Genomic DNA, 57671 nt, shown 5'->3' on the forward strand with positions numbered 1-57671 from the left:
GAGCCAGGTTATTTAAAGTCTTACCTTTGCTCGCTTCCCGACGATCGATTGCGGCATAAACACTGGGGACACTATCGAGATTGACGGTTAAATCGAGAACCGCAGAGGCATTGATTCTACTCGATAAGCTCAATCACTGTTCGGTTGTATCATGCCGTTTTTGCTGACGCTCAACGCGGCGGAACAAAAAGCAAGCAGCTTTGTATTAGTCCTTTGCACCAATTAATCTGTCCAATTCTCATTGCTCTAAATTGCTACGTAGCCCAGCGATGTCACGATGCGGGGGAATACCGAATAGTTTTTTGTATTCTCGGCTGAAATATGACGGGTCTTCATAACCGACGCGGAAACTGGCGCTCGCTACGTCCATATTTTCGCCAAGCATCAGACGGCGTGCTTCCTGAAGCCGTATTTGTTTCTGGAACTGCAAAGGACTCATTGCTGTAACACTTTTAAAATGTTGGTGAAAGCCTGATACGCTCATGCCGAGTTCGCGGGCTGTATCTTCGATTTTCATCGGTCGATCGATGTTCTCGCGGATTTGCTTGACCACTCTGGAGATGCGCTGCGCGTCGCCTTCGGTGGTAATAAGCTGGCTAAGTCGTGTGCCCTGTTTTCCTTTCAAAAGCCGATAGACGATCTCGCGGATGATGAGTGGAGCGAGAAACTTCATTTCGTCTGGAGTATCAAATAGTCTCACCAATTTGACGACCGCTTCCAGTAAATCGGCATCAACTGGGCTGACATCCATCGCCTTGACTCCAGTGCCGCTTTTGAGTGTTTCGATGCCGGATTCAATCATCACCGCAGCCACAAGCGCCGGATCGAGGTCTATCCGCAGATTCAAGTAAGGTTTTTCTTCAGAGGCTTCAACGACATTACTCATAATTGGCAGATCGAGGGTCGAGATTAAGTAATGACCGGAGTCGTAGTGAAATAATTCATCGTTCAAAAGCACATCCTTGCTGCCCTGGGCGATGACGCAAAAGGCAGGCTTCAGTACAGAAATTTCGCTCTCGGTCGGTTTCGACGATTGATAGATGAAAATGCCTGGAGACACTTCCAAAAGGCTGTTTTTGGGAGCGAGACGAATCATTCGTTCGATCAACTCTTCTCGGTTGATCTGCATCTTTCGCTGTTCAAATTCTGCTTCTTTTTGGCTCATAAATTTACCTTAAACGTTTTGTTTCTGTTCAGCACGTTGCACGGCAATTTTTTGGAGAATTGTCCGGTTTTTTTCGATGACCGTCCTCACGCTATCCATTTTCACGCCCGCATAATTGAACTTATACAGCAGAGGATCTAAAGATGATGGAAACGAAAGAAAATAAATTATTTAAAGACAAGGTTGCCTTTGTCACTGGTGGTGGAACAGGAATTGGAACTGCTACCGCGATCGCATTTGCAAAAGAAGGTGCCAGTGTAGCGATTGTTGGTTCGTCCGATCGACACCTTGAAGCGGGGCTAAATCGTATCAAGCAGGAAGGCGGAGAAGCGATCGCCATCAAGTGTGACGTGCGACGGGCAGAAGAGGTCAAAGCAGCCCTCGATCAAACGATCGAGACGTATGGACGACTAGATTACGCCTGCAACAACGCTGGTATCGATCACGGACCGGAGTTGCTGGCTGATGTCGCGGAAGACGAGTGGGATCGCATCGTAGACACCAACCTGCGCGGCGTATTTCTATGCATGAAGTACGAAATCCCGCTCATTCTCAAGCAGGGCGGCGCGATTGTCAACATCGCGTCAGGTGCAGGGGTCAAAGGCTTTCCAGGAGCCGCCTACGTCGCCTCGAAGCATGGCGTAGTCGGGCTGACGCGGTCGGCGGCGCTGGAATACGCCACGCAGAACATCCGCATCAACGCGGTGTGCCCTGGCATCACCGACACCCCGATGATGGAACGCGTCACCGGTGGCACCGAAGAAGGTCGCCAGAAAGTCATCGCGCAGGAGCCGATTGGCAGGATGGGTAAGCCGGAGGAGATCGCCAACGCCGTCCTCTGGCAGTGTTCGGACGCGGCATCCTTTGCTGTCGGTCAGATTATGGTCGTTGACGGCGGACAAACAGTATAGGGATTTAAAAAGCTGTTGTTAGCAATAGATTCTTGGCACCGAATGCAATCATTAGCATCAATGATTGCATTCGCAAAATAAAACAATAAATACACGGACACAATAAATACTATGAAGATGAAATATATATTCATTTTAGCAATGATGACCCTGACGCTCGGCGGACAGGCTTATACACAAACAGCACAAAAAGAACTATCAAAACAAACGGCAGAAATGGAACAAGTAACACCAAAGGAATACACAACTTTTGAGGTAAGCGACAACGTTGCGATGTACAAGGTTACTTTTAAAAACCAATACAAAATGAATGTTGCGGGACATCTATTTATTCCCAAGAATTTAGATCGCAGTAAAAAACATTCAGCGATCGTTGTCGGGCATCCTATGGGGGCTGTAAAAGAACAAAGTGCCAACGTGTATGCGGCAAACATGGCTGAACGAGGGTTTGTAGCTCTATCGCTTGACTTGTCTTTCTGGGGTGAGAGTGAGGGCGAACCACGCAACGCGGTTGCACCCGATATTTATGCTGAAGATTTCAGTGCGGCAGTTGACTTTCTTGGCACTCGTCCCTTTGTGGACAGAAATCGAATTGGAATCATTGGAGTTTGTGGTAGTGGAAGCTTTGTTATCAGTGCCGCTAAGATTGACCCGCGAATGAAAGCGATCGCAACTGTCAGTATGTACGATATGGGAGCAGCCAGCCGGAATGCACTTAACCATTCGCAAACACTTGAGCAGAGAAAGAAGACTATAGCGAAAGCTGCCGAGCAACGCTATGTGGAGTTTAGCGGTGGTGAAACTAAATACACGAGTGGGACTGTACACAAGTTAGATGAAAACACAGACCCCATCCAGCGTGAGTTTTATGAGTTCTACCGTACACCGAGAGGTGAATACACGCCAAGAGGAGGATCGCCGGAACTTACAACGCACCCAACACTAAGCAGTAACGCTAAGTTCATGAATTTTTATCCATTTAATGACATAGAAACAATTTCCCCTCGTCCTATGCTGTTCATCACGGGTGACAAAGCTCACTCAAGAGAGTTTAGTGAGGATGCCCACAAACGTGCAGCCGAACCCAAAGAATTGTATGTCATTCCAAATGCGGGTCACGTCGATTTATATGACAAAGTGGAGTTAATTCCATTTGATAGGTTGGCAGCGTTTTTTACTGAACATTTAAAGTAACGCGAGTTCGGGATAAGAACCGAAGCACAATCGAATAAACCGTCGTTTGAAATACAACAACGGTTGGGGAAAATAGCGGGTCAATCCGAACATTGCCTGTAAAGAATTCGGTAGAACCTTTCTGGGGAGATCGAGAAATAGATCGAGAAATAGTTTGCTTCCCGCTATTTGTTGCGGCGACTTGGGATTGGCTAGCAAATATGCCCGTTGTAGCAAGTAGAAAAAGCGATAAGAACGTTGTGATATATTTCATATTTTTCCTCTGTTGACATTCCACCACCCCCATAGGCAATGCGTTATTTTTGGAAGGAGGACTTGCTCCCTGAGCATTGCGATCGTTTCGGGGGAGGTGATTGACTGGGCGATCCTCTAAACGGCGATCGCGCTAACTTGCTCAGGGAGAGCTAGAGATCGGAGCCGAACAACCCATGTTTTTGCCGTTCAACGACCCGTCATTTGTTCTAGCTTTTCGGGGTATCTCGCTCCTTGAACTGTAATCTTAGCGGCAGCTTCATTGATGTCTCGCAGATCGTCAGGTGTGAGTTCGACACAGACTGCTCCGATGTTCTCCTCTAAGCGATGCAGCTTTGTCGTACCTGGAATCGGAACAATCCAAGGTTTCTGAGCAAGCAACCAGGAGAGCGCGATCTGAGCCGAGGTCGCCTGCTTGCGTTGGGCGATCGTACTCAGTAAATCGATTAAAGCTTGATTTGCCTTAAGTGCTTCTGACGTGAAGCGAGGTAGGGTGCTGCGGAAGTCGGAACTATCGAAGGTTGTAGTGGTATCGATCGCGCCTGTAAGAAATCCTTTACCGAGCGGACTGTACGGGACAAAACCGATTCCAAGTTCCTCAAGGGTCGGTACGATCTCCGCTTCGGGTTTTCGCCACCACAGCGAGTATTCGCTCTGGAGTGCTGTCACAGGCTGAACAGCATGGGCGCGACGGATTGTTTGCGCTCCAGCTTCAGACAGTCCAAAGTGCTTCACCTTGCCTGCTTCAATCAGTTCCTTTACTGCTCCTGCTACATCTTCGATCGCTACGTTCGGATCGACTCGGTGCTGATAAAGCAGGTCGATTGTTTCGACTCTGAGTCGCTTGAGTGAGCCTTCCACCGCCTGCTTGATGTGTTCTGGTCGGCTATTGAGTGCGGGCGAACCCGTCATCCCACGAGGATCGGAATTCGGATTCAGGTCAAACCCGAATTTAGTTGCGATCGCGACTTGCCCACGAAAAGGAGCAAGCGCTTCGCCCACCAGTTCTTCATTCAGGAACGGACCATAAACCTCAGCCGTATCAAAGAACGTGATACCGCGATCGACCGCAGCCCGAAGCAGAGCGCTCATTTCCTGCGTGTCTTTAGGCGGACCATAGGAAAAGCTCATTCCCATGCATCCCAGTCCGATCGCCGAGACTTCTAAGTTGCTGTTTCCAAGTTTGCGTTTTTGCATTGTGACTTTTTGTAAAAATAGATACTGGATTAGGTCTTGTGTATCTTCGCGATTAGGAGTTTTGTTTGTTTACGCTCAGGTTTTCACGGACATATTTTTCAGGGGATTCAATAGTTCTCGTTGTGCCATGTCAAGTGTCTTTTAGCGATACAGTTTCGCGATATCCTCATCAGTCCGGTTTCCGTAAATGTCTATCTTTGCCAGTTCCGTTTCGATTTGTTCCAGTTCGCTAGCAGTCAGTTCCACATCTGCCGCACCAAGATTTTCTTCAATGCGATCGCGCTTTCGGGAGCCAGGAATGGGAGCAATAAAGTCCTCCTTTGCCAGCATCCAGGCGAGCGAGATTTGGGCTGGAGTGACGTGCTTTTCGTCAGCAAAGCGATGCAGCAGATCCACCAGTGGCTGGTTAGCAGCGATGTTCGCTTTGTCGAATCGAGTAATTACGCGTCTCACATCGTCGCCTTGGTAGCGATCTTCGGCGCGTACTCTACCCGCAAGAAAGCCGCTGGCGAGCGGGGAAAAGGGTACGAACCCGATGCCAAGTTCTTTGCACGCTGGAATGACTTCGCGTTCAACCATACGCTCCATCATTGAGTATTCACTTTGCACCGCAGTTAGAGGAGTGACGGCATGGGCGCGGCGGATTTGTTCAGCGGTTGCTTGAGATTGTCCCCAGCCACGAATCTTGCCTTCACAGATCAGCTTACCCATACTTTCTGCAATCTCTTCAACCGGAATGTTGGGACTAATACGGTGTTGGTAATACAGATCGACATGGTCTATTCCAAGCCTTTTGAGTGAGGCTTCCAAATGAGCGCGGATCTGCGTGTCGGCGGGATTAGTGACTGAACTTTCTTCGATCAATAACTTGGTGGCGATAACGACCCGATCGCGCACTCCTCTGAGTGCTTCGCCTACTAATACTTCGTTGTCACCTGCGCCGTAGCCTTCGGCTGTGTCGAAGTGAGTGCAACCGAGTTCAAAAGCGTAACGAATCAGGTCGAGCGACTGTTGGCGATCGGGCGTAGCACCGTAGCCATGACTGAATCCCATACAGCCCAGTCCAATCGCTGAAACTTCTAATTTTCCCAGTTTGCGCGTTTGCATCGTGACCTCTTAGTTATTCGGATTTGAGCGATGACATATCGATCGAGAAGCGGTACTTCACATCAGATTTGAGCAAGCGATCGTAAGCTTCGTTCACCTTCTGAATGGGAATAACTTCGACATCGGCGGTGATGTTGTGTTCGGCGCAAAAGTCGAGCATTTCCTGAGTTTCGGCGATGCCACCGATCATCGAGCCAGAGAGATTGTGGCGACCCATAATTAGACTGAATGCCGAAATTTCCAGAGGCTTGGGAGGTGCGCCAACTAGAGTAATGTTGCCACCAACTTGAAGCAGATTGAGATAGGCATTAATGTCGTGAGTGGCGGAGACGGTATCGAGGATAAAGTCAAAGCTCCCTGCGTGTTTCTGCATCTCATCCGAGTTGCGGGACACCACCACTTCATCTGCACCCAAACGCAGCGCATCTTCTTTCTTGTCGGGGGACGTAGTAAAGACCACAACGTGCGCTCCCATCGCATGAGCAAGCTTCACGCCCATGTGTCCCAGTCCGCCCAGACCGACCACGCCCACTTTTTTGCCCTTGGTCACGCCATGATGGCGCAAAGGCGAGTAGGTTGTGATGCCAGCACACAGCAGCGGTGCGACTCCCGCTAAATCGAGATTGGGAGGAACGCGCAGCACAAAGCGTCGATCGACAACTATGCTATCTGAGTAGCCGCCATAGGTAACACCCCCAAGATGTTTGTCCGGCGAGTTGTAGGTTTGGATCATATTTGGGCAGAACTGCTCAAGCCCTGCTTTACATTGAGGGCAAGAGCCGTCGGAATCCACCATGCAGCCGACTCCTGCAAGATCGCCAGGCTTAAATTGGGTGACGGCTGAACCGACTTTAGTAATACGTCCCACGATCTCATGACCAGGGACAATCGGGTAAACTGCGCCACCCCACTCGTCCCGCACCGAATGAAGATCAGAGTGACAGATGCCGCAGAAGAGAATTTCGATCTGGATATCGTTTTCGGTCAGATCGCGCCGCTCGATCGCATCGGCAGCAAGCGGAGAGGTTGCACTGGCAGCAGAGTAAGCTTTCGCTTTGTACATAAATTGATGCTCCTATTAATTTACTTTTAACGTGACACTAGCGGCAGATATGCGGGCTGGCTCGCGTGTCCTGAATAAACGGTCAATGCAAATGCCCATAAAATAATCTGCTGGTCCTTTGGCGGAAGGCTGCGAAACACTGCGTTTGATGTCTATTTTCTTCATTCCTTAACTGGATGCCAGTTCGATCGCTATCCCAGTTTTAGAGATTGGGCGCGATCGCCTGCTCTATCTGTAGGGATGGATTTTTTTAAGTGGCAAGGTTAGCCTTGATAACATGTTGGGTGTCAGAAGGCGAGACACTTGACCGATCTACACTGAGTTTGCGCTTGCATAAAAATCTAGGCTGCTGATAATAAGCTGACATCATTTTTTATGGGCGTAGCTTTATACTAAGAATTCTCAAGGACAAGTCATATAACGATCGTCTAAAATTGTTGTACAATCCTGCAAACTTAAGATATGAATGCTGTCAAACTGAGCCAGTCTGATGTGCGATCTGCTTGCAGCACCGCTTCGCTATCGCAGCGTGAGGCAGAAAGAGCGCAAGCCAACCGAGGCGAACTTGTCGAGCGCATCTGGCAGACAATTCGTCAGGATGGGAGAATTGAGCCGTTAAAAGGATTGCACTTCAACCGCTCCTCCTCGCCAGTGGAAGCTTGTCATAGTCTCTCTATCCCTGCCTTTTGTGTAATTGCTCAAGGTAGCAAAGAAGTTCTTTTGGGCAACGATCGCTATCAGTACGACCCGATGAATTATCTGCTAGCGACGGTCGAATTGCCGATTGTTAGCCAAATTCTGGAAGCGTCTTGGGAGCGACCGTATCTAAGCTTGCGCCTTGACCTCGACCCTATCCTTGTTGGCTCAGTGATGGTCGAGGCAGGGCATTCCGCATCGCGCAGTCGTGCGGATGTCAAAGCGATCGATGTTAGTCCGTTGGATGCAAATCTATTAGATGCTGTGGTGCGGCTCGTCAGGCTGCTTGATGCTCCTACTGAAGCTTATGTTCTCGCACCCTTGATTAAGCGGGAGATTATTTACCGACTCCTGATAGGAGCGCAAGGAGATCGGCTGCGGCAGATTGCCGTTTTGGGTGGCTACACTCACCACATTGCTAGAGCGATCGCTTGGCTGCGGAAAGACTTTAATCAACCCCTGCGGATTGAAACCATCGCCCGCGAACTTGGCATGAGTGTCTCAGGCTTCCACCATCACTTTAAATCTGTCACGGCAATGAGTCCTTTACAGTTTCAGAAGCAACTGCGGCTCCAAGAGGCTCGTCGTCTGATGCTGGGGGAAAAACTTGACGCGACCAGTGCAGCTTACCAAGTGGGTTACGATGACGCTTCGCACTTCAACCGAGAGTACAAGCGGCTCTTTGGCGTACCACCGATGCGTGACGTGGAACGGCTGCGGGAAGCTGCTAGAAATGCTAAATAAAAATGTTAAGGAACAATTTTTGTGACTACTGTTCCGCCACTAACGACAACATTTTGCTCTTGCAATTTGCCTACAGCTTTTTGCCCTGTAAAGCTAGCTGGTGGATCTATTTGGTTGTAAACTACATTGCCAGTTGCCTCTACTAACTGAGTTGGTACGAACCAGGTGAGCTTTTGAGCATTGAGCTTTTGACCTCGCTGCCCGACCGCATTAACGTTACCAGTTAGATAAACAATTTCTTTGTTCAAATCCATGCGCCCTTGCTTGGCGTTTAAGGTGACTTGCTGCTGGCGATGTACTACTTTTATAGGCTGGTTGGTTATTACGGTTTCCGCATTTAAGTTCCAACTAAGAGAATTACTATTTACTTGTAGGGGCGGCTGGCTAGATATCAGTTGCGCTTGGGGCTGGAGGGTGGCTATTTTCGTATTTAAATTTACTTCAGCGCCATTTGCTGTAGCGCGATCGCTAATTGTTTTACCTTGGTAACGGTCGATTTCAATAGCGCGATTGCCAATCAGTTTTTGCTGTTTTACGTACCAGGTTAAATGTTCTGTACGCATTTGCAAGGCGGGATCGGTTGCTTGAGCTATCACTTTTCCTAGCAATTCAATTTTTGCTGTGCGGCTAGATACTCGTGCTTCTTGGGCTACTGCTTGCACTTGACGGTATTTGCCAGTAATGCGATCGCGTACAAGTAATAAATCTTCTTGGGGTCGCCATTCTACTTCGTTTCCGCGCAATACTACGCCATTTATCGGGTCTGTAGCTACAATTTGCCCTTTTAGGAATAAACTTTTGCCATCTTGCCTTACTTCGCCTTGTTGGGCTGAAACTTTATAAACTACTTTGCCATCTTGAAATAGCTCTCCTGAAGGGTTTTGCACTTGGGCAACTTTTTGCTCTCTACTATAAGTTGCTTGCTTGCCTTTAACGCTCCAAAGTGGTCTTCCTTGTTCGTCTGCTTGTTCGAGGGTGATATTGTTAAACGATAGGTCGTTTTGACTTTTAGGCTGGGGCGAACTATTTTGCGAGACTTCTTGCACTGAGCGATTTTGCCCGCTGCAACCTGATATAGCGATCGCTCCTATTAGGGTAATTGCGATCGCAGGGTAATTTTTTGCCAATGAAAAAGCGAAGATATTCATATTTCTATCTTCGCTTTTTTGGCTGCAAGCTGGATGTTTGAGCAGTAGTATCTTTGTTCTAATCTTCTGCTGAATTAATGATGTCCAAAGTACCATCGTCGGGCTGTTCCATTAGTCCTAAGCTAGACAAAGGACGATAGGCATAGCTGGGGCGAGATGTTTTTTGAATATCCTCTTTAATAGTTTCTAAGTCGATATAGCGATCGCTCACGTTAATTAAACTATCGCTAGTCATTGCTCTAAGGCTAACTACTTCTACGCGCACGCCATGATAGCTAACAGCGTTGACAGCATAAGCCAAATCGCCATCGCCACTAACTAATACTGCTGTATCGTAAGAATCTACTAATGCCATCATATCTACAGCAATTTCTACGTCCAAGTTGGCTTTTTTTGAGCCATCAGGTAGCTGTACCAAATCTTTAGCAATTACTCGATAGCCATTGCGACGCATCCAGAGCAGAAAACCTTGTTGTTTTTCATTGGTGCGATCTACGCCTGTATAAAAAAACGACCGCAGCAACCTTGAACCTGCTGTTAGCCTACACAGCAACTTCGTGTAGTCAATTTCTATGCCTAGTTGCAGGGCTGCATAAAATAAATTCGAGCCATCAATAAAAATGGCTACTCTTCCTCTATTTTCCAGCACTTGTTCGGGCGTGAATATGGTATTTTTTTCAAAATTATTTAACATTTTTTAGTCCTTGAAGCTTTATCAAAAAAGAAATTGGTATGTTTAAAGATGTTATTTGTCTTGCTAGGTAGTGTAACCTACCATAAGTTAGCCCAATGATAGGGGTAAGTTAAATTTGTAAGTACCAGCTTATACGCACATACTTAACGAGCCTCTAGACGTTGAAATACGGGTTGAGGTTCGCCTAACTTATTTTCCCCGCTTAGTATTCCCCAATTTGCGTGAGTTGCAAACGCTAGTTCAGTTGAAATTTGATTTTTATTGTGAAAGTCTGCTGGTAAGCCTAGTTGCTTGTATATTTTGTTGGCAATGTTAGGCACGACTGGCGACAACAAATATGCTGCCAGTCTAACTGATTCTAGAACAGCATATAATACTTCTTCGACTTCCTGCTGCTTGCCTTGTTTGTACAAAGTCCAAGGTGCAGCATCGTCAATATATTTGTTGCCAGTTCTTGCTAAATTCAATATTATCTCACAAGCTTGACTAAAGCAGAGGCTTTCATAAGCCACTGCAACTTTTTCTCCTAAAATAACACCAGCAATTTTCAAAGGATTATCGTCAGCTATAGTTTCGCAAGTCAAGTTGGGGATGTTGGTATAGCCGTACTTTAGTGCCATTTTTAAAGTACGATTGAGTAAATTGCCCAAATCGTTGGCTAAATCAGCATTGAGTGTATCGATAAAACGGGTTTCGTTGAAGTCGCCGTCTTTACCAAATTCAATCTCTTTCATGAAGTAGTAGCGAACGGCATCTGCACCATAGCGATCGATCAGAGCTACGGGATCGAGGGTATTGCCCAAACTCTTACCCATTTTTTGATTATCTTTGGTCAAAAAACCATGTCCAAATACTACTTTCGGTAACGGCAATTCGGCTGACATCAGCATTGCGGGCCAATATATGGCATGAAAGCGTAAAATATCTTTGCCAATTAAATGCAAATTTATGGGCCACCATTTAGCTAAAGCATTTGCTAAAGTTGGTTCTGCACCTGGATCGAGTAAGGCTGTGACGTAGCCTAGCAAGGCATCAAACCATACATACAGTGTATGGCTGGGATCGCTTGGTACTGGGAAACCCCAATCTAAATTCACCCTGGAAATAGAAAAGTCTTGCAAACCTTGAGCGACAAAGTTTAACACTTCATTGCAGCGAGTTTGGGGTTGAATAAAGTTTGGTTGCGCTTGATATAAGGCTTCGAGTTTGCTTTGGTAGTTGGATAGGCGAAAGAAGTAATTTTCTTCATCTCGCCATTCTGTTTGCTTGTTGGTATGAATGCTGCAAAAATGCCCTTTTAAAAGCTCTCGTTCTTCTTTAAATTCTTCGCAAGAGACGCAGTACCAGCCTTTTTGCTGACTTTTGTAGATGTCTCCTTTGTCCCAAACGCGCTGGAAAAATTCTTTGACGATCGCATGATGATTTGCTGCTGTCGTTCGACTAAATCTATCGTACTGAATATCTAATTTTTCCCACAAAGCTACAAACGCGGCGGAAACCTCATCGCTGTAAACTTGCGGCGACTTTTGTTTGCTTTGGGCTGCGCGTTCAATTTTCTGCCCGTGTTCGTCTGTACCTGTAATTGATAGTACAGCCTTACCGCGCATCCGCTCAAACCGAGTTATGATGTCCGCAGCGATCGTTGTATAAGCGCTACCTATATGCGGTAAGTCGTTTACGTAATAAAGCGGTGTCGTTACAGCAAAGGTTTCTTGCTGACTAGATAAATCCATTAATTTTAAAATTGAATAAAAACTTTTCTATATCATATATCGCAAGCTACAAATATGTAAGTTTGTTAATATTTGTATGGGTATGCAAAGTATCTAGGTTGTTAAGTAAGCTATTAGCCCTTACATACAAAGCAACTGAGACATTTATACCTTAAGACACTACCTTTATCTAGTAAAAAAATGTAAAAGTTAAATAATTAGGACAACTCAAAGCTATTTATTTTTGAGCAATAAGACTAAAACGGGCAACTACCCATGCTCACAGCCTTGTAACTACTTTAAATTAATGTCTGCAACGCATGAACAGTGCCAACAATTCTCTCCAAATTTCTCATGCCTTTTTAGCTGCTACGGGAACGAAAATATTCCGCTACTTTGAAGATCGCATTCCTCATAATGGTCCTGTGCTGGTAGTTAGCAATCATCGCAGCTTTATGGACGCACCAGTATTGATGGCATCTGTAAAACGTCCGATTCGGTTTGCGTGTCATCATTACATGGGACAAGTGCCAGTAATGCGGGAGATTGTCACAGGACAATTAGGCTGTTTTCCTTTAGAAGCGCCAGAAAATCGCCAGCAAGGCTTTTTTCAACAGGCTTTGAAACTGCTGCAAACAAATCAAGCAGTGGGGGTATTTCCTGAAGGCACAAAGCCAATGGTAGATTTTACAGAGCCAAATTCTTTAGGAGAATTTCAAAGAGGCTTTGCTCATCTTGCCTTACGTGCTGATGCTGGTAGCGCCACAGTCAAACCTGTAGAAGATTTAGCAATTTTGCCTGTGGCGATCGCATCTTTAGCAGAAGCGAATAGCTCTGCTGTACCCTTACGGTTGTTGAGCTTATTTGACCCTTCTGAACCTTTATTTAACCAAAATGGCTGGCATCCATTAGTTATTTATCATCGAGTAGGAGTTTTAATCGGTTGTCCTTATCGCATTACAGCCAAAGAGCGGCAACAATATCAAGGCAAACAAGCAAAAGCAGTTGTAGCTGATATTACAGGGCATTGCCAAACTGAAATTGCCGAACTCTTACGTCAAGGCTGTTATTAAAGTAGCGATTTTAGCTGCAAGGAGGGCAACATAGATCCAACATTTGGTTAACTTCCTGTATGACTGCTCGCAAAGCCTGATAACTTGGAAGTATTAAGCCATATCAATTTTTAATAATTTAATTTAAAAATGCCACAAGTTCAAAGTCATCCATGTTTTTTAACGCCTAAACGCTTGCAGCCAGAGTACCCACTGTTTGTATTTTTGCCAGGAATGGATGGAACGGGACAATTATTGCGATCGCAAACTACTGGTTTAGAAGCAGCTTTTGACGTACGTTGTTTGATGTTGCCACCAGAAGAAAGAACTAGCTGGGATGTTCTAACAAAGCAAGTAATAGACTTAATTGCAGCAGAGTTAGATAAAAACTCTCGTCGCTCTGTTTATTTGTGTGGTGAATCTTTTGGCGGGGCGCTGGCAATAAAAATTGCCTTAAAAGCGCCTGAATTATTTCAAAGAGTTGTGCTTGTCAATCCAGCTTCCGCGTTACATCGTCGCCCCTGGTTAGATTGGGCATCTCAGTTAGTTTATCTAGTCCCATCTTGCTTGTTTGAAATTGGCGCTTTGGGATTATTACCCTTTTTAGTTTCTTTGGGACGGACACCTCGAAGCGATCGCCAAGATATACTCAAGACTATGCGTTCTGTACCGCCTGAAACTGTTTTGTGGCGGTTGTCTCTAATTAGAGAATTTGATGTTGACGATCGGCAGTTACGTCAAATTACTCAACCAGTCTTGCTCATTGCTAGCGCCCTCGATCGGTTATTACCTTCTATAGCGGAAGCTAGATATTTAGTAAAGAATTTACCTAATGCCAACATGGTAATTCTGCCTTATAGCGGTCATGCCTGCTTAGTAGAGGCAGATATCAATCTTTATAAGTTGATGCAACAACAGCATTTCTTAGACGCTAATGCAAAAGCGATCGCTGTTTCTAACTGAAAAAAGGTGACGTATAACAACGTCACCTTGCTACAAAATTATATAAATAAGTTGTCTTATCGAGAACTGACAACTTTCCAAGTAGTATCGCTAACATGATCGATACTTGGAGATGTACTGCTAACTAAGTTAGTTCCGTTCATCAACCAAATAGATAAGTAACCATCATCTTTGCGCCAGAGAATATCGGTTTGGCGATCGCTATTGAAGTCTCCCGTACCCACAACTTGCCATTTTTTGTCTGCGACTTGCTTGGGATTGAGCCAGCTACTACTAATTAAATTAGTGCCATCCATAAACCAAACAGACAAGTAGCCGTCTTGGTGTTGCCAAAGAATATCAGGTTTGCGATCGCTATTGAAGTCTCCCGTACCAGCTACGCGCCACTTTTTGTCATCCAATTTAGGATTAAGCATTTTACTGTTACTCAAAGTAGTACCATTCATATACCAAACAGACAAGTAGCCATCTTGATGTTGCCAAAGAATGTCGGTTTGGCGATCGCTATTGAAGTCTCCTGTACCAACTACTTGCCACTTCTTATCGGTTACTTTAGGGCTAAGTGAAATGCTTCTAGTTAAAGTAGTACCGTTCATCAGCCAAGTTACTAAGTCGCCATCTTTGTGTTGCCAAAGAATGTCGGTTTGGCGATCGCTATTAAAGTCTCCTGTACCAACTACTTGCCATTTGGGGTCTGCTTTTTGCGGATTAAGATAGCTGCTGCTAGTTAAAGTAGTACCGTTCATAAACCAAACAGATAATGTGCCGTCGTCTTTACGCCACAGGATGTCCGATTTACTATCGTCGTTGAAGTCACTACGATTTTGGCGATCGCAATCATCAGTTAGGCAATTATCATCGTCACCTTTGGGATTATCGTCGCCCACACGCGGTTGATTATCGTCGTCGCCTTTGGGATTATCGTCGCCCACACGCGGTTGATTATCGTCGTCGCCTTTAGGATTATCGTCGCCCACACGCGGTTGATTATCGTCGTCGCCTTTGGGATTATCGTCGCCAACACGCGGTTGGGAGCTATCATCTGCACCTGGATTTTGAGCAAATACAGGGCTAAAAGCTTGAGCTAGGGTAGCACAAGCAAGCAATGTTACTAAAGTGACTTTAGAAAGCGCCGGAATAACTGAGTACCGAAAAGCTGAAGGCATCTTTGAATTTGGTTATAGAAGTGTGATTGCTGACTTAGTTGCATAGTTTGACTGAGAGTTTTGAGCAGTGAAGCGATCGCACTACTTTAATTTATCTCAGTAAAATCACTGAACTTTGTCTTACTTAAATTCTAAATAATTTATTTTTAGACGGTGTTGAAGTTAACAGTCAATAGCATACATACTTAAGTATTTCAAAAAATTGTTTATGGCTGGAATACTTGCCAGGCAAAGGTTTTAGTCTTAACGCGCGAGTTGAATTACACAAGTAAAAAATCATACTTAAGTTACAAAGTATTTATAACTTAAGTAGTAAAAAGATAAATAGTAATTAATCGTTCAAGCGCAGGTTGTAAGATCGAGCGAAACGTTGTAGAGAATAAAGCGATCGCCCCGAATATTTGCTAAGAGCGATCGCCGATGTCTAGCCATTGATGTAATAATCTCTTGTGCCTTTACCGTCGATGGCTTCGCCCAAGCGATTTAACCCATGTACGTAAGCGGCGGTACGTAGAGAAATAGCTTGCTCCTGGGCAATTTGCCAAATTTGCTTTGTCTCCTCAACCATTTTTTGCTTGAGTCGCTGGTTAACTTCTTCTATCGTCCAATAAAGCCCACTGCGGTTTTGCACCCACTCGAAATAACTAACGGTTACGCCGCCCGCATTGACTAAGATATCGGGAACGACATAAATTCCTTTAGCATCAAGAATTTTATCTGCCGCCGAACTAATTGGTCCGTTGGCAACTTCAAAAATAAATTTTGCTTTAATATTATTAGCATTTGCCGCAGTGATTTGATTTTCTAAAGCAGCGGGGATCAAAATATCTACATCTAAATTTAATAGTTCTCCATTACTCAAAACTTCATGTTCAACTATATTACAAACTGTTCCTTGACAGTAGATTGCTTTCATCCCGCGATGGGCTTCTTTATACTTGCGAATACTAGGAATATCCAAGCCCTTTTTGGCATAAATAGCACCTTGAGAATCGCTAACTGCTACTACTTTATAGCCAGTTTTGCATAGTAATTCGGCTATTTCTGCACCTGCATTGCCAAAGCCTTGAACTGCAACTGTGGTATCTTGGGGTTTGGCTTGAAATTTGGGCATGATGGTTTCAATTGTATAAAATGCCCCTGTTGCTGTAGCTGTATCTCTTCCTAAGCTACCGCCTCTAGATAGTGGTTTTCCAGTAACAACGGCGGGAGTAATTTGCCTATGAATAATACTGTATTGATCCATCATCCAACCCATAATCATCGAATTGGTATAGACATCGGGAGCAGGAATATCTATATCAGGTCCGATGAAATCAGCGATCGCGTCTATGTATGCTCTACTTAGACGCTCTAATTCCATCTTTGATAATTCTTTAGGGTTAATTGTAATCCCACCTTTAGCACCGCCAAAAGGCAAATTCAATACTGCACATTTGAATGTCATCCAAAAGGCTAAAGATTGTACTTCTTCTAAGGAAACGTTGGGATGAAAGCGAACTCCACCTTTGGTTGGTCCTCTTGTATCGTCGTAGCGCACGCGATAACCTTGAAAAATTCGCAGCGAACCGTCATCCATGCGTAGCGAAATTGAAACTGTTAAGCTAGCTTTAGGATATTTTAAATGTTCTATTGCATCTTCAGATATTGAAACATATTTTAATGCTTGTTCTAGTCTTTGTTTCGCGTCGTCAAATAGCGATCCTGACATATTTTTAACCTTTAAAGAATATATCAAATCTAACAAAATCTATCTAAAAGTTTAATATATAAACTTTTAGGTCAAATCGATATAAATACTAATTTTGAAGGTTATAATTTGATGGCTATTAATGGCAAATTTAATAGATATCTTTTATTTAATGTTAATGAAATTCAAATATAAATAAAATTTGCTGCTAGACTGTATCTCTAGACGTAGCAGTGTTATATCAAATACATTTTTATGGGCGCGGTGGCGCTGTGTCCCTACCGCCTTATACCGATGTTCAGAACCGCTTATAGAAAATCGCTTGCTGTATTGTTCACATTTTGTTACAAAAGTATAGAGAACTTCTATTCGGCGTAAAAACAAGATGTTCGGCGGACTAACTGGTTTCACCACTCCTACTGGCACAGATTGGGGCGAACGAATGCTCAATACTGTTGCTAGCAAAACGATTCGCCATCTGTTCACGCAAAGCGAATCAGTAGAAGTCTCTGTACGTTGCTATCCTTCTAGCAAGCTATTACAGGGCAGTATAGACAACTTCAAAATGAGCGGTAAAGGCTTGACTATCCGCAAAGACTTTTGGGTAGAGGAAATGTCTTTTGAGACGGATGCTGTAGCTATTGACTTTAGCTCGGTATTAGGCGGCAAACTTACTCTCAAGCAACCTACTCAAGCTGTTGCAGAAGTAAAATTGACCGAAGACGGGATTAATCGGGCTTTTACAGCAGAATTGGTCAAAAAACGCTTGCTCAACCTGACCGTACCTAGTTTGACGGAATTATCGGCTGGCGAGCCAGTTTCCTTTAGCGAGGTAAAGGTGGAAATTTTGCCTCATAATCAAGTGCGGATTTTGGCAAAAGCGGATTTGAACGCTGAGGAATTAGTACCGATTGTGATGACGGCAACTCTAGCAGTAGAAAGGCGGCGGCGCGTCACGTTTAATAATCCACAGTTTGAGACTGACACTGTAGCAGCAGCGCAAGCAGAAATATCGCGATCGCTGGCAGTAGCTTTTACTGAGATATTAAATAATATGGTAGATCTCGACCGTTTCGACCTTGACGGCGTGACAATGCGAATCAACCGTTTGGAAACCCAAGGAAAGCAATTAATTTTCAGCGGTTATGCTCAAATCGATCGCATCCCTAATAATTCGTAATTCGTAATTCGTAATTATGGAGGAAATTAATAATTCATTGAGGTTTTCTGCTCCTTAATTTATTAATGGAGAAAGTAAAAATGCATAGCATCCTGTTTCAAGCCACCGACTTTAGGCGTAGGGTATTAATTATCAATTGTCGCTTTGCGGCTTGGCGCGGGGAGTAGAAATAGGCTTGAATTTTAGTTACTTTGCTACGGTTGCCCGTGGATTAGAACCAATTGCAGCCCAAGAATTAGAAAGTTTGGGGGCTAAAGAAGTCCGCCCTGACTTTACGGGAGTGCATTTTGCTGGCGATCGCGCTTTGCTATATAAAGTAAATCTGTGGGCAAGGACAATTTTTCGCGTATTAGTACCAATTGGAGAATTTCATTGTCCTAATGCTGAGATTCTTTATCGAGAAATTCAAAAAATAGATTGGCACGAGTATTTAAATCCAGAACACACGTTAGCTGTAACTAGCACTGGGGGCAACAAAAAGCTCAATCATACTCACTTTACGGCGCTGCAAGTTAAAAATGCGATCGTAGACCAACAACGGGCTAAATTCGGGCAAAGGTCTAGCGTTGACGTGCAAAATCCAGATATCACGGTCAACGTTCATATTCATCAAGACAAGTGTACTGTCAGCTTAGATAGTTCTGGAACGAGCTTGCATCGGCGTGGTTATCGTCAAGCTATGGGTGCAGCACCATTAAAAGAAACTCTTGCCGCAGCGCTGCTAGACATGGCACAATGGAACGCTAGTTTGCCTTTTGTAGATCCTTTATGTGGTTCTGGGACTTTGCCTTTGGAAGCTGGTTTGAAAGCAATGAATATTGCGCCAGGTTTGCTCAGGCAGAAGTTTGGCTTTGAAAGCTTTGCCGATTTTGACCCCCAATTATGGCAGCAAATAGTTACAGCCGCCCAAAATAGTAAATTATCTGCACCTCAAGCACTAATTTGGGGAAGCGATCGCGATCCCGATATTATAGAGCAAGCACAAAGCAACGCAGAGCGTTGTGGCATTGCCCATCAAATTAAGTTTACTCAAGCTGAGTTAGCCCAAATTGAAGCACCAGCAGATTGCGGAGTGCTGATGCTCAATCCTCCCTACGGCGAACGTTTAGGAGATGTCAAAGAATTAGCAGCGCTGTACAAAGCTATCGGCGATATTTGCAAACAACGCTTTAAAGGTTGGACAGCTTTTGTGCTAACTGGTAATAAAGAATTGGCGAAGAAAATAGGACTCAAAGCCGCTCGCCGCATTCCCGTGTATAACGGCTCTTTAGCTTGTACGTTACTTAAATACGAACTATATTGACCAAAAATATTCTAAGCGGCTCGTAATCTACTCGTTTGTCGTGCTATACGTCGCCTTGACCGACAAAATCATTTTCCATAAAAATACTCCATCTAATTTAATAGATGAAGTGTATAACTACTAGCAAACATTTGAGACAATCGCCAACTTATTTATTACATTAGTCTTTTCTTTTTAGCTTGCCTTTACGCAAAAATGTTAATAAACCAAAAGCGCTTAGACCCAGTAATGTAGAAGGTTCGGGAACTGGGTTAGCAGTTAAAGTAGTAGCGTGCTCAATTGTATCTGCTGCAAGGTCGTTATTTAAAGCACTGGCATAACTAGCTTCAATTGGTTGCAATCCTCCTTCTCCAACTAGGACTGAGGCTATGCCGTTTTCGTCCAGTGCTAAAGTTTTTCCTTCATATTCCACCAGCACATCTTTAACTAAGTTACCTTGATAGAGAACTTGAATCGGCAGTGTCTCCCCTGCCGTCAATCCTGAAGGATTTTGCAGGGGCATAATCTCTAGCGGCAAACCAAATGGTTGTGAAAGTGGCTCTGACCAATCATAAAGTGCCTTAGTAGACTTGACATAATGACCAACTTCGTAATCTGGATTATAGATTTGTGCCTCAGCTTGTGAAACTTCTTCAAAGTTATCTTCAGACTTTTGCACGTAAAAGCCGTTATCTAGAAAAGCTGTTAAGGCAGCAAACTCTCCATCGGGAGCGATTGTTACAGGATCTTCTTGCTGGTCAATCTTCACAGGTACTAATTGTTTGTTGATATCATAGGCTGTAACTCCTCTGAATTTAGTTGGATCGTAAGGTTCGCTTCCTTCTTCAGGATGACCAAATACTAACTGATATTCTCCATCTTTGTATTCAAACCAAACAGTATGAGCAAATACAGGTTGAATCAAAAATGGTACAAGAGCAAAACCTACAAGCAATTCTTTTAGCCGTCCGAGCATTATCTTGTTCCTCACTGCTAATATTTCCGTGTCGCTTTTGTCGTTGACTTGTTTACACAAAAGTACCTATGGTCAACCAAGGCAATGCACCAGATGACTTGTAAATAAAAGTAAGAGCGCCCTAGTGACTGCAATAATTTGAGCTACTACTTACAAAGTCCTTCCGCACTATTTGCGCTTGTCCCTATTTAGACCAAGTTACTAATTAAAACATTGCCTATCTCTGCAAAAAAATACAATGCCCTCCTTGGGCATTGATAAGTTGATTGGAGAAAAAAAGTTGGAGTTTTGCTTAAAGCAATAGCCCAATGCTCGATGTGAAGAAATCTACAGTTCACCCTACTGATTAAAGGTGTAGGACGTAAGTGTTGGACTATGCAACTATTCAAGTCCTAAGTTTTTCAGCTAACGATCGCTATAAAAGTTAAGTTAAATTAAAAGATTGCTGTCCCAGCCGACAGTCAAGTTATAAGCATTGAAGATATATACCCAACTTACTCTTTTTGGTAGATGCGATCGCTATGAAAACTTTTAATCTCGTTGCTGAGGAATTACAAGAAACTCTAGACTTACTTACAGAGCAAGCTGCAGCCGAAAGTTTGCAGGAAGTAGTTAATTTACTAAATAGCAAATCTCCAAGCCTTTCTAGCGAAGTTGAATCAAATTTTCAAACCTGCACTTGGTGGGATGGAGATTATTACTGCCAAGACGAAAACTGGCAATGGCATCTATTAATCAGTGACCAGTGACCAGTTACCAGTGACCAGTTAAGAATTAGTACCTAGTTACTGGCAATGGTCTGACCTATTAACTATCTCATCGTCAAGTTATTGGCTCCTTAGACAAGAGTATTTTCCTCTTTCTCTTTTACCTGGTCACTGGTAACTGGTCACTGTAAAACCTATCTACCTACGCCTACGTATCTAAATCCAGCTTCAATTAGGGCTTCGCGATCTAAGAAATTACGAGCGTCAACTAATACGGGGTTGTGCATTAAACTTGCTACGCGCTGGTAATCTAAGGTACGAAATTGTTGCCAGTCGGTAACAAGTACCAAAGCATCGCAACCATCTGCCAAGCGTTCGAGGTCAGTTTCAACCAAAACACCAGCAATTCCGTCGCGCAAGCCCGATTGAGAAACAATGGGATCGTAGGCTTTGACTTTGGCTCCTAAGCGATTGAGATGCTCGATTAAGTTGAGTGCTGGTGCATCGCGCATATCGTCGGTATCTGGCTTAAATGTCAGTCCAAGTAAACCTACAGTTTTGCCTTTGAGGATTTTTAGCACTTGTTGCAGCTTTTCGACCACAATTAGGCGCTGGCGTTGGTTAACGCTTACTGAAGCTTTGAGTAAATGCGCTTCATAGCCATAATCGTCAGCCGTATGAATCAAAGCCGAGACATCTTTGGGGAAACAAGAACCACCCCAGCCGATACCTGCTTGTAGGAACTTGTTGCCAATGCGGGAATCTAAGCCTATGCCTTGGGCTACTTGAGTGACATCTGCACCTACACGATCGCAAATATTGGCAACTTCATTGATAAAGCTGATTTTTGTTGCCAAAAATGCATTGGCGGCATATTTAATCATTTCTGCCGAACTTAGGTCAGTAACTAGCACTGGTACGGGGGGCATAGAGCGATCGCTCTTTACTTTACGCTCGACGATCGGCGCGTATAATTCTTGCATGATGGCGATCGCTTTGGGGTTGTTGCTGCCTAAAACAATGCGATCGGGATTAAATGTATCATATACGGCTGAACCTTCGCGCAAAAACTCTGGATTGCTGACTACATCAAAGCCTGCTACCTGCTCTAAAGCTGTTTCAGGGCTAACATTTCCTGCGCCAACTAAGGTTTTTTGGCGTTCGACGATGCCACTTTGAACGATCATTCGCACCCAGTCACCAGAACCAATTGGCACTGTTGATTTATTAACGATTACTTTATAACCGCCGTCTAAGTTTTCGCCAATTCCCCGCGCTACTGCTTCTACATAGCGCGTATCGCTTTCGCCAGTGGGCAAAGGTGGCGTACCGACAGCAATAAATAAAACTTCCCCATGAGCGACTCCCGCGCCCAAATCGGTTGTAAATTCTAATAGTCCGCTTGTACTTGCTGACTGCATAATCTCTGACAATCCTGGCTCAAATATTGGCGATTGCCCAGACTTCATGAGTTTAACTTTCTCTTCGTTGTTGTCAACGCAAATGACATGATGACCGATATGGGCTAGACAAGCACCAGTGACTAAACCAACGTAGCCAGTACCAATAACGCAAACACGCATAGTTTTTTTATCCTTAAATTGTTTGTAGTGAAACTAGGTAGCGATCGCACCATGTAGAGTCAGAACGCTAAATATTTTGATGTCAGCTAAGACAAGGGTGATGGCTGCACGCTTGATTGAATGCGACTTTGAAAATCTGCTACTGTCAGTTGCAATCCTTCTTGCAACGGCACTTTTGGCTCCCAACCAAGCAACTGTCTTGCTTTGGTAATATCTGGGCGGCGGCGGCGGGGATCGTCTTGAGGCAAAGGTTCATACTTTACTTCCGCATGAGGATTTATCAGCTTTTGAACTTCTGTAGCTAGCTGAGAAATTGTATATTCATCTTGATTGCCCAAATTTACCGGACCAATATAGTCGCCATTCATCAGGCGCATTAGTCCTTCTACTAAATCTGATACATAGCAAAAACTTCGCGTCTGCGAACCATCGCCATATACAGTTAATGGAATACCCTTTAAGGCTTGCACGATTAGATTGCTGACTACTCGCCCGTCGTTTTCTAGCATCCTCGGACCGTAGGTGTTAAAGATGCGAGCAACGCGAATGTCTACATCGTTTTGACGGTGATAATCAAATGCCAAAGTTTCCGCAATCCGCTTACCTTCGTCATAACAGCTACGAATACCAATGGGGTTAACGCTACCTCGATATTCTTCAGTTTGGGGATGTACTTCTGGATCGCCGTAAACTTCCGATGTTGAGGCTAGCAGAAACCGAGCTTTTACCCTCTTTGCTAACCCCAACATATTTAAAGTTCCCATGACATTTGTTTTGACTGTCTTAACTGGGTTGAACTGGTAATGTATGGGTGAAGCTGGGCAAGCTAAATGATAGATTTGGTCTGCTTCTAAGCGGATTGGTTCGGTAATATCGTGGCGGATTAACTCAAAGTAAGGATTGTCTAACCATTTAAGGATGTTGCGCTTATGACCTGTATAAAAGTTGTCTAAACATAAAACTTCGTGTCCCTCTGCCATCAGTCGATCGATCAGATGGGAACCTATAAAGCCCGCACCGCCTGTAACCAATATTCTCATAATTTGCTAGTTAATTGCATTTAGTTGGAGTTGAGATCGCACCTTTGCTCAAACCAAGTGCTTTACTCCTGCGAGTAGAGCAACTCAATATTTAACATAGGTTCTTTCGCTTTTTGACAAACTTACCAAGAAGATTGTCGGTAATTGTTTAAGTAATAATGAAATATTTCTAAACAATCATTGTCTAAATTAACTAGCAAACTAGCAAATATTCGCTAAAAAAGCACGCTAGGGAGAAGAGAGCAGGGGGTGCAGGGGAGGCAGGGGGGAAAGTTTTTCTTTGCCCTCCTTTTCCCAACTAAGTAATGCAACTGATTAACTGGTCACTGGTCACTGGTCACTGTTTTAACGCGAACTAACTGGCGCTTGTTGGGGGCGATCGCAGGGATATCTTGCTGGGGTTCTCCAAGGAGGACAATTGAGCAAGTCAAAGTATTAGATAATTGAGCATTGAGATCGCTAATCGCTAAAACACCTGCGCTGTTGCGGCGCTGCATAGAACGCAGGATAACTAAATCGTAGTCTTTGGCGGCTATAGCGATCGCCCCAGCTACATTGTCGTTGGGTGTAACTTGAATTTCTATTGGATAAGGTAAGCCTAATTTGCCAACTATTAAAGATAGTTGCGATCGCATCCAAGCTTTTTTACTTTCGCTAGCGCGACGTTCGCAGACGTGCAATACAGTTATTTGCGCGTCGTTTGCTGCTGCTAAGATACTGGCAAATTTAACTGGTTGAATTGCACGTTGTGTCAGGTTCTCAACCGGAACCAAAATGCGGCGGATATCTTTGGGCGAAGTCAATAGGCGCGATACGGCTACCGGACAATGAGTTGCCCATAAAATGCTATCAATGACGTTGCCGAATAAACGCGATCTAATTCCGGTGCGTTTGCCCCAACCCATAACAATTACGCTAGCATTTTGTTCGCGGCTAGCGCGGGTAATACCTTGGGCGATCGCATCATCAATTCTCAATAATGGCTCTGCTTCTACCCCTAGTTCTCGACTCATTTGAGCGGCATTATTTAACAGTTCCAAGCTTCTTTGATAAGCAGTATCTACTTGAGGCGTATTCATGTGTACTGATGCTTTAGCGATCGCTAAGGGGATAATTCTCCCTGACGATTGCCTTGCTAGCAATGCGGCAAATTCTATTAGATATTGCTCTGTTTGAGGATTGTAAACTGGGACTACGACAGTAAACTTGCCATTTTCTTGCCTATAAGGGTCATTTTCAACCACCGCCGTCTCTGTTTGTAAGTCAGTTGCGGCGACTGGAACTAAACTAGCTGCAACGCGGCTGGTAATTAATGGTCCTAAAGTTGCCGTTACTAGCATTAAGACGATGACGCTATTAAGTACACCTTCAGTTAGCAATCCTGCTCTGTAACCGACTAATGTAGCAGCTAGAGTAGCCCCTACTTGTGGCATCGATAAAGACCACATTGCTAGAAGCTCGTTCAAATTGTAGCGATATACGAGTTTTGCTAGGAATGCTGCTATGAATTTACTGGAAATTAGACCGACAACGATCGCTAAAGTTAGCCAAATAGTGCTGAGGCTCTTGACGAAAGCAGGTAAATCTATCAGCAAGCCTAAGTCTACAAAGAAAATCGGAATAAATAGAACGTTACCAACAAATACTACTTTTTCTTTAACAGGTCCTTCACCAACTACATCATTTACTGCTAATCCCGCTAAAAAAGCACCAACAATTTTTTCTACACCGATTAATTGAGCGCCTACAGCCGAGAGAAAGACAGCTAGTAATACAAACAAAAACTGGTTGCCTTCATCATCTCCAGTACGCCGGAAAAATTCTTTACCCGCCCTATCAAAGCCAAACAAAACTATGGCAGAGTAGACGACTAACGAGCCGATCAAAGTTATCAAGCGCACTATGGTAAAGTCGCCTGCGTTAATTGCCACACAAACAGCTAAAACTAACAAAGCGCCAATGTCTGTAAAAATAGTTGCGCCAATTGTCACAACTACCGCTTCGTTAGCAACTGCGCCTATGCGACTGACAATAGGGTAAGCAAGTAAAGTATGAGATGCAAATAACGAACCGATTAATATTGATGCATTCCAGCCAAAACCAAAAACTCGCCCTACTATCGTTCCCATAATTAGGGGGACGATAAATGTAAAAGTCCCAAATACCAAAGAGCGATTTTTAGTACGGCGAAACTGCTCCATATCAACTTCTAGCCCTGAAACAAACATTAGGTAAACAAGCCCAATGTCTGACAGTAATTCCATTGTCGGCAGGTCATTTTGCAGTACGTTCAAGCCGTTAGTACCAAGCAATACTCCCGCAGCTAGCAAGCCAACTAATCCTGGCAGTTTTAGCTTCTCAAATACAATAGGTACAACTAGAATGACGACCAGCAAAATCGCAAACGGTACAATTGGTTCGTTGCCAAGAACGTCTGTTGCTGGTTCTACAGCAAGTAGTTGTGAGATTAAGAGCATAAATATGGCTGGGTGTAGAAACGCCAAAGTTGTATATATACAACAATTGCCGTCATTGTTGACTGGAAATTAATGCTAATTTAAAGCAGGTTTATTTTAAGGAAGAATGCTGTAAATAATTTTTTCAGCGCTTAAAATTACCAACATACTAGAATCAAACGAGTTTAAATAACTCTCTAGGGATGGATTTGGCTCAAAATTACTTTCAAGCGATCGTAGTCGTCTTTAAGGAGAATGCTGAGAGTTCTGCCAGCTTTGACTAGCCAAGGGCGATCGCCATGACGTAATTGATAAATATGACGAATAGCGGCGGCTGTCAAGGCTTCTTGAGGTGTGCCATTAATTTGCAGTAATGTACGTAAAAAATCTAGCTGTTCGCTAAACTCAACAATTTCCTGAGCATCGCAATGATAAACTGCTTGGTGAATTTGTGGCGGACGTGGTGGCAAATATTGATAAAGAGTAGTGCTTCTAGGTTCTAATTGCTGCTTAAATCCGACAATTGCCGCCCGAAACTCAGTTTTGAGCATGGCAAATATCTGAGGTTGTTGTTCGCGCAAGTCTTGCAACGATAAGCCTAAAGCCCTTGCCCGATGGACCGAATCGATGGGCATTGTTGTAGCATGATAAACCACAGCATAAACTTGATTGCCCGATTCTTCGTCGGTAGATTTTACCCAACTACCAAACGGTGGCATTACAGGAAAGCTCAAGTCTTCAGGATCTAGACATTGAGCCAAAAATTCGGCTGTCGAAGTTTCGATCACTTCAGCAATGTGATGTGGAGAGCGATCGCTTGTAGTAAATTGGGGTAAGGGAAGACGCATAATAAGTCGTAATTTTTAATTCGTAAGGCGTGATTATCCTACGATTGAATGCGATCGCTCTAATTGCTGCAATTATTTTGCTTTTTTGCGCCCTGCTGTTACTTCTACTGCCGATAAGTCAGACAGTTTGAAGGTAATTATCTTATCCCAATTACCGCCTTCAAATAAAACGGCAACTTTCCCGTCAGTTACTCTTTGGACTAGCCCTTGATAGCCATAGTAGGTATCGTTGGCATTAGTTACGCGCACTGTTGCACCAGGTAATATTAACATTTTTCCTAATTAGTAAAATTTGAGCCGTTGCCGATAATTTGCTACTGATTCTACTATGCCTAGAGCAATAAAATTCGTCAGCATTGCCGATCGCCCGTAGCTAACTAAGGGTAGAGGTATACCTGTTACAGGTGCAAGTCCGATTGTCATGCTGATATTAACAATTACCTGAAACACTAGCATTGACAATACACCAACTGCTAGCAAAGAACCAAAATTGTCTTTGGCAGTACGAGCAATATGTAGCAAACGCCAGCAAATGAGCCAAAACACAAATAATACTGCCAAGCAGCCGACAAAGCCTAGTTCTTCACCAATTGCTGAGAAAATAAAGTCTGTATGCTGTTCGGGAATAAAATTAAGCTGAGTTTGAGTACCGTTATTTAACCCTTGTCCCCAGCGTTCGCCTGCACCGATAGCAATCCGCGATTGAATCAAATGGTAGCCACCGCCCAAGGGGTCTTTTTCGGGGTTGAGAAATAAGATGATGCGGTCTTTTTGATAGTCTTTTAATACGTTCCAAAGGATACTGCCCAATTCCCCAGCTAACAAGTTAACTACGACAGCGCCAACTGCTCCTATGCGCTGCCAAGGTAAAGTAAGATAGGCGATCGCACACATGGCGATCGTCCACACTACCCAGCCAGGCAAAAATACATTAAACAAAATTACCGAAACAAGAGGCGAAGCTAGCAATATCAACCATCCAGGGTTAGCATTACCCCAATAAAGCATTCCTAAAGTAATTGCCCCAAATACTAAAGAAGTACCCAAGTCTGGCTGCAAAAATACTAATGCCCAAGGTACGGCGGTAATTGCTAAAGCTTTTAAGAAAGCGGGCATGGTTGACGCTGTTTTTGCTTGTAAAATCGCCGCTAGTGTGATGATAACTCCTACTTTGGCAAATTCTGAAGGTTGGAGGTTGAAGCCAGCAATTGAGATCCAGCGTTGCGCCCCTTTGGCGGAAGTTCCGATTACCATCACTGCAATCAAGCTAATGTTAGTAATGCTGTAGATGAACCAATGTAACTGGAGTAAGTTTTCATAACGCCAACGGGCGATAAACATAGCTACAGTCAAGCCTACACCGCCTACTAGCCAGTGCTGCCACCAGTCTGTAAGTCCCTGATTTAATTCGGTGCTGCGAATCATAATGCCGCCAAATAGTGACATTCCTACGCAAAGGGCAAGCAGCCACCAATCTATTTGCTTCCAAGCCGCGAACAAATATTGCCAGCGAATTTTATACGGTGACTTTCTTAGCATTTATGGAATAGGGGCGATTGAGTAAGGATAGAGCGATTAAAAACTATTTATCGAGATTGGATTAAATTTAACTAGCTTTATACTTTTAGCTTTGCGTAAAAATAATGCTGGCATTTAATTTCCTTTATAAATTAAATCTACTTTAATTTTTAGCTTCCCGAAGGCTCGATTGAAACCGCTCATCTTCCAACTACTTGACTAGCTAAGACTGTTAGCTTTAAGCTAAGGCTGTTAGCTTATTTGGTTCTATGCCTTGGGTCGTCCTGTTAAAGAGAAAACATTGAGCCAGCAAGATATTATTAATGCTGCGATCGCCTGCTTGGAGCAAGAGGGTGAATTGGCATTAGGAGTACATCGAGTTGCACGAGAAATTGGGATTAAGCCACCCTCTATATACAAGCATTTTGATGGCAATGCTGCACTTAAGGAAGCAGTAACGTTAGAGATTTGGCGACGATTTATCAGCCACTACCGACGTGCTGCCACAGGAATAGACGAGCCAGAAGAACAATTACATCAAATTGGGTACGCTATCCGAGATTTCGCACGACAGCATCCGATTCTATGGCGCGTCATGGCACAAGTGCGCGTAGATGCGAGTGTAGATGCTTTCAAAAATATCGTGCATGAAATTGCCAGTTTCTATACGAGTGCGTTGAGAAGCTACAGCTTCAATGCAGATGAACTGGTAGATGCTATTCGCATTTTTCATGCAGCAGTGTATGGCTTTATTCAGGCAGAGAGTTCGGGAATGTTTGTACTTTCACGCCCAACTACTGCTAGTTTCGACGTGATGCTAAGTGTGATGACCGAAGCTTTGAACGCGCTCGCCACGAGAAATCAGCCATGATCCAAACCCCTGCTGACCAATTTATTCGAGTTAATGGCATTAATACTCGTTATTGGCAAGTTGGCAATCAAGGAACTTCAGTTCTGTTTGTTCACGGTGCTGGAGCTTCAATTGATTACTGGTACAAAAATGTTTTTGAGCTTGCCCAAAATCATCGAGTATATGCTCTCGATTTAGTAGGCTCTGGCAAATCAGATAAGCCAGATACAACTTATACCTACGACGATCTCGCCCAATTTGTTATCGAATTTGTGGATGCAGTTGGGTTATCGCAGTTATCTTTAGTGGCAACTTCTGGTGGCGGAGCGATCGCCCTCAAGCTAACATCAGCGTACCCAGATCGCGTACAAAAATTGGTATTAGCCAATTGTGCCGGATTAGGGAAATCTGTTGGCTTTGGCATGAGAGTTTCAGCTATTCCAGGAGTCGGTGAAGCCTTAAACAAACCTAGCATTGCAACTGCCAAATTTCTCATACATCAATGCTTCTACGCTCCTCAACTTTTTCTCACAGATGAGGTTATCGATCTCGTCTATCGGAACATACCTGTAGAAGTGTTGAAGTTTCAATTGCGGACATTTCGCACTGCTGCGAACTTTTTGGGCATGAAATCAGCGTTTTTGAGCAGTATTAGGGAGTGTCTTAGCAAAATTCATTGTCCAACACTTGTTCTGTGGGGCAAGCAAGATCGAGTGATTCCGGTTAAATACGCACAAGTAGCAGTGCAAGCAATTCCTAATGCCAAGCTACAACTTTTTGATGAATGCGGACACTTGATTTATATAGAATGCTCTGATGCTTTCAATAAGCAAGTCTTAGCGTTTTTAGGTGAATAAATACGTCTGCTTAGAAGATAGGGACACATCTATTAAGTGTCCCTAAATCATTCTTGACCTAAGTTAAAGCGGCTACTGAGACTTTACCTGCAATATTAAGCGCGATCGCTGTTAAGGCTTTGGCTGATGCTGACTCGGGTTCGGCGATGACAATCGGAATTCCGCGATCGCCTCCTTGTCTTAAAGATATCTCCAAAGGCACGCAGCCCAGTAAAGGTACGCCCATTTCCTTGGCTGTTTTTTCCCCGCCTCCAGAACCAAAAATGTCGTAGTGCTTATCTGGCATATCTGGAGGTACGAAATAGCTCATATTTTCTACTATGCCTAAAACTGGTACGCGCATTTGCTCGAACATCCGCAAGCCTTTACGAGAATCGAGTAAGGCAACAGTTTGCGGTGTGGTGACAATTACTGCTCCCGCCATTGGTACGGCTTGAGTTAAAGTTAGTTGAGCATCTCCCGTTCCTGGCGGCATATCGACGATTAGATAATCTAATTCTCCCCACTCTACTTGATAGAGAAACTGGCGAATTACGCCGTTTAACATCGGTCCGCGCCACACCACAGGCTGATCTGGGTCAATTAAAAAACCCATTGAAACAAGCTTTACGCCATGATTGAAGGCAGGTTCTAGGATCTCTCCTTGTTTGCCTTCGCGTACCATAATCTTTGCTTCTGCAAGTCCTAGCATTGTTGGCGCATTAGGACCGTAGATATCAGCATCTAATAAGCCGACTTTTGCCCCAGTTTGCGCTAAAGCAACAGCAATATTCACAGCAATCGAACTTTTGCCTACACCACCTTTACCAGAGGAAATTGCCAAGATATTTTTTACGCCAGCAATACCAGTGCGATCGGGTAAGCTTTTTTGTTGAGGAGTTTCGGCTGTGACATCTACCAGTACCTCAGTTACTCCTGGTAATGTTTTTACAGCTTTTTGACAGTCTTCGACAATAAATTCGCGCAACGGACAAGCTGGAGTTGTTAGCACCAAAGTAAAGCTAACTTTACCGCCGTCAATATGAATATTGCGAATCATATTCATTTCTACCAGACTCTTACGCAATTCTGGATCTTGAACTGGTCGCAATACTTCTAATACAGAATTAGCATTAAGGGTTTCAATCATGGCTTTTTTGAAGAAAGGAAGCACTAATATTAGGGATGTACGCGCAAATACTCCCTAATGCATCTTAACTTCCTAAGTAGAGCGATCGCTTTGTTTGGCAAATATCCAAATCTATGACTGCCATTCAAAACTCAAAACTATTTTTGGGTTTTTGGCTAACTCCAGGTAGAGTTGCCTTTTCTGCTGCTGCTGCTAAAGCTGCTGCTACTTGTGCTGCATGACGACGTGAGAAAGACCAAACTAGCGGCGACAGCCAACCTTTTAAGGTGACTGAATAAGAAATACAATTACCGCAAACACTCGATTCTATCCGGTAAGTTACTCGTTCTTCTACGCCTGGAATGGCAATTACTCTTACACTTAGCAATTCTCCAGGTCTAACCATCTCCACAAAAATGCGGACGGGAATTGGACCTAAGCGCGTTACAGCTTGATAAATTAAACCAGGCTTTGGTACTAAGCCGTTAGGAACGTTGGTTTTGGATAGAATAGGATGCCAAGATACATCAGCTAAGTCCACTACTTTTTGCCAAAGTTCGTCTACAGAAGCAGAACTAATAGCTTCATAAGTGCGCGCTAGAGAACAGCGAAACCAACGATGTTTGCGGTGGATGAATTTGGAAATACATTTGTGCATTATTCGGCAAGCGTCCTCCCTAAGCCCTGATTTAATTCGTAATTCGTAATTCGTAATTCGCGCATTAAGACTAATAATTAACGATTTCTTAACTTAGTCTCTCCCACCTCTGGATCTGTCGTTAGACTTACTTGGATGGCTACGTTACCTAAAAATTTATTAACGTTGAGGAGGCGATCGCGCGTTAAGTCAGATTTGAGAGACAATAAATGGAGCGATCGCCAAAGCTAACTTTGTAAAACTCTAGCGGAACTGACAACTAACTGTGTTAGTTCTACCTAACAACCTGTTTAAAAATTAACTTTTGTTTAAATTAAGTTGTAATTATGACCATTGCTTCAAGTTCCTCGCCAACAACGTCAACTGCATTGCCTCCTACTGATGCTAAAGATCGAGTCAGACAGCTAATGCAAGGGCTGCAAGATGAAATTTGTCAAGCCCTAGAACAGCTTGATGGAGTAAGTTTGTTTCGTCAAGACTCTTGGGATAGAGAAGAAGGCGGCGGCGGGCGATCGCGTGTAATGCGTGATGGCGGTATATTTGAACAAGGTGGAGTAGGCTTTTCTGAGGTCTGGGGTTCGCATTTGCCACCGTCAATTTTGGCGCAACGCCCTGATGCTAAAGGACATAAATGGTTTGCTACAGGTACATCAATGGTCTTGCACCCGCGCAATCCTTACATACCTACAGTTCACCTCAATTATCGTTATTTTGAAGCTGGTCCTGTTTGGTGGTTTGGTGGCGGGATAGATTTAACGCCTTATTATCCTTTTAGGGAGGATGTCGTCCACTTTCATTCCACCATGAAACAGGCAGCAGATGCCCATAACCCTGAATATTACCCAACATTTAAGCGTTGGTGCGATGAATACTTCTATTTAAAGCACCGCCAAGAAACTCGCGGCGTAGGCGGTATATTCTTCGATTATCAAGACGGACAAGGAGAATTATATCGCGGTCCAGACCCAGAAGGTCCGGCAGCCAATTACAGCAAGCAAGTTGGCGTACCTGCACAGCGCAATTGGGAAGAATTGTTTGTATTTGCCCGTGACTGCGGTAAAGCCTTTTTGCCAGCTTATACACCAATTGTAGAACGCCGCAAAAACATGGAATATGGCGATCGCGAACGCAATTTCCAATTATATCGGCGGGGACGTTACGTAGAATTTAACTTAGTCTACGACCGAGGCACAATTTTCGGGCTGCAAACCAACGGACGCACCGAGTCGATTTTGATGTCTTTACCGCCGTTAGTACGTTGGGAATACGGCTATCAGCCAGAACCGAATACACCTGAAGCCGAACTGTACGAAACCTACTTAAAGCCTCAAGATTGGCTTAAGTAGATAACTTAGACAAGGAAGACAAGGGGGACAAGGAAGACAATATGTAAGTTTATTGTTTTCTCCCTCTGCTCCCCTGCTCCCCCTGCTCCCCCTCTCTCCCATGCACGCTCTATCAATTCCTACTTGGATTATTCACGTTTCTAGCGTTATTGAGTGGATTAGCGCTATTTGGTTGATTTGGATGTATGGCGAAGTGACGCGCGAAAAATCTTGGTTTGCGCTATCTTTTGCTATGCTGCCTGCATTAATTAGTGCTATGTGCGCTTGTACTTGGCACTTTTTTGATAATGCTGAATCTTTGGAATGGGTGGTGACACTGCAAGCAGCGTTAACGTTGGTTGGTAACTTTACGCTTTTAGCAGCGGCGTGGTGGATTTGGCGGGCGACTAAATCTAACCAAGCTGCTAATGCTCAAATTAGCAATAATTCTTCTAAAATAGGGTAATGATTTCCAAAGAAGCTCTTTTTGCTTTATCTTTATTTCCCTATCTAGGTTTTTTGTGGTTTCTCAGCCGCGTAAAACCTATGCCTCGTTTAGCCCTAATTGGGTTTTATGGCACTCTAGTTTTTGTTGCTGTTACTATTCCTGCTGGGATTTACGCTCAAGTTCATTATCACGAGGCTTTAGCTAATGTAGATTGGCTGCATGGTTCAGCAGAACTGTTTTTAACGCTATCTAATATATTAATTGCCCTTGGCTTTAGGCAAGCTGTCAAAGCTCGTAGAGCAGGGTAGAAGGACACTTTTTTAGTTCTTTTTCCCTGCTTGGTTGCTCAAACTAAGGCTAAACTGCGACTGGTATGCGATCGCGATTGTGCGCCTCTGTAAAGTCTATTATTGGTCCTTTAGGGACAATTCTTGTTGGGTTAACGTTGGGATGGCTGCGGTAATAATGCCGTTTGATATGGTCTAAGTTACAGGTTTCTTGGACTCCACTGTATTGGTACAAGTCTTTGAGGTAGTTCCACAAGTTGGGATAATCTACAATCCGGCGCAAATTGCATTTGAAATGTACGTAATATACAGCGTCGAAGCGCAACAAAGTGGTAAACATAAACCAATCTGCTTCGGTAATGCGATCGCCGCATAAGTACCTTTGCTTTGCGAGTACGCCTTCCCAATGGTCAAGTGCTGCAAATAGTTCTGTTACTGCTTCATCATAAGCAGATTGGGTAGTAGCAAAACCAGCGCGATAAACGCCGTTATTGATTGGCTGATAAATAGCATCGCCAGTTTCATCAATAACTGTCTGCAAGTTTTCAGGATAGAAGTTGACTTTGTTCTTTGCATAAGCATCAAACTGGGTGTCAAACATCCTGACAATTTCACGAGATTCATTATTGACAATTGTGCCTGTTTGTTTGTCCCAAAGTACCGGAACTGTTACCCGTCCGCTATAGTTAGGGTCGGCTTTAAGATACACTTGCCATAGATAATTAGTATGGTTGACGGTATCGGCAATAGTACCAGGTTCAGTCTCAGAAAATTCCCAGCTATTTTGGTCAATTTCTGCTGCAACTACTGATAGACCAACTACATCTTCTAACCCCTTTAAACGGCGCGTTAGGGCGGTGCGGTGCGCCCAAGGACAAGCCCAAGATATGTATAGGTGGTAACGTCCAGGTTCGGCTTTGAAGCCGCTAGAACCATCAGCAGTAATTTTGTCGCGGAAAGTAGTAGAAGGGCGAACAAATTTACCTTGTTCGTCTTCTTGATCCCGCCTGGGAATCCATTTTCCATCTTTAAGGATACCTAAACCCATAATTGACCCCTATAATTACCAAAATTAATCTATATCCAGGCTTTTTAGCTAAATTCCTCGGATATAGCCCCTAATTTCTAATAGGAGCGAATTATGGCTTGAATGTCATCACTCTTAAGGCTAATGCATCAATATTAAATTATTCTGCATTGAGGATTTTGGGGACTCTAAAAAATTCGTCTTCTCGGTTAGGAGCGCTATTGAGCAGGGCTTCAGTATCGCTGTATGGATGCAGTTCATCGCTTCTAGTTACGTTGCTGACATCAATTGCTCGTGTTGTCGGCGGTACATCGGTAACATCAAGTTCGCTCAGTTGTTCAAAATAATCTAAGATACTGCCCAACTGAGTAGTAAATTTTTCTTCTTCTTCCGGCGTTAGTTCCAAACGGGCGAGTAAGGCAACTTTACGGACTTGTTCGCGATCGATCATAAAAGTAGAAATTTAAGAGTGTGTGCGGTGGGTTTTAGCATCCTACCAAACCCACCGCCAAGCAGCTAGAAATATATATCTATATTCGAGCGGCCTGTGGTTTTCAGCCAGTTTTGGGCTTCGAGGTAGTTGTTAGGAGCCATTCTAATTGCTCTTAGCCAATACTCAGCCGCTTTGTCATAATACCCTTCAGCGCCGTCAGCATCTCCGGCGGCTTTAGCTTGTTCGCCTTGATAGTGGTAAATTACGGCAATATTATTCAAAGCTTGGGGCAATCGTGGGTTAGATTCTAAAGCTTGCTCGTAGTGTTCTATAGCTTTATCATGTTCGCCATTGCTAGCAAAAATTAGTCCCATATTGTAGAGGATATAACTGCGATCGTTGGGATCTTCCTCTAACTCCAAAGCTTCGTTGTAATTGTCTAAAGCTTCGGCGTATTCGCCATCTGCTTGTGCTGACATTCCATCGCGGTAATAAACGAACGCTTCTTTAGCTTTTTTGTTGGTAGGCAAAATCTTTAAGATGATGTCTGCCATTACTGTAAAAGACTTGTCAATAAAATTATCGTTGCGCTGAGTTCTAGGCATATCTGTGTCTTATGATATTTCTGCTAATGGCTGAAGTTTAAATTATTTTGTCGCTTCTCAACGACCATTGTATTAATTATCAAGTATTGCAGCGATCGCTCCTGCACCTAGCCAGTCACTCTAACCAAAACTTTACCTCAATCATCTCCGAATATGTAACTTTTTGTGACACTATAACAACAGTACATTGACGTTAAATATTACGTATGCGAAGCGTTACTTTAGAAATGTGGCAATGGAAGGTACGACAAACAGTTTCCAAAAGCTAATAGATGTAGATAAGTTCTAGCTTTTGCGATAGTAACCATCATTGCGACGACAGACTTTATAACAGATGGTTAGACAGAATTATGAAACGCCTATTTCCAAGTGTGCTTGCCCTTTCTACTGTAGTTGCTCCTGTAATGCTCTTTGCTGGGAATGCTTCTGCTCAAACTGTTAGTCAACAGCCGACAGGTACTAACGCTAGCTATCTAGGTGCTGGTATTTCTGCTGGCGTTACTGATGGTGGTAGCCCAAGATACAATGATGACGCGCAATTTGGCGGCAACGTCCAAGGACGTTATGCTATCCCCAACACACCAATTTCAGCTAGAGGAGCGCTGTTATTTGGTGGCGAGACAGTCTCAGTTATCCCATCGCTATCTTACGACGTGCCTGTGAGCAACAATACCAACGTTTATCTGGGTGCTGGTTACTCTTTTGTTGGCAAAGATGGTCAATCCACTCCTTTAGGTAATAAGGATGCGGTTGTCTTGTCTACAGGTGTTGAATCTCAAGTCACTGACCAAGTTGTGCTTTACGGTGATGTGAAGTTAGGACTAGATGCCTACGAAGATAGTTCGGCTGCTGCTACTAGCCTTCAATTAGGTGCTGCTTACCGATTTAACTAACTTGAATTAGATTTAGAGGCGGTGCGATCGCACCGCCTCTTTTTTTGTCAAAAATTGCTGTAAGAATCTCTTTGCGCCCAAAGTTGTCCCACCATTTCCGCACGAGATGAAACATCAAGTTTGCGAAACATCCTTTTTAGCGCTTGCTTGACAGAATTTTCAGTAATCCAAAGTTCAGCGCCAATTTCGGCATTAGTAAACCCTTGAGCAACCAATTGGGCAATTTGGACTTCACGAGGCGTAAGGCGCAGTAGATCGTGTTTAAAGAGGCTAGGAGATTGATGAGAGCTTGCTTGCTGATGCGATCGCTTAATTGCTGCCCATGTAGATATATGCAAGCACAAAGCGCTTAAATCGGTCAGGTTTCGCCAATCAAAAGCTGACATTCCCTGGCTGCGAGTAACACCAACTATACCGATCAATTGCCCGTAGCTAACGATTGGTCCTGCCATTACGTGCCAATGATCGGCACGCGGACAAATTAACTGCCATACTTTAGGCGATGTTACCAAAGATTCGCACACAGGGGCGTGATGCTCTACTAAATAGCGGGCGATAGGATTGCGCTCGATAGATAAGGCAACATCTAGAATTTTTCTGAGCTTACTATCGGTTAAATCAAATTGGTCAAAGAAACACAACCCGCAGCGCGTAGCAGAAAAATACTCGCTCATACCTACTGCTAGTAATTGCGATCGCAATTCTTGCTCGTTTTTTGCCTTAGAAATTGCCTCAATCGCCGCTTGTAAAAAGTTCGCCATACGCAAAGTGTACTCGTTCGAGGACTAGGCTCAGTTAGGCAACCAGCTTATTTTAATTTTATGCGCGATCGCAGATAAAGCCCCAAGCTAAAAGCGGCGCTAGCTAACTACAAGCTTGAGCAGAAAATATATGCATGAAATTGTTGTTGATACCCAATGGCTAAACGAGCGGCTAAACGATCCTAATGTGCGCGTGGTTGAAGTTGATACCAGCCCAGAAACATTTAAAAACGCTCATATTCCTGGTGCTGTTTTCTGGAACACTTTTACCGATTTATTATTACCCGATTTGCAAATGAATCTCGATCCAACAGCTATGGCTCGACTTTTCGAGCGTTCTGGGATTACTAACGATACAACTGTGATTGCTTACGGTAGTTATCCTGGTACTGGTGCATGGATTTTGTGGCTGTTGAAAGCACTAGGACATCCTCACGTGCGCGTACTCAATGGCGGACATCAAAAATGGCTGGCAGAAAATCGCCCGATAAGTGCAGATTTAGCACAGTATGCTCCCACCCAGTACCACGTTCAAGCTCTCGATTCTAGTATGCGAATTTCTCAGCCAGAAGTTCGAGCAGCGATCGCTCAAAAAGAGAGCGTGTTATTAGATGTGCGTACGTCTCAAGAATATCGCGGTGAATACTTTTTGCTTAAACCGCCAGAACCAACAGAAAGATCAGGACATATTCCTGGTGCTGTGCATATAGAGCATTTACAGACTTTGAACGCGGATGGAACTTTTAAATCGCTCCAGCAATTGCAAGAACTATATAACAGTCATGGAGTTACTGCGGATAAAGAGATTATTCCCTATTGTGCTATTGGTGCGAGAGCAGGATATATATGGTTTGTACTGAAGTATTTGCTAGGTTATCCCCATGTTAGAAACTACGATGGTTCGTGGAATCAATGGAGTCGAATTGCTGATGCACCAGTAGAGAAATCTTAAGCAGAAGCAGCAATTTGACCAAAACGGCGATCGCGCTTCTGATACGCTAATAAAGCTTGATGAAAGGCAGCGCGGTCAAAATCAGGAAATAACAAATTAGTAAAATACATCTCTGTATAAGCTAATTGCCAGAGTAAGAAATTGCTCAGACGCATTTCGCCACTGGTGCGAATGAGCAAATCTGGATCGGGAGTATTTGCCGTGTAAAGATGTTGTGCAATCAGGTTTTCACTAATTTCCTCTAAGCTCAATTGTTCTTGTTGAACTTTACTTGCTATTTGATGGCAAACTCTAGTAATTTCGTTACGGCTGCCATAGTTGACGGCAATATTAAAGTCGATAGCTTGATTGTGCGCGGTTTCAACTAGCGATCGCCCGATCTGATTTTGCAAAGACTCAGGTAAAGCTGACAAATCCCCAATAAAAGATAGCCTAACTCCTTCTTTATGCATTTGGGCTAGTTCTTTCTTGAGCAACTTTTCAAACAGCATCAGCAAAAAATCTACTTCTGCAAATGGTCTTCGCCAGTTTTCAGTTGAAAATGCGTATACTGTTAGCGTCTTAATTCCCCAATCCTTGCAACAGCGCAATAGTTGTTTGAGCGCTCTTGCGCCTTGGCGATGTCCAGCAACGCGCGGTAATCCTTGTTTAGTAGCCCAACGCCCGTTACCATCCATAATTACAGCTACGTGTTGAGGTAAGAATTGCGGGTCTAAATCGATTGGTAATGTGGAAAAATCGCCACTCATATAATTTAGTAGACTCTAGTAGTTCAATTAGCGATTAGGTTTAGCAATGTTAGGTAACTGGTAACTGGTCACTGTCAAAGGTTCGCCGAACAGTGCTTGCAAGTATTCTGGGGTTAGGCTTTTGCTCCAACCCCAAAGACAATTGAGAATATAAATGCAGGTAAAGCTAAAAGTTGCTTTGTTAGTCAAAGACCAATTTTGCCAGTCCAACACCTCGCTCATGCGCTGCACAGTACCGAGCAAGCTACTACGGCTTTTGCTATATGTAGGACGCTGTTTGAGTAATGTACGTCCTATTTGCAGTAGTGAGTTTTCGGGAAAAGCCCAAATACCAAATCCCCAAAACTTGGTCATGTGGTTGATTTCATCTTTTACTAATTCTGCTAGAACTGCTTGCAATTGTCCGGTAGTATGCGCCATCAACCAGAGATAAAGACAGGTTGCGCCGTATTCAGTGGCGACACGGTGCAGTCCATGACGATAAAGGTCTGTGTAAGGATTGCTTGAAGGCTGATATTGTCTGACAGCGCGTTGATTTGGTGCTACTTTTTTGCCTGTTAGTTGGGTGTAGATTTTTATCAAGGCTGGGGTATGTTGGCGTTCTTCTTTTTCCCACAAACCAATCTCTAATAAAGATCCATCTTCTGCAATACCGCCAACAAAACGGGCGAGTTGGGGGTGTAAGGTGTTTAAATATTGCCTGCTTGTTTGCGTATAGCCGCGAATTGGTGCTTCTGTATCTATCGAGCCTAAGATAATAGCTAGAAATACTTCTGGGTTGATGCCAATAATTTGCTTTAGTTGAATAGACTGCCAATCGATCGCTTGCCAAGGTCGCGGCTGCGGGTTATCAAATTGGATGGGTAAATCTTGCAAGCGATCGCCTAGTTCTTCTTTTGCTAGATAATGCTTGACTAAGAACTTAATGCGCTCTTGAATTTGCTTGTAGTTAGGATACTGGTAATTCTGACCTGCCAAATCTGGCGCAGATAGATGGAGTTGCAGCGTGTCTAGCATATTTTTTAGGACTTGCTTCTATGCTTCACAGCCTATGAGATGTTAAAACTGCTTGTCAGTCGGTATAAGTAGGCAGTTTTTCAGCTTAGAAGGTCGGAAAAGTCGGAATTTGAACGCGGCGTAAAGTAGAAGCCTCATTATCTGCTTGCAGCTAAGAAGTAGCAAGTTATACTTAAGATTGATTCGTACTTAGCTAACTATGGACGCTGAAGCAGCATTAGCATGGGTAGATAATTTAGTTTTGACTAAGACTGGAGAACGCCTTTCTGCATTGCAATTAACTATTCTTCAGCAAGTTTGGCAAGGGCGCAAATATTTAGAAATTGCCCAATATTACGGTTATACAGAAGGACATATTAAAGATATTGGTTCCCAGTTGTGGCAGCTATTATCAAAAGAATTGGGCGAAAAAATTACTAAAATTAACTGTTGCAGCGCAATAGAGCGATATTTGCATTCAGGCGATCGCCAAATAACTCCTTCAATCCAACATAAGAGTAATAATTTTATAGGCAGAAGTGAAGCGATTGCTCATCTCAATAGCTTAGTCGCTCGTGGCAGCAAAGCGATCGTCATTCAGGGCGAGGGCGGTATAGGTAAAACAACTTTAGCGCAAGCATATCTGCACCAGCACTTTGAGGTAGTGTTAGAACTTTTGATGGCAAAGGAGACGCAAAACATTACCTCGGCTGAACGAGTAGTAGAAGAATGGCTAAAACAAGATTTGCAACAGGAGTCTGGCGTTGAATTTGGCGTTAATTTAGCAAGACTCAAAAGGCAACTGCAAACTCGTACAATTGGTATCCTCATCGATAACTTAGAACCTGCCTTAGCTCGTCAGGGACAGTTGATTTCGCAGCACCGCAGCTATGTAGAGCTATTGCGAGTTTTGACTGATTCTAGAGTACAAGCTGTAGTGCTAATTACCAGCCGCGATCGCCTGTCTGAACCTAGCATTCACATCGAACATTATCGCTTGCCTAGTTTGACTCAAGATGCATGGCAGCAGTTTTTTAGCAGTCGTGGAGTGTCTGTTGAGCCGTTAACCGTACAGCAAATGCATATTGCCTATGGTGGTAATGCTAAGGCAATGGGCATCCTCTGCGGGGCAATTCAAGCTGATTTTGCTGGTGATGCGAAGTCTTTTTGGCAAGAAAACCACCAAGACTTATTAGCGCCAACAGACTTAAAAAATTTAGTTGCAAGTCAAGTCAACCGCTTGCACAGTATCGATCCAAAAGCTTATCGTTTATTTTGCCGTTTGGGGTGCTATCGCTATCAGGATGTAGCAAAAATTCCCATTCAAGGCGTTATTGCTTTGCTTTGGGATGTACCAATTTCCGAGCAAAGACAAGTAATTGCATCTTTACGCAATCGCTCCTTGGTAGAATGCGATCGTGGGAAATATTACTTGCACCCAGTAATTTGCACAGAAGCGATCGCGCGGTTGCGAACTAGCGCAGAATGGTCAGTTGCGAACCATCAAGCTGCAGATTTTTGGACGAATAGCATTCAGACTATTGAGACAATTCAAGATGGCTTGCAGGCTTTAGAGGCGTATTATCACTATGTTGCTGTTGCCGATTTTGACTTAGCAGCTAGGGTAATTTTGAAAAGTAGAAATAATCAATGGCGGCAGTATTTACCTTTGGGTAGTACCTTGTATCGCTTGGGTTTGCTGCAACCTGTGTTAGCTGCAATTACGCAAATAATTGATAAGATTACAGGCGATCGCTACCGCAGTGAAATTTACAATATTTTAGGCGATCTTTACTGGATTGGGGGCAAAATTCATCTAGCTATTGATTGCCAAGAAAAAGCGATTGCGCTATCAACTCAAGCTTTGAACTCCCTAGATTTAGATAGTCAACATCCTATCTATTGTCTAAAAATGATCGAGATTGATTCTCTATTAAGCATTGGTTTATACAAAATAGATTTATGGGAATTAGTCGCAGCCGCCAATTTATTTAAACAAGTAATCGCGCTTGCCCAAAATACTCCTCATCATCGTTGGGCAGAAAAAGCAACTGTTTGTCTTGCTTTGATAAACTCTTATTTAGGTTTTACTCAAGAAGCTTATTTATTAGTAGAGCCTATTTATCAAGCTATTTTGACTGAAGAAGTACCGCAGTACACGGGCAGGTTTGCTTATTTTATTCAACTTCTCGGTCAAACATATTTCAATATGAGTGAATTAGAGAAAGCAAATCAAATGTATCATCGAGCTTTATATTTTTCTCAGCAAAGCAATTATACGCAAGTACAAGCAAAAACGCTCAATGCTTTAGCAGAACTAGACAGGCAGCATAATTCATTAACAGTAGCTATTGAGCGTCATTTAGCAGCTATAGATTTATTGATAAGTATTGGCGCAAAATGCGATTTAGCAGAAGCTTATTTTCAACTGAGTTTGACTTACAAAAAAATGAATAGGCAAGACGAAAGTATTATAAACTTCAATAGAGCAATTCAACTGTTTGCAAATATAAAAGCACCAAAACAAGTTGAGAAAATATCAAATTTAAAATGTATCAGTTAATAGTGCTTTTAGTAACATACAAAATATACATATTTAGTCTTGACTTTATAAATAAATAATAATAAGTTGAGTTCAAAATAATTATATTTTACAAACTATTTTTTACTAATTGTAGTTAGAAGCAATCTTGTTGCTCTAGTCATGGGGTATTATTATGCAGAAAATAAATCAAGCGCTAGTAACTACTTTATTCATTTCTCTAGGCTGGAGTGAAGCTGCTGGAGCGCGGATTGTTGATAGTATTAGTCCACCTACAGGCGCAGGTCTTGGCGATGTCTTGTGTCCGCAGGTACAAACTCCTGTTAATACGCCACTTCCTAACAACGATAACAGCTTAAACGCCAATCCAAATCAAATTCAAAACTTTCCTGGCTTATCTTGTACTCCTAAAAATTTTCGCTCTGTAGCGCCAATCGATACCCAGTTATTCGTTTCTCCATCAGGAGGAACAACCGAGTATTTGGTAAGTGAAACAGTTATTAATAATACTGACTCTATCTGGAGTGGTTTTAGCTTGAGTCTTGGTTTTGGTACTGGGGATAATTTCGCACCGCCTGAATTGATTCTTGTGCCTGTCGGTCAAGCAATTCCAGACTTTGATTTCAATGGTTCAGGTTCCGACCCTCAGCCTACATCATCCAAGTTTGGGCAAGTCCTTCAAGATGGTTCTTTTCGCATTGATTGGTCTGGCGGTACTATAGCGCCTGGTGAATCGGTAGATTTTAGCTTTGCTCTTGATGTTCCAGATGATGAAGGGGGAAATTTTTATAACTCTTTCACCATCCGCCAATCTCCGGTTGCCCAACCAGTACCCGAACCAGATTCTTTGCTTGGTATTCTAGCTGTAGCAGGTATTGTAGGTTCGCGTTTATTCCTCAAACACAAACGCTAAGAATAGTAATTTATAACAGAAGGCAAAGTGTAGCTTTATTTGTAGGGCGGGTTTTGAAAACGCACCCTACGCTGATTAGAAGGCTGCGATCGCATTGTGAAACATGGTATAGAAATATAAAAGACTGCAACGCCGCTTGTGGAGCATTGTTGATGGGTATTTTTTCAGTTGCGCGATCGCCTTTAACCTTTATTTCTATCAGTGCGATCGCTTTTGCACAACCAGCAACCGCTGCTTTTGTGACACCGCTACGCAGCCAAAGGGCGATGGTTGTTTCCGCCCATCCTTTAGCAAGTCAAGCTGGCTTAGAAATATTGCGCCAAGGTGGTAATGCTGTAGATGCAGCCGTAGCAACAACTTTTGCTATTTCTGTTGTCGAACCATTTTCCGCCGGAATTGGCGGGGGTGGTTTTTTGCTTTTGCACCAGGCAAATAAAGCAGATATGCAGGCGCTAGACTTTCGCGAACGCGCCCCATTGAAAGCTACCAGAAATATGTACTTGGATGCCCAAGGTAAGGTACGCCCAGATGCAAGTATAGATGGGTATTTATCAGTAGGCGTACCAGGTACAGTAGCAGGATTGTATCAGGTGCATCGCCAATATGGAAAATTGCCTTGGGCGAAATTAGTTGCCCCATCAATTCGCTATGCCCAAGATGGTTTTGTTGTATCGCAAAAGTTTGTGAATGCTGTAGAAATCCGCAAAAAAGCAATTCTGAATAACCGCGCAGCTACCCAAGTATTTACTCGCAATGGCAAGCCTTATGCAGTCGGCGACAAGCTAGTACAACGAGATTTGGCAAAGACACTACAACAAATCGCTGTTAATCCCCAAAGCTTTTATACCGGAAATATTGCCAGCGCGATCGCTTCTGATATGGCAAAAAATGGCGGTTTAATTACTCTAGAAGACTTAAAAACCTACAAACCAATCTGGCGCACTCCAGTTTGCGGCACTTTTAGGCAAGCGCGAGTTTGTTCGATGCCACCACCTTCATCGGGTGGAGTACACTTATTACAGATATTAAATCTGATTGGCAATACCGATTTCAAAGCTCAAGGCTGGCACAATCCAAATGTATTGCATCTAATGGTAGAAGCGATGCGTATTGCTTACGCCGATAGATCCGAATACTTAGGCGATCCTGATTTTGTCAAAGTGCCAGTACAACAACTAATTAGCCCAGAATATGCAGCGTTAAGGCGCAAAGAAATCCAGATGGATAGGGCGAGAGCTTCAACGCAAGTTAAGCCAGTAGACAAAGCAACTCTAGAACGTTTCACCACCAAAGAATCGCCCGATACTAGCCATTTAACTGTTGTCGATGCCCAGCGAAATGCAGTTAGCCTTACATTTACAGTCAATTATGGCTTTGGTTCTGGAGTAGTTACGCCAGGAACGGGGATTTTACTTAACGATGAAATGGATGATTTTGCTGCTGCACCTGGCGTTCCTAATGCTTACGGATTGGTAGGAGGAGATGCAAATGCGATCGCACCGCGCAAAACTCCCTTGTCTAGCATGACACCTACAATAGTTACCCAAAATAATCGTCTCAAAATGGCAACAGGTGCGCCTGGCGGAAGTACGATTATTACTACTGTGTTGCAAGTTATCCTCAATGTCCTAGCTTACGATATGGATGCTGGCGCTGCTGTTTCTGCTCCTCGCATCCACCACCAATGGCTCCCAGATGAACTACGGGTAGAACCATTTGGCTTAGATATTGCCACAATTACTGAGTTGCGACGACGCGGACATAAAGTAGAGGAGCGATCGCCCTGGGGAAATGCTAATGCGATTGTGGTCACTAGCGATGGTAAATTGGAGGGAGCCGCAGATCCGCGCGGTGAAGGTGCTGCTAGCGGTTATTAGGTACTTGAGTAGTTTCTACTCTACCAAATTCAAGCGATCGCGCACTAGGAACTAAAGTCCAACCTGCTTTCATTAGTTTTTGATAGGTTGCCCAACCTTTGGAACCTCCAGGCACGCGGTAGTCGGGTACGGCAATGTGAGGAAAAGCTGTGTAAGGTCGCCAACCTTGGTTTGTTTGTACTTGCAAATGCAGTATTTTTTCTCCGTCATTGCCCGACTTAGATAACCAGCACATTTGTCCTGCCATAGTGAAACTCCTCGATCGTACTAAAAGAAGTGAATCGATCTACGTAAGTAGATGGGGTGTAGGAAATTTATCGTATGTTTCGCAGTTATTCCTGGGAAAGTAGCTACTTTAAGGGGGAATTGTATCAATTTTGCTTTTTAGTTTGTTAGCCTCAAATTTACTGCTACCAACAATCTGCTTTGTTGCATAGTGACACACTTTTGTCAAGCAAAACATCTTCCTTAAAGAATAAATTGTCTACTTGATTGTGTACAAAATTGCAATAGTAATTAGTACCTAATGTTACATAATTTAATAAAAATAGGCGCAGTCTTAGTAAACCGCCCCTGGAGTAAATATGAAGGTTAAGGGCGCAACGCCGCAGCGCCCGTACTAGGAAGTGTAGAAAGTTTTGAAAATAAGGCAATAATTATTAAATTATTGTCTTTCTTCCCCTGCGCCCCTGCTCCCTCTACTCTCTACCTAGAATCTCTTACCTCTAAAAATGTTTGCACCTTGCCATCAGGATTAAACCGGACGCGGATTCTGGGATTTTGCCCATTGGCATTAGGAGAAACAAAGCGTTCGCCAATTAAAGGCATACCAGTACGATCCAAATAAAGTCGTGATGCTGCACCATAAGGCTCAATTAGTTGCACGCTACCATCGACATCTAGAACAATGCTGTATTGGAGAGATTGTCTCAAGCTAGCTGGTGGTTGCCAGCGCTTATTAAAGTAATCTCTTACTTCTGCAACCTGGGGAACATCATTATAAGCTGTAGTGGTAGGCGCTTTAGGAGCAGTTGGTAGAGCCGATGGCGGTGGTGCAGGTGGTGGGTTGTTGACGATAGCAATTTCGTTTTGCCTTGCGGCTGCAGCCGTCCGGTTACGTGTAGAAGTATTTTTATCGTTGCTAGCAGAATTAGGAATAATAGCTATTGGTGGCACAGGAGCGTTAGCAGGCGCACCCTTTTGGGGAACAGCGATCGCAACTCCATTTGGATTTGGGCTAGGATTACCACTTGGTTGTGGCGGTAGTTGGTTCGCAATCGAATTGCCTGGAACTGAAGTTGTTTTCCCTGGCGCGGTTGCTGTAGTTGGAACTGGAGCTTGAGTCGGTACAGTGGTATTCCCTGGAACTTGTGCTGACGCTAAAGGGGAAGGAGATATAGAACCTACAACTGGTGGCGGTGGCAGCGTTTCTGTTGCTGCTATGGTGGGAAGTGGTGAAGGGGCTAGAGCAACTTGGGAATTAGTATTACTTGGAGCTACAGTTTTAGCTGTTTGGGTGGGATTGGAGCGATCGAAAATTTGCAATGCCAGCGCACTTACACCTACCCCTAACAACAGTACAGCAGCAATATTTGCCCAAGCCATAGGAGCAGGCGAATTTTGAGTGCGACTAAAAGGAGTAGGTAACGCAACTAAATCAGCAGCGTAATCGTCAAGAGCAGTTGCCAGATCGAATAATTGGAGCGTGCTAATAGGGACAACTTGCCCAGTTTCTACCGTCGCTAAAGAGCCGAGGAAAAGGTTATGAGCAAGTCCTGTAGTGGGTTGGAAAAATATGCGATCGCTACTTCCACTTACTTCTTGTGGCGCACTACTTTCACTTACTTCTTGCGGCGCACTTCCATCCCTAGACAGGTCTACACTCGCTGCCTCGACTTCTGAGGTGGTTGCAGCTACCCCATCATCTGTCGAGGTGGCTTGCTGCCAAAAAGTGGTCTTAAACGTCTCTGGCGATTGCGCTAATAACTGTTGAATGTAATTTGTTACTGCTATATGCAGAGCTTCTAAGCGATCGCCATCGCCTGTAATATGAACCCGTTGTTCTGCTGGCAAGCGCGGATCGTCCAAGCCTAGATCGAACTGCACTTGTTTTACTACCGAACGACCCACCCAACGGGATACAGGAGAGCTATAAGCGACAACTTGCAAAGTGCAAGTAGGTGGAGTATAGCGACGTAGAACCGAGTTTGGCATAGTTTTGAGTTTTTAGTTTTAAGTTTTAAGTTTTATGAGTTGTTTTGGCTTAAACTTGAGAACTTAAACTTATTTCTGTGTCAGTTGGAAAAAACTGGAGAGGGAGAGATTATTAATCAAAAATCTTGACTATTGGGCGCGGTCTAAAAGGGCAAGCCACAAACGGCGATGACCGCCAGCACTGCTATAAAATAGCAGGTCTACTAGAAGTTTGAGCGCTAAGTCAGTCAAGTTATGGGTAGAGACATTTTCATCTTCTTCCATGCGTTCTTGATAAGTATTGCTAAAACCATCTAGATACTCTCCAAGTAAAGCGGTTTTGTGTGGTTCGCTGCCATCTTGAGCTACTTGTTCTAGCAAACCCACAGCACGACGGATAATTTCCTGGTGCTGTTTGGCAAGATAACAAATAATCAGAACGAGACTTCGCGCTTCTTCAACATCTAGCTTTTTGCGTCCGCCTTCACCTTTGCGTAATGGATTTGATTGGCGCAGTCGCCACAAAGTTACGCGATCGGGTATTTTTGCTTCTAGGTTCAAAACTGCTGCTGCTTGCAGCATAGCTTCAGAACCAATCCCTGTTAAAGCTTCCAAAGCTAGTAGCACCAAGTCAATTTGAGCTTTGATGTTGTCTAGTTGGGCTAAATCGGGTTGAGTGCGGTTAAGATCGTCCCACTGAGGAAACGATTGGGCGCTAGATGGCATAACTTTAAGCATATAAGCTAAGACAGGTATCGATGTTCGGTGTTACCTATTTTGAAACCAGACTTTGCACGCGAGGTTTTGTTTCTAATAGCATACGCCGTACTTAAATAGTTTTGAATGTTAAGTTTTGAGTTTTGAGTTGGAATAAATGTGTATTTGCCTAAAAATCTACTATCTTGGAGAACTTTTGAGTCAAAGTAACCAAAATAATTCGTAATTATGGACTTCAATTACGAATTACGAATTACTTTGCGGCTGTCTATTCAACATAAGCAATCGTGACACCAGTACCGCCGTCTGCTTGTTCGGCGGCTTCATAACGAGTGACTCTAGAGTGCTGCTTTAAGAATGCATGAACGCCTTGACGCAATTTTCCCGTTCCGTGTCCGTGAATAATCCATAAAGGACCGTTAGCAAGGGCGATCGCTTCATCTAATACTCTTTCGGCATCAGCTACTCGACTACCCCGCAGATCGACTGTATTTTTGGAGGTGCGAATTGCTGGTGCTGCTTGCTGTGGTGTTGGTTGTTCTTCGCTTTTTGGCTCTGGTTTTTTGGCTTTGGGTAACGTTACTTTTTCGCCATCCAATGATTCAATGTCTTCTAACTTGACATTCATTTTCATGATCCCAAAGCGGACATTGATAGCACCATCGTCGTCAGGATTGCTTAATACTTCAGCCGTTTGTCCTAACCTGGGGATGCGAATGCGATCGCCTATTTGCGGTTTAAATCCAGCTTTGGGTTTTGGTGGAGGCGATAACCGTTTTTGAGCAATTTGGTTGATTGTATTAGTTGCTTGTTGGGCATCTTGCGCTGTCACTGGACCTTTTTGCAGGCGGCGGATAACTTGAGCAATTTCGCCTTTCGCTTGGGCGATCGCATTTTGAATTGCTGCATCTTGGTTGGCGCGTAGTTCTCGCTCTCTTTCCTGCAAGGCTGCGGCTTTAGCTGATACTTGCCCGTAAAAACGCTCGGCTTGTTCTAATAGTTGTTGCGCTTCTGTAGCTTTAGTTTCTTGGCGTTTTCTTTGCGCTTCTAAGCCTGCAATTACTTGGTTTACGTCTTCAGTTGCACCGCCTATATAGCCTCTAGCTTGCTCAATTACTTCAAGATTTAGTCCCAATCGCTGGGCAATAGTTAGAGCATTAGAGCGTCCTGGAATCCCCCACAGCAAGCGATAAGTTGGCGATAGGCTCACTTCGTCAAATTCTACCGAAGCATTCTCAAAGCGCTCATCTTGATATTTTAGAGCTTTTAGTTCGCCAAAGTGAGTTGTAGCAATACTTAGCTGGGCGTGACTGGCAAGGTATTTTAACAGTGCGATCGCTAACGCGCTACCTTCGGCGGGATCGGTTCCTGCACCGACTTCATCTAATAACACCAGCGACGAAGTTGAGACTTCCTGGTTGTCTATACTAGAAATAGCGTTCAAAATCCGACTAATCCGGCGAATATGACCAGAAAATGTCGATAAACTCTGCTCTAACGATTGTTCGTCGCCAATATCTGTTAACACCTGCTCGAACCAAGGCATTTCCACAGGTTCTTTTGCTGGAACAAATAGCCCTACCTTTGCCATCAAAGCGGCTAATCCTAAAGTTTTGAGCGTAACAGTTTTACCGCCAGTATTTGGTCCAGTAATAGTTACTACGCGAATATGAGGTTGAATGAGTAAATCAACTGGTACAACTGCCCTACCTTGTTCGTGCTGCTGCTGCCAGATTAATAAAGGATGACGCAACTGGCGCAGAGTAATCGTCTCCGTAGCTGGATAATCAATAAATCGGGGTGGATTAGCGTGCAACCACAAGCTATAACGAGCGCGGGCTGTTGCTAGATCTAAAATAGTAGCGATCGCCAGCAAGCGTTCTAGATCGGTCTGAACTGCCGCTATTTGCTCTGTCAAAGCCCGTCTAACGGCTTCTTCCTCAACTTGCTCCTTCCTAACTAACTGCCGTAATTGATTGCCCAAAGGCACAACAGCATTAGGTTCAACATACAAAGTAGCGCCGCTAGTAGAAGTATCGAGGACAATCCCAGGAATCGCATCTTTTTGGGGTGCTTTCACCGGAATTGTAAAGCGATCGCCTCTTTGCGTAATTATCTGTTCTTGTACGGCATTAGAGTGACGCTGCAAAATATTGTGTAGCAAACGATTGATCTGCGTGCGTAACTGCTTTATTTGAGTACGGATACCAGCTAAATTGGGGCTAGCGCGATCGGCTACTTGAGCGCGATCGTCAATGCAGCGGTGAATTTCTTGCTCCAACTCTGGATAAGTTCTTAGTTCGGCAACCAAATCCGTAAGTACCGGAACATCTTGCTGATTGTCAATTACCCGCCTAAGCTGCCTAGCACCAGATAAAGTAGTAGCGACTTTTAGCAACTCATTACCAGCCAAAATGCCTTGCAATCCGGCTCTTTCTATAGATTCGCCAATATCTTGAATGCCCTCAAACGACAAACCCGCCGTTAGTCTAGTTTCTAACTCGTAAACCTCTTTAGTTTGTGCCAGTAACTTTTCGCTTTCTGCCTGCAAAGTAGGAATTACGAGATTACGCGCTGCAACAAATCCCAACTTAGTAGCCGCAAACGTAGCTAAATGCTGACAAAGACGCGACCATTCCAACAATTCTAAAGTTTCAGATTGGATCAAAGCTTACCTGCGATCGTTGCAACTACAAGTGTTAAAAAGCAGTTTTAACAAAACAATTGATAACTTCATTCTAACGAAATCTACACCTGTAGCTGTACCCTAACAGACACTAATAACAAAGCTCTCAGCACCTCAAACATACTAAACCCTCTCCCAAACCTCTTGACTCTGGGTTACGCCAGTCGCACGGGCGGCGGCTCCCCCCGCACGGCGCTGGCTCCTCTGCGTCTTGTGCGGTTCGTCTCAATCGTCCCAGCAATTTGATACGCTATGTCTTAACAGCATTAAAAGTGAAAAAAGAGTGGACATTCAAATAGGGCGCGGTAAAACAGCAAGACGAGCCTACGGCATAGACGAAATTGCCTTAATACCAGGCAACAGAACCCTAGATCCGAGCCTTGCAGACACCAAATGGCGCATAGGCAACATCGAACGAGAAATTCCCATCATCGCTAGTGCAATGGACGGCGTAGTAGACGTACGCATGGCAGTCCTTTTGTCCGAACTCGGTGCATTAGGCGTACTTAACTTAGAAGGCATCCAGTGTCGCTACGCAGATCCTCAGCCGATCTTAGAACGCATTAGTACAGTTGGCAAAGACGAATTCGTTGGATTAATGCAAGAACTGTATGCCAAACCCGTAGAACCAAAATTAATCGAGCAACGCATCCAAGAAATCAAACAACAAGGGGGCATAGCCGCAGTCAGCGCTACCCCCATCGGTGCAACCAAATACGGCGAGATTGTAGCAAACGCTGGAGCAGATTTGTTTTTCGTCCAAGCAACAGTAGTATCTACAGCACATCTTGCGCCAGAATCGCAAACCCCATTAGATTTAGCGCAATTCTGCCGCGATATGCCTATGCCAGTTATTTTAGGCAACTGCGTCACCTACGACGTTACGCTCAACTTAATGAAAGCTGGAGCGGCTGGGGTATTGGTAGGCATAGGACCAGGAGCCGCTTGCACGTCGCGCGGCGTGTTGGGTATAGGCATCCCCCAAGTAACTGCGATCGCCGATTGTGCTGCCGCCCGCGACGACTATTATCAAGAAACAGGCAACTATGTGCCTATAATTGCTGACGGCGGCTTAATTACTGGTGGTGATATTTGTAAATGTATCGCCTGCGGTGCTGATGGCGTAATGATTGGTTCGCCTTTTGCTAGAGCCGCTGAAGCTCCAGGCAACGGTTATCACTGGGGCATGGCAACACCTAGCCCAATTTTGCCGCGCGGGACAAGAATTCGTGTTGGTACTACTGGCAGTTTAGAGCAAATTTTGCGCGGACCTGCTCAACTTGATGACGGTACGCATAATTTACTGGGCGCTCTGAAAACCAGTATGGGAACATTGGGCGCAAAAGATATTAAAGAAATGCAGCAAGTAGAAGTTGCGATCGCTCCTTCATTATTAACTGAAGGCAAAGTCTATCAAAAAGCCCAGCAATTAGGTATGGGCAAATGATCGCCAGTTAGTTTCGCGATCGTTGGAGACATGGAAAATCCAAGAAAATCTAGGAGCAAAAATTTCTTTGAATCTGACAACTAGGCTCTACCAAAAAATTTGCTGTCGCGTACAATAGAAAAAGCGGAGACAAATGTTTCCGTTCACTCCTCACACCACACTTCGCCCGAATTACTATTCGGGCGTTTCCTTATTTATCCCTACTAATTAACGGTTACTGCTGATTGGAGTCGGCTTTTCAAGTTTTCATTGGTGGGAATTCTGTTATACAAAGAACTACGAGGCAATACGCGCATTATTTCTTCAACTGTAGTTAAACCGCTAGTAACTTTTTCAATTGCTGCTACTCTAAATGAGGCAAAGTTGATTTTTCTGAGATATTGATTGAGTTGAGTAATACTACCTTCGTAAATAATCTCTTGGACTGATTCATCAACATCTAATAGTTCGACAATTACCTCTCGCCCCAAATAGCCAGAATTGAAGCAAGCAGAACAGCCAGCACCTCGCCGCCACGTGCCAAATCGTTGTTGCAAACCAAGAACTTTTAAATCTGCGGCTGTTGGGGTATAAGGTTCGGCGCAGTGCGGACAAACGCGACGCACCAAGCGCTGCGCCACAATGCCTAATAAAGCATCGCTTAATAAAGCTGGGTCGGGACCAATATCTTTGAGTCGAGGAATTGCCCCGACTGCATCATTGGTGTGCAAGGTTGTCAATACCAAGTGTCCTGTTAGCGCTGCCCTTACTGCTGTTTCTGCCGTCTCTGCATCGCGGATTTCTCCCAACATAATGACATCTGGATCTTGGCGCATAATTGCCCGCAAACCAGCAGCAAAAGTCATGCCTGACGCTTCGTTGACTTGAGTTTGAGTGATGCGCGGCAGGACGTATTCTACAGGGTCTTCTACAGTAACTACGTTTACGTGTTCGTTGGCAACTACTTGCAAGCTAGTATAAAGGGTGCTGGTTTTACCGGAACCTGTAGGACCTGTAAGAATCACCATGCCTTGCGGTTGCTGCAACCAGCTTTTGTATATAGCTAAGGTTTCTTTGGAGAAGCCTAAGTTATTAATGTTAGAAAATGGGTTTTTGCGCGGTAACAAGCGGATAACAGCTTTTTCGCCATTGACGCAGGGTAGGGTACTGACGCGCATATCCATGCCTAGTTCGGCTTCGTGCTGGGAAGTATATTTTTCGCCAATTCTGCCATCTTGAGGGCGGCGGCTTTCGGAAATATCTATACTAGACATGACTTTGAGCGCGATAATTACGCGGCGGCTCAACTCGCCAGGCAAGATAGTAATATCTCGCAGTACGCCATCAATTCGGTAGCGCACTCTCAAACCGTCTGTCATTGGTTCTAGGTGAATATCGCTAGCGCGGTTACGTAATGCTCCAGAGATTAAAGTTTTGATTCTACCTATTTGGTCAGCAGCTTTAGAAAGGTAGAGTTCGGTAGTTTCACTGATATCTTCTTGCTCGTACTCGCCTGTGAGGGGATTGACTAATGGAGCCGAGCTAATACTGTTGACGTTGATGTTTTGCGTGTGGAACCAAGCGCGATAGCTTTTATCGGAGATGGGGACAATTTTGACTTGGCTATTAGTACGATCGCTCAATTCGGCGATCGCTTCTTTACTCAAAGTTACAGGGCTGCCTAAGTAATAACAACCCTGCCACAACAATAAGGGAATTGCAGGTGGCAAACAGCTTTTATCGTGAAAGTGCCGCAAAAATCTGGAACTAACTTCCCGATCGAGGAATTTTTGGTTAACTGTTCCTTGCTCGTCAACCAAAAGCTGTAGTGCTTGGGTGCAATTAATTTCTTGATTTTTAAGTTTTTGCCAAGCCGATAGGTTCGCGGGGGAAGTCTGCATATTTGTTGGTGTATTCACTATTAGCAGGTTAACTCCAGTATAAAAATTTATTTTTAGCTAACGATGAATTTGTGGTAAAGGGACGTTAAAGCTTGTGAGATTTTACGGAGTTGCTATCAGCCATGTTAGGTGAAAACCCGACCGTTAAGATCCCAAATATTAAAAAACTTGGAGTTTTTTACACCCCAAGATACTTGACTAAATAGCAATAAAGTTAATCGCTTAATTTAAAGAGTGAGGGATTGAGCGTTTGTTTCGATTAACTGCGCCAAATCCTTTAAGAAAGCAGCAGCCGTAGCACCATAAATAATCCGGTGATCGCAGGTAATATTGACTTGCATCTGTTTCTTGACACCAAATAAGCCATCATGAGCGACTAATTGCGGTTTAGCTGCACCAATTGCCAAAATCGATCCTTGTCCTGGGGGTAAAATTGCATCAAACCTATCTACCCCAAACATTCCCAAATTGGAGAGCGTAAACGTGCCGCTATTATATTCTTCTGGTTGCAACTGCTTGGCTCTAGCCCGATCTACCAAACCTTTCCAGTTCCGCGATAGCGAATAAATATCTATCTGGTCGGCATTTTGCAATACAGGGGTAATTAACCCGCCATCTTCCATCGCTACGGCGACAGCAATATTAATGCCAGCATGATAGACGATGCCTTGTTCTGAATAACTAGCATTAACCAAGGGATGTTTTTGTAAAGTTACAGCTACAGCTTTAGCAAGTAGCGCTGTCATTGTCACGCCCTTAGACTTAATCTGCTTGTACAGCTTATCTAGCCCATCAGTAGTAATGGTGTAACCTACGTGGAAAGTTGGCACTTGCAAGCTAGCCACCATATTCCGCACTACCGCATTTTGCAGCGTGTTCAAGGGTACTACTTGACCAGGTACGGCGGGTTTTTGAGTAGGAGGGGCAGAGAAAGCAGGGGAGGCAGGGGTAGCAGGGGTAGCAGGGGAGGCAGGGGTAGCAGGAATGTTTGCTGCGGCTTCTATGTCTTGAGCTACAATTCGCCCGTGAGGACCGCTACCTTGGAGGCTGCTGATATCTACCTTCATCTCTTTTGCTAGCTTCCGAGCGCGGGGAGATACCATAATCCGTCCTTCTTGATGGTTTGACGCACCATTTGGGGAAGCAGTAGTAGTAGGTACTGTATTGGCAACATCTGCTGTTTGCCCTGGAGAAGTAGTAGGATTTGTTGTTACTGGTGGGGTAGAACTACCTGCTGGTGAATTAGCTTTTTGCTGGGCAGTTGCTATTTCTGCTTCAGTTTCGGCAATTAAAGCGATCGCAGCACCTACAGGAGCCGTATCGCCAGAGTCAACTAGGATAGTAGCAATGTAGCCTTCATAGAAGGTTTCTACATCCATATCTGCTTTATCTGACTCGACAACTACTACTGTTTCGCCTTTTTCTACTTTATCCCCAGGCGATTTAACCCAATTAACAATTTTGCCCTCAGTCATAGTCGAACTAAGAGCAGGCATAAATACTTCGTGAATCATTTCTAACCTTAAAGCGCTAATCCAATAATCTTAATTATGAAAGCAAAGTTGCACCGGAGCTTAACAGTGACCAGTTACTAGGTAAGAAACAGCCAGCGACTAGCCATTGTTGATAACTTCTTCACTGGTCACTGGTCACTGGTCACTGGTCACTGTTAAAGGTCGCCGCGAATTTCCTCAACCACCCCGTCGCGCAGCAGAATTTCGACTTGCATTTTGCTAATCAGGTTGTCCCCTGGCTGGACGCTGAATAAGCCTTCTAGTTGAAACTGGTTAACTTCTTGATTGAGTTCTAGTAACTGCACTTGCTGGAGATTTTGCAAACTTTGATTTTTTTGCTCTAATAGTTCGCTTTTCTTTTCGTTAACCTGAATCTGGATGCTTTCGATTTGCTGTAAGGTTTGAGGACCTGGAGGCTGCAAGCTTTGCTTTTGAATTTCCGCGATCGCTCTTTGTCCTTGCATATCTAATTGTTGCAATTGACCGTCAACTTGGTTGATTTGTGCTTGCAACTGTTGCTGCACTTCGTCCTTCCACCGAGGAGTGACAACAGCTTTAACATTAATAGGTCGTTTCAGCGTGAGGTGATTTGGGGAAATATCCATAAAATCGAGGCACAATTACTAATTTGTGAAATTGCATCAAGCAAACATCCCGTTAATAATATCGTGGTAGCGTTCCATCACGACAGATCGTTTAATCTTCAATGTTTGAGTCATCATGCCATTTTCCAGCGAAAATGGTTCGAGAATAAACTTAAAAGGTCCAATGCGATCGTCAGCGCGATATCCTGGGCGATTTTGCACTTCGCGGGTCAATTCTTGCCTATATAAGTCCTGAATTACTTTGCTATTAAGAGCAGTTTCAGGGGAAGGCAATAAATCTAGTTGCAAATTTTGATTATCTGCCCATGCTTGCAACGCTTCTAAATTCGGTACGATCAAAGCACCAAGAAGTCGCTCATCTTGTCCTACCAGCATAATTTGAGCAATGTAGGGCGATCGCAAACAAGCATCTTCTATCGGCTGCGGTTCGATGTTTTCCCCATTACTCAGCACGATTGTATCTTTGGCTCGTCCGGTAATAATCAAATCGTTTTGCTTGGAAACCCACCCTAAATCGCCAGTATCAAACCAGCCTTGGGGGCTAATTGCTTTAGCAGTTGCTTCGGGATTTTTGTAATAGCCTTGCATTACCTGATCGCCGCGAATCATGACTAAGCCTTGCGTTTCAGGAGGTAAGGGGGCTTTAGTTTCAAGATCGACTATTTGCGTTTCTGTATTGGGTAAAGGTTGACCATCTGCGCCGCGTAAGTTGCGCCAAGTACGGCGAACGTGAGTTATGGGAGAAGTTTCCGTTAGTCCGTAGCCGCCTAAGATAGTAATACCAACAATTTCATAAAAGTCTTCTAAGTGTTCGGCGATTGAGCCGCCACCGCTGACTAAAAATTTAACTTGTCCTCCTGTAGCAGCGCGTACTTGTTGATAAACTAATTTATCTGCTACCTGATGAATTAACGTTAGCGGGATTGTTTGCAATCCTGCCCAAATTTTCTCCAATGTGGAGTGATGAAGGTTATTTAAATCTAATCCTTGAACTATACGACGGG

51 protein-coding genes and 1 pseudogene (1 of these 52 cut by a window edge) are annotated in these 57671 nt (G+C 43.9%); 19 read left to right on the forward strand and 33 right to left on the reverse strand.

What is annotated here, in order from left to right; all coding sequences use genetic code 11:
• Positions 1–238 precede the first annotated feature (238 nt).
• Positions 239–1165 (reverse strand): AraC family transcriptional regulator, encoded by a 927-nt coding sequence (locus tag UH38_RS04990; RefSeq protein WP_045053514.1) that lies wholly within the window; start codon positions 1163–1165, stop codon positions 239–241.
• Positions 1166–1311: 146 nt separating this feature from the next.
• On the opposite strand from UH38_RS04990, the gene UH38_RS04995 reads away from it, so the two are divergent.
• The gene (locus tag UH38_RS04995) at positions 1312–2076 is read left to right on the forward strand and encodes a glucose 1-dehydrogenase (protein WP_045053592.1); all 765 of its coding nucleotides are present in this window, start codon (positions 1312–1314) and stop codon (positions 2074–2076) included.
• 216 nt (positions 2077–2292) lie between these two features.
• Positions 2293–3270, forward strand: a complete 978-nt coding sequence (locus tag UH38_RS05000; RefSeq protein WP_045053593.1) for an alpha/beta hydrolase — start codon at positions 2293–2295, stop codon at positions 3268–3270.
• A gap of 441 nt (positions 3271–3711) precedes the next feature.
• On the opposite strand, the gene UH38_RS05010 is transcribed toward UH38_RS05000, so the two are convergent.
• The 4 genes and pseudogenes from UH38_RS05010 to UH38_RS28075 form a co-directional block, all read right to left on the reverse strand.
• Positions 3712–4719, reverse strand: a complete 1008-nt coding sequence (locus tag UH38_RS05010) for an aldo/keto reductase (RefSeq protein WP_045053515.1) — start codon at positions 4717–4719, stop codon at positions 3712–3714.
• 141 nt (positions 4720–4860) lie between these two features.
• Complete coding sequence (locus UH38_RS05015; RefSeq protein WP_045053516.1) at positions 4861–5826, reverse strand: aldo/keto reductase; 966 nt, start codon at positions 5824–5826, stop codon at positions 4861–4863.
• A gap of 13 nt (positions 5827–5839) precedes the next feature.
• Positions 5840–6889, reverse strand: a complete 1050-nt coding sequence (locus UH38_RS05020) for an NAD(P)-dependent alcohol dehydrogenase (RefSeq protein WP_045053517.1) — start codon at positions 6887–6889, stop codon at positions 5840–5842.
• Between the two features lie 24 nt (positions 6890–6913).
• A pseudogene (locus tag UH38_RS28075) lies at positions 6914–7045 on the reverse strand ((R)-mandelonitrile lyase); the annotation flags it as partial.
• Between the two features lie 306 nt (positions 7046–7351).
• On the opposite strand from UH38_RS28075, the gene UH38_RS05025 reads away from it, so the two are divergent.
• The gene (locus UH38_RS05025) at positions 7352–8329 is read left to right on the forward strand and encodes an AraC family transcriptional regulator (protein ID WP_045053518.1); all 978 of its coding nucleotides are present in this window, start codon (positions 7352–7354) and stop codon (positions 8327–8329) included.
• Between the two features lie 5 nt (positions 8330–8334).
• Here the strand turns inward: UH38_RS05025 and lptC are convergent, their stop codons facing one another.
• From lptC to metG, 3 genes are all read right to left on the reverse strand, one after another.
• A complete protein-coding gene (gene lptC, locus UH38_RS05030; RefSeq protein WP_235355080.1) occupies positions 8335–9573 on the reverse strand; it encodes an LPS export ABC transporter periplasmic protein LptC in 1239 nt (412 codons plus the stop codon).
• Entirely contained in the window at positions 9536–10171 is a 636-nt protein-coding gene (locus UH38_RS05035; RefSeq protein WP_045053519.1) for a LabA-like NYN domain-containing protein, read from the reverse strand. The genes lptC and UH38_RS05035 overlap by 38 nt, the downstream gene beginning before the upstream one ends.
• A gap of 143 nt (positions 10172–10314) precedes the next feature.
• On the reverse strand, positions 10315–11904 hold the full coding sequence (gene metG / locus UH38_RS05040; protein ID WP_045053520.1) for a methionine--tRNA ligase: 1590 nt from the start codon (positions 11902–11904) through the stop codon (positions 10315–10317).
• Positions 11905–12203: 299 nt separating this feature from the next.
• On the opposite strand from metG, the gene UH38_RS05045 reads away from it, so the two are divergent.
• Both UH38_RS05045 and UH38_RS05050 read left to right on the forward strand, forming a co-directional pair.
• Complete coding sequence (locus tag UH38_RS05045; RefSeq protein WP_045053521.1) at positions 12204–12956, forward strand: lysophospholipid acyltransferase family protein; 753 nt, start codon at positions 12204–12206, stop codon at positions 12954–12956.
• A 129-nt stretch (positions 12957–13085) separates the two neighbouring features.
• Complete coding sequence (locus tag UH38_RS05050) at positions 13086–13898, forward strand: alpha/beta fold hydrolase (protein ID WP_045053522.1); 813 nt, start codon at positions 13086–13088, stop codon at positions 13896–13898.
• A 56-nt stretch (positions 13899–13954) separates the two neighbouring features.
• Here UH38_RS05050 and UH38_RS05055 read toward each other — a convergent pair whose 3' ends face one another.
• On the reverse strand, positions 13955–15064 hold the full coding sequence (locus tag UH38_RS05055) for an FG-GAP-like repeat-containing protein (RefSeq protein WP_045053523.1): 1110 nt from the start codon (positions 15062–15064) through the stop codon (positions 13955–13957).
• Between the two features lie 424 nt (positions 15065–15488).
• Complete coding sequence (locus tag UH38_RS05060) at positions 15489–16775, reverse strand: Glu/Leu/Phe/Val family dehydrogenase (protein WP_045053524.1); 1287 nt, start codon at positions 16773–16775, stop codon at positions 15489–15491.
• 364 nt (positions 16776–17139) lie between these two features.
• On the opposite strand from UH38_RS05060, the gene UH38_RS05065 reads away from it, so the two are divergent.
• Both UH38_RS05065 and UH38_RS05070 read left to right on the forward strand, forming a co-directional pair.
• On the forward strand, positions 17140–17934 hold the full coding sequence (locus UH38_RS05065; protein WP_045053525.1) for an LmeA family phospholipid-binding protein: 795 nt from the start codon (positions 17140–17142) through the stop codon (positions 17932–17934).
• 175 nt (positions 17935–18109) lie between these two features.
• A complete protein-coding gene (locus UH38_RS05070) occupies positions 18110–19237 on the forward strand; it encodes a THUMP domain-containing class I SAM-dependent RNA methyltransferase (RefSeq protein WP_045053596.1) in 1128 nt (375 codons plus the stop codon).
• A gap of 160 nt (positions 19238–19397) precedes the next feature.
• Here UH38_RS05070 and UH38_RS05075 read toward each other — a convergent pair whose 3' ends face one another.
• Positions 19398–20207 (reverse strand): DUF4198 domain-containing protein, encoded by an 810-nt coding sequence (locus UH38_RS05075; protein WP_200892291.1) that lies wholly within the window; start codon positions 20205–20207, stop codon positions 19398–19400.
• A 506-nt stretch (positions 20208–20713) separates the two neighbouring features.
• Here UH38_RS05075 and UH38_RS05080 point away from each other — a divergent pair.
• Complete coding sequence (locus tag UH38_RS05080) at positions 20714–20941, forward strand: hypothetical protein (protein ID WP_045053527.1); 228 nt, start codon at positions 20714–20716, stop codon at positions 20939–20941.
• 152 nt (positions 20942–21093) lie between these two features.
• Here UH38_RS05080 and UH38_RS05085 read toward each other — a convergent pair whose 3' ends face one another.
• The 6 genes from UH38_RS05085 to rodA all read right to left on the reverse strand — a co-directional run bounded on the left by UH38_RS05085 (position 21094) and on the right by rodA (position 28365).
• Positions 21094–22482, reverse strand: coding sequence for a UDP-glucose dehydrogenase family protein (locus UH38_RS05085; RefSeq protein ID WP_045053528.1), 1389 nt, complete (start codon positions 22480–22482; stop codon positions 21094–21096).
• An 86-nt stretch (positions 22483–22568) separates the two neighbouring features.
• Positions 22569–23522 carry a UDP-glucuronic acid decarboxylase family protein gene (locus UH38_RS05090; protein WP_045053529.1) on the reverse strand — a complete coding sequence of 318 codons (954 nt, stop codon included), beginning with the start codon at positions 23520–23522 and terminating at the stop codon, positions 22569–22571.
• Positions 23523–23845: 323 nt separating this feature from the next.
• A complete protein-coding gene (locus UH38_RS05095) occupies positions 23846–25999 on the reverse strand; it encodes a cation:proton antiporter domain-containing protein (protein ID WP_045053530.1) in 2154 nt (717 codons plus the stop codon).
• A 176-nt stretch (positions 26000–26175) separates the two neighbouring features.
• A complete protein-coding gene (locus tag UH38_RS05100) occupies positions 26176–26826 on the reverse strand; it encodes an HAS-barrel domain-containing protein (RefSeq protein WP_045053531.1) in 651 nt (216 codons plus the stop codon).
• 72 nt (positions 26827–26898) lie between these two features.
• On the reverse strand, positions 26899–27099 hold the full coding sequence (locus UH38_RS05105) for an NAD(P)H dehydrogenase subunit NdhS (RefSeq protein ID WP_045053532.1): 201 nt from the start codon (positions 27097–27099) through the stop codon (positions 26899–26901).
• A 9-nt stretch (positions 27100–27108) separates the two neighbouring features.
• On the reverse strand, positions 27109–28365 hold the full coding sequence (gene rodA / locus UH38_RS05110) for a rod shape-determining protein RodA (protein ID WP_045053533.1): 1257 nt from the start codon (positions 28363–28365) through the stop codon (positions 27109–27111).
• A gap of 253 nt (positions 28366–28618) precedes the next feature.
• Between rodA and UH38_RS05115 the strand changes: the two genes are divergently transcribed.
• Positions 28619–29215: a TetR/AcrR family transcriptional regulator gene (locus UH38_RS05115; protein ID WP_045053534.1), complete on the forward strand. Its 597-nt coding sequence runs from the start codon at positions 28619–28621 to the stop codon at positions 29213–29215.
• Complete coding sequence (locus UH38_RS05120; RefSeq protein ID WP_045053535.1) at positions 29212–30051, forward strand: alpha/beta fold hydrolase; 840 nt, start codon at positions 29212–29214, stop codon at positions 30049–30051. Before UH38_RS05115 ends, UH38_RS05120 begins: the two co-directional genes overlap by 4 nt.
• Before the next feature lie 58 nt (positions 30052–30109).
• Here UH38_RS05120 and UH38_RS05125 read toward each other — a convergent pair whose 3' ends face one another.
• Together UH38_RS05125 and UH38_RS05130 are read right to left on the reverse strand one after the other, a co-directional pair.
• Complete coding sequence (locus tag UH38_RS05125) at positions 30110–31180, reverse strand: Mrp/NBP35 family ATP-binding protein (RefSeq protein WP_045053536.1); 1071 nt, start codon at positions 31178–31180, stop codon at positions 30110–30112.
• A 124-nt stretch (positions 31181–31304) separates the two neighbouring features.
• Complete coding sequence (locus UH38_RS05130; protein WP_045053537.1) at positions 31305–31817, reverse strand: hypothetical protein; 513 nt, start codon at positions 31815–31817, stop codon at positions 31305–31307.
• Between the two features lie 326 nt (positions 31818–32143).
• Between UH38_RS05130 and hemF the strand changes: the two genes are divergently transcribed.
• The 3 genes from hemF (at position 32144) to UH38_RS05145 (ending at position 33898) form a co-directional block, all read left to right on the forward strand.
• Positions 32144–33163, forward strand: a complete 1020-nt coding sequence (gene hemF / locus UH38_RS05135) for an oxygen-dependent coproporphyrinogen oxidase (RefSeq protein WP_045053538.1) — start codon at positions 32144–32146, stop codon at positions 33161–33163.
• 100 nt (positions 33164–33263) lie between these two features.
• Positions 33264–33608, forward strand: a complete 345-nt coding sequence (locus UH38_RS05140; protein ID WP_045053539.1) for a DUF2499 domain-containing protein — start codon at positions 33264–33266, stop codon at positions 33606–33608.
• Positions 33608–33898, forward strand: a complete 291-nt coding sequence (locus UH38_RS05145) for a DUF3593 domain-containing protein (RefSeq protein ID WP_045053540.1) — start codon at positions 33608–33610, stop codon at positions 33896–33898. The genes UH38_RS05140 and UH38_RS05145 overlap by 1 nt, the downstream gene beginning before the upstream one ends.
• A gap of 49 nt (positions 33899–33947) precedes the next feature.
• On the opposite strand, the gene UH38_RS05150 is transcribed toward UH38_RS05145, so the two are convergent.
• The 3 genes from UH38_RS05150 to UH38_RS05160 form a co-directional block, all read right to left on the reverse strand.
• The gene (locus tag UH38_RS05150) at positions 33948–34925 is read right to left on the reverse strand and encodes a glutathione S-transferase family protein (RefSeq protein WP_045053541.1); all 978 of its coding nucleotides are present in this window, start codon (positions 34923–34925) and stop codon (positions 33948–33950) included.
• Positions 34926–35064: 139 nt separating this feature from the next.
• Positions 35065–35355, reverse strand: coding sequence for an Asp-tRNA(Asn)/Glu-tRNA(Gln) amidotransferase subunit GatC (gatC, locus tag UH38_RS05155; protein WP_045053542.1), 291 nt, complete (start codon positions 35353–35355; stop codon positions 35065–35067).
• Between the two features lie 65 nt (positions 35356–35420).
• Entirely contained in the window at positions 35421–35942 is a 522-nt protein-coding gene (locus tag UH38_RS05160; protein ID WP_045053543.1) for a photosystem I assembly protein Ycf3, read from the reverse strand.
• A gap of 350 nt (positions 35943–36292) precedes the next feature.
• On the opposite strand from UH38_RS05160, the gene UH38_RS05165 reads away from it, so the two are divergent.
• The gene (locus UH38_RS05165; protein ID WP_045053544.1) at positions 36293–36835 is read left to right on the forward strand and encodes an outer membrane beta-barrel protein; all 543 of its coding nucleotides are present in this window, start codon (positions 36293–36295) and stop codon (positions 36833–36835) included.
• 47 nt (positions 36836–36882) lie between these two features.
• Here the strand turns inward: UH38_RS05165 and UH38_RS05170 are convergent, their stop codons facing one another.
• Positions 36883–37596, reverse strand: coding sequence for a helix-turn-helix transcriptional regulator (locus tag UH38_RS05170; protein WP_045053545.1), 714 nt, complete (start codon positions 37594–37596; stop codon positions 36883–36885).
• A gap of 130 nt (positions 37597–37726) precedes the next feature.
• Between UH38_RS05170 and UH38_RS05175 the strand changes: the two genes are divergently transcribed.
• Complete coding sequence (locus UH38_RS05175; RefSeq protein ID WP_045053546.1) at positions 37727–38548, forward strand: sulfurtransferase; 822 nt, start codon at positions 37727–37729, stop codon at positions 38546–38548.
• On the opposite strand, the gene UH38_RS05180 is transcribed toward UH38_RS05175, so the two are convergent.
• Positions 38545–39297, reverse strand: a complete 753-nt coding sequence (locus UH38_RS05180; protein WP_045053547.1) for an isoprenyl transferase — start codon at positions 39295–39297, stop codon at positions 38545–38547. The two genes, UH38_RS05175 and UH38_RS05180, sit on opposite strands and share 4 nt — an antisense overlap.
• A gap of 27 nt (positions 39298–39324) precedes the next feature.
• Entirely contained in the window at positions 39325–40314 is a 990-nt protein-coding gene (locus tag UH38_RS05185; protein WP_045053548.1) for a ferritin family protein, read from the reverse strand.
• A gap of 199 nt (positions 40315–40513) precedes the next feature.
• Here UH38_RS05185 and UH38_RS05190 point away from each other — a divergent pair, with 199 nt between their 5' ends.
• The 3 genes from UH38_RS05190 (at position 40514) to ggt (ending at position 45625) form a co-directional block, all read left to right on the forward strand.
• Complete coding sequence (locus UH38_RS05190; protein ID WP_045053549.1) at positions 40514–42856, forward strand: NB-ARC domain-containing protein; 2343 nt, start codon at positions 40514–40516, stop codon at positions 42854–42856.
• 154 nt (positions 42857–43010) lie between these two features.
• A complete protein-coding gene (locus UH38_RS05195; RefSeq protein ID WP_045053550.1) occupies positions 43011–43748 on the forward strand; it encodes a hypothetical protein in 738 nt (245 codons plus the stop codon).
• Between the two features lie 152 nt (positions 43749–43900).
• Entirely contained in the window at positions 43901–45625 is a 1725-nt protein-coding gene (ggt, locus tag UH38_RS05200) for a gamma-glutamyltransferase (protein ID WP_052672260.1), read from the forward strand.
• On the opposite strand, the gene UH38_RS05205 is transcribed toward ggt, so the two are convergent.
• From UH38_RS05205 to UH38_RS05220, 4 genes are all read right to left on the reverse strand, one after another.
• Positions 45612–45872: a hypothetical protein gene (locus tag UH38_RS05205; RefSeq protein WP_045053551.1), complete on the reverse strand. Its 261-nt coding sequence runs from the start codon at positions 45870–45872 to the stop codon at positions 45612–45614. The two genes, ggt and UH38_RS05205, sit on opposite strands and share 14 nt — an antisense overlap.
• A gap of 458 nt (positions 45873–46330) precedes the next feature.
• The gene (locus tag UH38_RS05210; RefSeq protein WP_045053552.1) at positions 46331–47839 is read right to left on the reverse strand and encodes a DUF4335 domain-containing protein; all 1509 of its coding nucleotides are present in this window, start codon (positions 47837–47839) and stop codon (positions 46331–46333) included.
• Positions 47840–47968: 129 nt separating this feature from the next.
• Positions 47969–48556, reverse strand: coding sequence for a DUF3038 domain-containing protein (locus tag UH38_RS05215; protein WP_045053553.1), 588 nt, complete (start codon positions 48554–48556; stop codon positions 47969–47971).
• Between the two features lie 247 nt (positions 48557–48803).
• Positions 48804–51203, reverse strand: coding sequence for an endonuclease MutS2 (locus UH38_RS05220; RefSeq protein ID WP_045053554.1), 2400 nt, complete (start codon positions 51201–51203; stop codon positions 48804–48806).
• A 301-nt stretch (positions 51204–51504) separates the two neighbouring features.
• Here UH38_RS05220 and UH38_RS05225 point away from each other — a divergent pair, with 301 nt between their 5' ends.
• Positions 51505–52668, forward strand: coding sequence for a GuaB3 family IMP dehydrogenase-related protein (locus UH38_RS05225; RefSeq protein WP_045053555.1), 1164 nt, complete (start codon positions 51505–51507; stop codon positions 52666–52668).
• Positions 52669–52871: 203 nt separating this feature from the next.
• On the opposite strand, the gene UH38_RS05230 is transcribed toward UH38_RS05225, so the two are convergent.
• The 4 genes from UH38_RS05230 to UH38_RS05245 form a co-directional block, all read right to left on the reverse strand.
• On the reverse strand, positions 52872–54548 hold the full coding sequence (locus UH38_RS05230; RefSeq protein WP_045053556.1) for a GspE/PulE family protein: 1677 nt from the start codon (positions 54546–54548) through the stop codon (positions 52872–52874).
• A 227-nt stretch (positions 54549–54775) separates the two neighbouring features.
• Complete coding sequence (locus UH38_RS05235; protein ID WP_045053557.1) at positions 54776–56062, reverse strand: dihydrolipoamide acetyltransferase family protein; 1287 nt, start codon at positions 56060–56062, stop codon at positions 54776–54778.
• A gap of 155 nt (positions 56063–56217) precedes the next feature.
• Positions 56218–56667, reverse strand: a complete 450-nt coding sequence (locus UH38_RS05240) for a YlqD family protein (protein ID WP_045053558.1) — start codon at positions 56665–56667, stop codon at positions 56218–56220.
• A 36-nt stretch (positions 56668–56703) separates the two neighbouring features.
• On the reverse strand, positions 56704–57671 hold the 3' end of the coding sequence (locus UH38_RS05245; protein WP_045053559.1) for an AMP-binding protein. The gene runs 970 nt beyond the window's last position; only the last 968 of its 1938 coding nucleotides appear in the window; its start codon lies off the right edge, out of view; the stop codon is at positions 56704–56706.

Origin of the sequence: Aliterella atlantica CENA595 (assembly GCF_000952155.1) — a bacterium.
In the GTDB taxonomy this organism is placed as follows: domain Bacteria; phylum Cyanobacteriota; class Cyanobacteriia; order Cyanobacteriales; family Chroococcidiopsidaceae; genus Aliterella; species Aliterella atlantica.

What these genes read in the sequence shown, in the direction of transcription:
- UH38_RS04990 (WP_045053514.1), bottom strand. Translation starts at nt 1,165, where the DNA reads ATGAGCCAAAAAGAAGCAGAATTTGAACAGCGAAAGATGCAGATCAAC.
- UH38_RS04995 (WP_045053592.1), top strand. Translation starts at nt 1,312, where the DNA reads ATGGAAACGAAAGAAAATAAATTATTTAAAGACAAGGTTGCCTTTGTC.
- UH38_RS05000 (WP_045053593.1), top strand. Translation starts at nt 2,293, where the DNA reads ATGGAACAAGTAACACCAAAGGAATACACAACTTTTGAGGTAAGCGAC.
- UH38_RS05010 (WP_045053515.1), bottom strand. Translation starts at nt 4,719, where the DNA reads ATGCAAAAACGCAAACTTGGAAACAGCAACTTAGAAGTCTCGGCGATC.
- UH38_RS05015 (WP_045053516.1), bottom strand. Translation starts at nt 5,826, where the DNA reads ATGCAAACGCGCAAACTGGGAAAATTAGAAGTTTCAGCGATTGGACTG.
- UH38_RS05020 (WP_045053517.1), bottom strand. Translation starts at nt 6,889, where the DNA reads ATGTACAAAGCGAAAGCTTACTCTGCTGCCAGTGCAACCTCTCCGCTT.
- UH38_RS05025 (WP_045053518.1), top strand. Translation starts at nt 7,352, where the DNA reads ATGAATGCTGTCAAACTGAGCCAGTCTGATGTGCGATCTGCTTGCAGC.
- lptC (WP_235355080.1), bottom strand. Translation starts at nt 9,573, where the DNA reads ATGGTACTTTGGACATCATTAATTCAGCAGAAGATTAGAACAAAGATA.
- UH38_RS05035 (WP_045053519.1), bottom strand. Translation starts at nt 10,171, where the DNA reads ATGTTAAATAATTTTGAAAAAAATACCATATTCACGCCCGAACAAGTG.
- metG (WP_045053520.1), bottom strand. Translation starts at nt 11,904, where the DNA reads ATGGATTTATCTAGTCAGCAAGAAACCTTTGCTGTAACGACACCGCTT.
- UH38_RS05045 (WP_045053521.1), top strand. Translation starts at nt 12,204, where the DNA reads ATGAACAGTGCCAACAATTCTCTCCAAATTTCTCATGCCTTTTTAGCT.
- UH38_RS05050 (WP_045053522.1), top strand. Translation starts at nt 13,086, where the DNA reads ATGCCACAAGTTCAAAGTCATCCATGTTTTTTAACGCCTAAACGCTTG.
- UH38_RS05055 (WP_045053523.1), bottom strand. Translation starts at nt 15,064, where the DNA reads ATGCCTTCAGCTTTTCGGTACTCAGTTATTCCGGCGCTTTCTAAAGTC.
- UH38_RS05060 (WP_045053524.1), bottom strand. Translation starts at nt 16,775, where the DNA reads ATGTCAGGATCGCTATTTGACGACGCGAAACAAAGACTAGAACAAGCA.
- UH38_RS05065 (WP_045053525.1), top strand. Translation starts at nt 17,140, where the DNA reads ATGTTCGGCGGACTAACTGGTTTCACCACTCCTACTGGCACAGATTGG.
- UH38_RS05080 (WP_045053527.1), top strand. Translation starts at nt 20,714, where the DNA reads ATGAAAACTTTTAATCTCGTTGCTGAGGAATTACAAGAAACTCTAGAC.
- UH38_RS05085 (WP_045053528.1), bottom strand. Translation starts at nt 22,482, where the DNA reads ATGCGTGTTTGCGTTATTGGTACTGGCTACGTTGGTTTAGTCACTGGT.
- UH38_RS05090 (WP_045053529.1), bottom strand. Translation starts at nt 23,522, where the DNA reads ATGAGAATATTGGTTACAGGCGGTGCGGGCTTTATAGGTTCCCATCTG.
- UH38_RS05095 (WP_045053530.1), bottom strand. Translation starts at nt 25,999, where the DNA reads ATGCTCTTAATCTCACAACTACTTGCTGTAGAACCAGCAACAGACGTT.
- UH38_RS05100 (WP_045053531.1), bottom strand. Translation starts at nt 26,826, where the DNA reads ATGCGTCTTCCCTTACCCCAATTTACTACAAGCGATCGCTCTCCACAT.
- UH38_RS05105 (WP_045053532.1), bottom strand. Translation starts at nt 27,099, where the DNA reads ATGTTAATATTACCTGGTGCAACAGTGCGCGTAACTAATGCCAACGAT.
- rodA (WP_045053533.1), bottom strand. Translation starts at nt 28,365, where the DNA reads ATGCTAAGAAAGTCACCGTATAAAATTCGCTGGCAATATTTGTTCGCG.
- UH38_RS05120 (WP_045053535.1), top strand. Translation starts at nt 29,212, where the DNA reads ATGATCCAAACCCCTGCTGACCAATTTATTCGAGTTAATGGCATTAAT.
- UH38_RS05125 (WP_045053536.1), bottom strand. Translation starts at nt 31,180, where the DNA reads ATGATTGAAACCCTTAATGCTAATTCTGTATTAGAAGTATTGCGACCA.
- UH38_RS05130 (WP_045053537.1), bottom strand. Translation starts at nt 31,817, where the DNA reads ATGCACAAATGTATTTCCAAATTCATCCACCGCAAACATCGTTGGTTT.
- hemF (WP_045053538.1), top strand. Translation starts at nt 32,144, where the DNA reads ATGACCATTGCTTCAAGTTCCTCGCCAACAACGTCAACTGCATTGCCT.
- UH38_RS05140 (WP_045053539.1), top strand. Translation starts at nt 33,264, where the DNA reads ATGCACGCTCTATCAATTCCTACTTGGATTATTCACGTTTCTAGCGTT.
- UH38_RS05145 (WP_045053540.1), top strand. Translation starts at nt 33,608, where the DNA reads ATGATTTCCAAAGAAGCTCTTTTTGCTTTATCTTTATTTCCCTATCTA.
- UH38_RS05150 (WP_045053541.1), bottom strand. Translation starts at nt 34,925, where the DNA reads ATGGGTTTAGGTATCCTTAAAGATGGAAAATGGATTCCCAGGCGGGAT.
- gatC (WP_045053542.1), bottom strand. Translation starts at nt 35,355, where the DNA reads ATGATCGATCGCGAACAAGTCCGTAAAGTTGCCTTACTCGCCCGTTTG.
- UH38_RS05160 (WP_045053543.1), bottom strand. Translation starts at nt 35,942, where the DNA reads ATGCCTAGAACTCAGCGCAACGATAATTTTATTGACAAGTCTTTTACA.
- UH38_RS05165 (WP_045053544.1), top strand. Translation starts at nt 36,293, where the DNA reads ATGAAACGCCTATTTCCAAGTGTGCTTGCCCTTTCTACTGTAGTTGCT.
- UH38_RS05170 (WP_045053545.1), bottom strand. Translation starts at nt 37,596, where the DNA reads ATGGCGAACTTTTTACAAGCGGCGATTGAGGCAATTTCTAAGGCAAAA.
- UH38_RS05175 (WP_045053546.1), top strand. Translation starts at nt 37,727, where the DNA reads ATGCATGAAATTGTTGTTGATACCCAATGGCTAAACGAGCGGCTAAAC.
- UH38_RS05180 (WP_045053547.1), bottom strand. Translation starts at nt 39,297, where the DNA reads ATGAGTGGCGATTTTTCCACATTACCAATCGATTTAGACCCGCAATTC.
- UH38_RS05185 (WP_045053548.1), bottom strand. Translation starts at nt 40,314, where the DNA reads ATGCTAGACACGCTGCAACTCCATCTATCTGCGCCAGATTTGGCAGGT.
- UH38_RS05190 (WP_045053549.1), top strand. Translation starts at nt 40,514, where the DNA reads ATGGACGCTGAAGCAGCATTAGCATGGGTAGATAATTTAGTTTTGACT.
- UH38_RS05195 (WP_045053550.1), top strand. Translation starts at nt 43,011, where the DNA reads ATGCAGAAAATAAATCAAGCGCTAGTAACTACTTTATTCATTTCTCTA.
- ggt (WP_052672260.1), top strand. Translation starts at nt 43,901, where the DNA reads ATGGGTATTTTTTCAGTTGCGCGATCGCCTTTAACCTTTATTTCTATC.
- UH38_RS05205 (WP_045053551.1), bottom strand. Translation starts at nt 45,872, where the DNA reads ATGGCAGGACAAATGTGCTGGTTATCTAAGTCGGGCAATGACGGAGAA.
- UH38_RS05210 (WP_045053552.1), bottom strand. Translation starts at nt 47,839, where the DNA reads ATGCCAAACTCGGTTCTACGTCGCTATACTCCACCTACTTGCACTTTG.
- UH38_RS05215 (WP_045053553.1), bottom strand. Translation starts at nt 48,556, where the DNA reads ATGCTTAAAGTTATGCCATCTAGCGCCCAATCGTTTCCTCAGTGGGAC.
- UH38_RS05230 (WP_045053556.1), bottom strand. Translation starts at nt 54,548, where the DNA reads ATGCAGACTTCCCCCGCGAACCTATCGGCTTGGCAAAAACTTAAAAAT.
- UH38_RS05235 (WP_045053557.1), bottom strand. Translation starts at nt 56,062, where the DNA reads ATGATTCACGAAGTATTTATGCCTGCTCTTAGTTCGACTATGACTGAG.
- UH38_RS05240 (WP_045053558.1), bottom strand. Translation starts at nt 56,667, where the DNA reads ATGGATATTTCCCCAAATCACCTCACGCTGAAACGACCTATTAATGTT.